The sequence below is a fragment of the Kineosporia rhizophila genome (assembly GCF_021277265.1).
In the GTDB taxonomy this organism is placed as follows: domain Bacteria; phylum Actinomycetota; class Actinomycetes; order Actinomycetales; family Kineosporiaceae; genus Kineosporia; species Kineosporia rhizophila.
Window position 1 is genome coordinate 111,428 of sequence record NZ_JAJSOH010000002.1, and the last position, 57,671, is coordinate 169,098.

The 57,671-nt window shown below is 69.5% G+C and carries 48 protein-coding genes, 2 tRNA genes and 1 pseudogene (1 of these 51 cut by a window edge); 23 read left to right on the top strand and 28 right to left on the bottom strand.

The window, feature by feature from the left end; genetic code table 11:
* On the top strand, positions 1-2,556 hold the 3' portion of the coding sequence (gene cobN, locus LWF15_RS03955) for a cobaltochelatase subunit CobN (protein WP_232808966.1). The gene continues 1,188 nt to the left of window position 1, outside the view; 2,556 of the gene's 3,744 nt are visible here — the last part of the coding sequence; its start codon lies beyond the left edge, outside the window; its stop codon occupies positions 2,554-2,556.
* A gap of 3 nt (positions 2,557-2,559) precedes the next feature.
* Here the strand turns inward: cobN and LWF15_RS03960 are convergent, their stop codons facing one another.
* A complete protein-coding gene (locus LWF15_RS03960; RefSeq protein ID WP_232808967.1) occupies positions 2,560-3,432 on the bottom strand; it encodes a helix-turn-helix domain-containing protein in 873 nt (290 codons plus the stop codon).
* Positions 3,433-3,466: 34 nt separating this feature from the next.
* On the opposite strand from LWF15_RS03960, the gene LWF15_RS03965 reads away from it, so the two are divergent.
* Positions 3,467-4,069, top strand: a complete 603-nt coding sequence (locus tag LWF15_RS03965; RefSeq protein WP_232808968.1) for a TIGR03086 family metal-binding protein — start codon at positions 3,467-3,469, stop codon at positions 4,067-4,069.
* On the opposite strand, the gene LWF15_RS03970 is transcribed toward LWF15_RS03965, so the two are convergent.
* The 12 genes from LWF15_RS03970 to LWF15_RS37275 all read right to left on the bottom strand — a co-directional run bounded on the left by LWF15_RS03970 (position 4,035) and on the right by LWF15_RS37275 (position 21,390).
* Positions 4,035-5,243: an NAD(P)/FAD-dependent oxidoreductase gene (locus LWF15_RS03970; protein ID WP_232808969.1), complete on the bottom strand. Its 1,209-nt coding sequence runs from the start codon at positions 5,241-5,243 to the stop codon at positions 4,035-4,037. The genes LWF15_RS03965 and LWF15_RS03970 overlap by 35 nt on opposite strands.
* 21 nt (positions 5,244-5,264) lie before the next feature.
* On the bottom strand, positions 5,265-6,551 hold the full coding sequence (cobA, locus tag LWF15_RS03975; RefSeq protein ID WP_269809569.1) for a uroporphyrinogen-III C-methyltransferase: 1,287 nt from the start codon (positions 6,549-6,551) through the stop codon (positions 5,265-5,267).
* 4 nt (positions 6,552-6,555) lie between these two features.
* The gene (gene cobT / locus LWF15_RS03980; RefSeq protein ID WP_352396546.1) at positions 6,556-7,668 is read right to left on the bottom strand and encodes a nicotinate-nucleotide--dimethylbenzimidazole phosphoribosyltransferase; all 1,113 of its coding nucleotides are present in this window, start codon (positions 7,666-7,668) and stop codon (positions 6,556-6,558) included.
* Between the two features lie 276 nt (positions 7,669-7,944).
* Positions 7,945-9,573, bottom strand: coding sequence for an Rv2231c family pyridoxal phosphate-dependent protein CobC (gene cobC / locus LWF15_RS03985; protein ID WP_232808972.1), 1,629 nt, complete (start codon positions 9,571-9,573; stop codon positions 7,945-7,947).
* A complete protein-coding gene (locus tag LWF15_RS03990; protein WP_232808973.1) occupies positions 9,573-11,021 on the bottom strand; it encodes a cobyrinate a,c-diamide synthase in 1,449 nt (482 codons plus the stop codon). The genes cobC and LWF15_RS03990 overlap by 1 nt, the downstream gene beginning before the upstream one ends.
* A 76-nt stretch (positions 11,022-11,097) precedes the next feature.
* The gene (gene cobO, locus LWF15_RS03995) at positions 11,098-11,712 is read right to left on the bottom strand and encodes a cob(I)yrinic acid a,c-diamide adenosyltransferase (protein WP_232808974.1); all 615 of its coding nucleotides are present in this window, start codon (positions 11,710-11,712) and stop codon (positions 11,098-11,100) included.
* Complete coding sequence (locus LWF15_RS04000) at positions 11,712-13,841, bottom strand: magnesium chelatase subunit D family protein (RefSeq protein WP_408622700.1); 2,130 nt, start codon at positions 13,839-13,841, stop codon at positions 11,712-11,714. Before LWF15_RS04000 ends, cobO begins: the two co-directional genes overlap by 1 nt.
* Before the next feature lie 262 nt (positions 13,842-14,103).
* The gene (locus LWF15_RS04005; RefSeq protein ID WP_232808976.1) at positions 14,104-15,669 is read right to left on the bottom strand and encodes a cobyric acid synthase; all 1,566 of its coding nucleotides are present in this window, start codon (positions 15,667-15,669) and stop codon (positions 14,104-14,106) included.
* 30 nt (positions 15,670-15,699) lie between these two features.
* Entirely contained in the window at positions 15,700-16,680 is a 981-nt protein-coding gene (locus LWF15_RS04010) for a cobalamin biosynthesis protein (protein ID WP_232808977.1), read from the bottom strand.
* A 94-nt stretch (positions 16,681-16,774) separates the two neighbouring features.
* Positions 16,775-17,365 (bottom strand): single-stranded DNA-binding protein, encoded by a 591-nt coding sequence (locus LWF15_RS04015; protein ID WP_232808978.1) that lies wholly within the window; start codon positions 17,363-17,365, stop codon positions 16,775-16,777.
* Between the two features lie 249 nt (positions 17,366-17,614).
* Positions 17,615-19,474: a GTPase gene (locus LWF15_RS04020; protein ID WP_232808979.1), complete on the bottom strand. Its 1,860-nt coding sequence runs from the start codon at positions 19,472-19,474 to the stop codon at positions 17,615-17,617.
* A 131-nt stretch (positions 19,475-19,605) separates the two neighbouring features.
* The gene (locus tag LWF15_RS37275) at positions 19,606-21,390 is read right to left on the bottom strand and encodes a dynamin family protein (protein WP_232808980.1); all 1,785 of its coding nucleotides are present in this window, start codon (positions 21,388-21,390) and stop codon (positions 19,606-19,608) included.
* Between the two features lie 3,029 nt (positions 21,391-24,419).
* On the opposite strand from LWF15_RS37275, the gene LWF15_RS04030 reads away from it, so the two are divergent.
* A tRNA-Arg gene (locus LWF15_RS04030) sits at positions 24,420-24,495 on the top strand.
* Positions 24,496-24,918: 423 nt separating this feature from the next.
* Positions 24,919-25,980, top strand: coding sequence for a GGDEF domain-containing protein (locus LWF15_RS04035; protein WP_232808981.1), 1,062 nt, complete (start codon positions 24,919-24,921; stop codon positions 25,978-25,980).
* Positions 25,981-25,989: 9 nt separating this feature from the next.
* On the opposite strand, the gene LWF15_RS04040 is transcribed toward LWF15_RS04035, so the two are convergent.
* On the bottom strand, positions 25,990-27,141 hold the full coding sequence (locus tag LWF15_RS04040; protein WP_232808982.1) for an EAL domain-containing protein: 1,152 nt from the start codon (positions 27,139-27,141) through the stop codon (positions 25,990-25,992).
* A gap of 252 nt (positions 27,142-27,393) precedes the next feature.
* Positions 27,394-28,056, bottom strand: coding sequence for a pyridoxamine 5'-phosphate oxidase family protein (locus LWF15_RS04045; RefSeq protein WP_232808983.1), 663 nt, complete (start codon positions 28,054-28,056; stop codon positions 27,394-27,396).
* Between the two features lie 236 nt (positions 28,057-28,292).
* Between LWF15_RS04045 and LWF15_RS04050 the strand changes: the two genes are divergently transcribed.
* The gene (locus LWF15_RS04050; RefSeq protein WP_232808984.1) at positions 28,293-29,396 is read left to right on the top strand and encodes a sigma-70 family RNA polymerase sigma factor; all 1,104 of its coding nucleotides are present in this window, start codon (positions 28,293-28,295) and stop codon (positions 29,394-29,396) included.
* Positions 29,396-30,565: a hypothetical protein gene (locus LWF15_RS04055; protein WP_232808985.1), complete on the top strand. Its 1,170-nt coding sequence runs from the start codon at positions 29,396-29,398 to the stop codon at positions 30,563-30,565. Before LWF15_RS04050 ends, LWF15_RS04055 begins: the two co-directional genes overlap by 1 nt.
* A gap of 350 nt (positions 30,566-30,915) precedes the next feature.
* Here the strand turns inward: LWF15_RS04055 and LWF15_RS04060 are convergent, their stop codons facing one another.
* Complete coding sequence (locus LWF15_RS04060; RefSeq protein WP_232808986.1) at positions 30,916-31,497, bottom strand: TetR/AcrR family transcriptional regulator; 582 nt, start codon at positions 31,495-31,497, stop codon at positions 30,916-30,918.
* Between the two features lie 41 nt (positions 31,498-31,538).
* The gene (locus tag LWF15_RS04065) at positions 31,539-33,386 is read right to left on the bottom strand and encodes a hypothetical protein (protein WP_232808987.1); all 1,848 of its coding nucleotides are present in this window, start codon (positions 33,384-33,386) and stop codon (positions 31,539-31,541) included.
* A gap of 72 nt (positions 33,387-33,458) precedes the next feature.
* On the opposite strand from LWF15_RS04065, the pseudogene LWF15_RS04070 reads away from it, so the two are divergent.
* A pseudogene (locus LWF15_RS04070) lies at positions 33,459-33,641 on the top strand (hypothetical protein); the annotation flags it as partial.
* Here LWF15_RS04070 and LWF15_RS04075 read toward each other — a convergent pair.
* Positions 33,638-34,423, bottom strand: a complete 786-nt coding sequence (locus tag LWF15_RS04075; protein ID WP_232808989.1) for a UbiA family prenyltransferase — start codon at positions 34,421-34,423, stop codon at positions 33,638-33,640. The pseudogene LWF15_RS04070 and the gene LWF15_RS04075 overlap by 4 nt on opposite strands.
* A gap of 70 nt (positions 34,424-34,493) precedes the next feature.
* Positions 34,494-35,258, bottom strand: coding sequence for a TetR/AcrR family transcriptional regulator (locus LWF15_RS04080; protein WP_232808990.1), 765 nt, complete (start codon positions 35,256-35,258; stop codon positions 34,494-34,496).
* Positions 35,259-35,351: 93 nt separating this feature from the next.
* On the opposite strand from LWF15_RS04080, the gene LWF15_RS04085 reads away from it, so the two are divergent.
* Genes LWF15_RS04085 through LWF15_RS04100 form a run of 4 tightly spaced genes read left to right on the top strand, consistent with a single transcriptional unit; the run spans position 35,352 to position 38,560 of the window.
* The gene (locus LWF15_RS04085; protein WP_232808991.1) at positions 35,352-36,341 is read left to right on the top strand and encodes an ATP-binding cassette domain-containing protein; all 990 of its coding nucleotides are present in this window, start codon (positions 35,352-35,354) and stop codon (positions 36,339-36,341) included.
* Positions 36,334-37,113: an ABC transporter permease gene (locus tag LWF15_RS04090; RefSeq protein ID WP_232808992.1), complete on the top strand. Its 780-nt coding sequence runs from the start codon at positions 36,334-36,336 to the stop codon at positions 37,111-37,113. Before LWF15_RS04085 ends, LWF15_RS04090 begins: the two co-directional genes overlap by 8 nt.
* A 60-nt stretch (positions 37,114-37,173) precedes the next feature.
* Positions 37,174-37,698, top strand: a complete 525-nt coding sequence (locus LWF15_RS04095) for a metallophosphoesterase family protein (protein WP_232808993.1) — start codon at positions 37,174-37,176, stop codon at positions 37,696-37,698.
* Positions 37,691-38,560, top strand: coding sequence for a DUF72 domain-containing protein (locus tag LWF15_RS04100; RefSeq protein WP_232808994.1), 870 nt, complete (start codon positions 37,691-37,693; stop codon positions 38,558-38,560). The genes LWF15_RS04095 and LWF15_RS04100 overlap by 8 nt, the downstream gene beginning before the upstream one ends.
* Positions 38,561-38,562: 2 nt before the next feature.
* On the opposite strand, the gene LWF15_RS04105 is transcribed toward LWF15_RS04100, so the two are convergent.
* Positions 38,563-39,624 (bottom strand): DUF4037 domain-containing protein, encoded by a 1,062-nt coding sequence (locus LWF15_RS04105; protein ID WP_408622533.1) that lies wholly within the window; start codon positions 39,622-39,624, stop codon positions 38,563-38,565.
* A 1,222-nt stretch (positions 39,625-40,846) separates the two neighbouring features.
* On the opposite strand from LWF15_RS04105, the gene LWF15_RS38050 reads away from it, so the two are divergent.
* Together LWF15_RS38050 and LWF15_RS04110 are read left to right on the top strand one after the other, a co-directional pair.
* Positions 40,847-41,515 carry an ABC transporter ATP-binding protein gene (locus tag LWF15_RS38050; RefSeq protein ID WP_352396696.1) on the top strand — a complete coding sequence of 223 codons (669 nt, stop codon included), beginning with the start codon at positions 40,847-40,849 and terminating at the stop codon, positions 41,513-41,515.
* The gene (locus LWF15_RS04110) at positions 41,463-43,676 is read left to right on the top strand and encodes an FtsX-like permease family protein (RefSeq protein WP_232808996.1); all 2,214 of its coding nucleotides are present in this window, start codon (positions 41,463-41,465) and stop codon (positions 43,674-43,676) included. Before LWF15_RS38050 ends, LWF15_RS04110 begins: the two co-directional genes overlap by 53 nt.
* 118 nt (positions 43,677-43,794) lie before the next feature.
* On the opposite strand, the gene LWF15_RS04115 is transcribed toward LWF15_RS04110, so the two are convergent.
* The 3 genes from LWF15_RS04115 to LWF15_RS04125 are packed head-to-tail and all read right to left on the bottom strand — an operon-like array spanning position 43,795 to position 46,349.
* Positions 43,795-44,277, bottom strand: a complete 483-nt coding sequence (locus LWF15_RS04115; protein WP_232808997.1) for a gamma-glutamylcyclotransferase family protein — start codon at positions 44,275-44,277, stop codon at positions 43,795-43,797.
* Positions 44,162-45,412, bottom strand: coding sequence for a flavohemoglobin expression-modulating QEGLA motif protein (locus LWF15_RS37280; protein WP_232808998.1), 1,251 nt, complete (start codon positions 45,410-45,412; stop codon positions 44,162-44,164). Before LWF15_RS37280 ends, LWF15_RS04115 begins: the two co-directional genes overlap by 116 nt.
* On the bottom strand, positions 45,405-46,349 hold the full coding sequence (locus tag LWF15_RS04125) for a hypothetical protein (protein ID WP_232808999.1): 945 nt from the start codon (positions 46,347-46,349) through the stop codon (positions 45,405-45,407). The genes LWF15_RS37280 and LWF15_RS04125 overlap by 8 nt, the downstream gene beginning before the upstream one ends.
* 648 nt (positions 46,350-46,997) lie before the next feature.
* Between LWF15_RS04125 and LWF15_RS04130 the strand changes: the two genes are divergently transcribed.
* Complete coding sequence (locus LWF15_RS04130; protein ID WP_232809000.1) at positions 46,998-47,273, top strand: hypothetical protein; 276 nt, start codon at positions 46,998-47,000, stop codon at positions 47,271-47,273.
* On the opposite strand, the gene LWF15_RS04135 is transcribed toward LWF15_RS04130, so the two are convergent.
* Positions 47,256-47,678, bottom strand: a complete 423-nt coding sequence (locus LWF15_RS04135; protein ID WP_232809001.1) for a helix-turn-helix domain-containing protein — start codon at positions 47,676-47,678, stop codon at positions 47,256-47,258. The two genes, LWF15_RS04130 and LWF15_RS04135, sit on opposite strands and share 18 nt — an antisense overlap.
* Positions 47,679-47,965: 287 nt before the next feature.
* On the opposite strand from LWF15_RS04135, the gene LWF15_RS04140 reads away from it, so the two are divergent.
* From LWF15_RS04140 to LWF15_RS04175, 8 genes are all read left to right on the top strand, one after another.
* Positions 47,966-48,352 carry a hypothetical protein gene (locus LWF15_RS04140; protein WP_232809002.1) on the top strand — a complete coding sequence of 129 codons (387 nt, stop codon included), beginning with the start codon at positions 47,966-47,968 and terminating at the stop codon, positions 48,350-48,352.
* A 116-nt stretch (positions 48,353-48,468) separates the two neighbouring features.
* Positions 48,469-48,669, top strand: coding sequence for a hypothetical protein (locus LWF15_RS04145; RefSeq protein WP_232809003.1), 201 nt, complete (start codon positions 48,469-48,471; stop codon positions 48,667-48,669).
* A complete protein-coding gene (locus tag LWF15_RS04150) occupies positions 48,666-48,914 on the top strand; it encodes a hypothetical protein (RefSeq protein ID WP_232809004.1) in 249 nt (82 codons plus the stop codon). Before LWF15_RS04145 ends, LWF15_RS04150 begins: the two co-directional genes overlap by 4 nt.
* Positions 48,914-50,440 carry an FtsK/SpoIIIE domain-containing protein gene (locus LWF15_RS04155; RefSeq protein WP_232809005.1) on the top strand — a complete coding sequence of 509 codons (1,527 nt, stop codon included), beginning with the start codon at positions 48,914-48,916 and terminating at the stop codon, positions 50,438-50,440. Before LWF15_RS04150 ends, LWF15_RS04155 begins: the two co-directional genes overlap by 1 nt.
* The gene (locus LWF15_RS04160) at positions 50,437-50,898 is read left to right on the top strand and encodes a hypothetical protein (RefSeq protein ID WP_232809006.1); all 462 of its coding nucleotides are present in this window, start codon (positions 50,437-50,439) and stop codon (positions 50,896-50,898) included. The genes LWF15_RS04155 and LWF15_RS04160 overlap by 4 nt, the downstream gene beginning before the upstream one ends.
* The gene (locus LWF15_RS04165) at positions 50,895-52,655 is read left to right on the top strand and encodes a helitron helicase-like domain-containing protein (RefSeq protein WP_232809007.1); all 1,761 of its coding nucleotides are present in this window, start codon (positions 50,895-50,897) and stop codon (positions 52,653-52,655) included. Before LWF15_RS04160 ends, LWF15_RS04165 begins: the two co-directional genes overlap by 4 nt.
* Positions 52,652-52,861, top strand: a complete 210-nt coding sequence (locus LWF15_RS04170; RefSeq protein WP_232809008.1) for a helix-turn-helix domain-containing protein — start codon at positions 52,652-52,654, stop codon at positions 52,859-52,861. The genes LWF15_RS04165 and LWF15_RS04170 overlap by 4 nt, the downstream gene beginning before the upstream one ends.
* Positions 52,861-54,021, top strand: a complete 1,161-nt coding sequence (locus LWF15_RS04175; RefSeq protein WP_232809009.1) for a tyrosine-type recombinase/integrase — start codon at positions 52,861-52,863, stop codon at positions 54,019-54,021. The genes LWF15_RS04170 and LWF15_RS04175 overlap by 1 nt, the downstream gene beginning before the upstream one ends.
* Positions 54,022-54,098: 77 nt before the next feature.
* Here the strand turns inward: LWF15_RS04175 and LWF15_RS04180 are convergent, their stop codons facing one another.
* The 3 genes from LWF15_RS04180 to orn all read right to left on the bottom strand — a co-directional run bounded on the left by LWF15_RS04180 (position 54,099) and on the right by orn (position 55,976).
* Complete coding sequence (locus tag LWF15_RS04180) at positions 54,099-54,740, bottom strand: TIGR02391 family protein (protein ID WP_232809010.1); 642 nt, start codon at positions 54,738-54,740, stop codon at positions 54,099-54,101.
* Between the two features lie 404 nt (positions 54,741-55,144).
* A tRNA-Lys gene (locus LWF15_RS04185) sits at positions 55,145-55,217 on the bottom strand.
* Between the two features lie 132 nt (positions 55,218-55,349).
* Positions 55,350-55,976, bottom strand: a complete 627-nt coding sequence (gene orn / locus LWF15_RS04190) for an oligoribonuclease (protein WP_232809011.1) — start codon at positions 55,974-55,976, stop codon at positions 55,350-55,352.
* A 79-nt stretch (positions 55,977-56,055) separates the two neighbouring features.
* Between orn and LWF15_RS04195 the strand changes: the two genes are divergently transcribed.
* The gene (locus tag LWF15_RS04195; RefSeq protein WP_232809012.1) at positions 56,056-57,216 is read left to right on the top strand and encodes a PrsW family intramembrane metalloprotease; all 1,161 of its coding nucleotides are present in this window, start codon (positions 56,056-56,058) and stop codon (positions 57,214-57,216) included.
* Positions 57,217-57,289: 73 nt separating this feature from the next.
* On the opposite strand, the gene LWF15_RS04200 is transcribed toward LWF15_RS04195, so the two are convergent.
* The gene (locus LWF15_RS04200) at positions 57,290-57,523 is read right to left on the bottom strand and encodes a DUF397 domain-containing protein (protein WP_232809013.1); all 234 of its coding nucleotides are present in this window, start codon (positions 57,521-57,523) and stop codon (positions 57,290-57,292) included.
* Between the last annotated feature and the right edge of the window lie 148 nt (positions 57,524-57,671).

A 57,671-nucleotide genomic window follows, 5' to 3' on the forward strand; every position in this document is an offset into this window, starting at 1 on the left:
TCCGAGGCGCTGCCCGGCCTCGAGGCGATGGACGGCGACGCGCTGGTGCACGGGCTGATCGAGGCCGGCGGGCAGGACCTGGACTGGCTGTCGGAAGAGGACCTGGCCCGTAACCCGGTCCGGATCCCGGCCGCGGTGTACCGCCGGTTCTTCCAGACGCTCCCTGCCGATCTGCAGGAGGCCGTGGTCGAGTCGTGGGGTCCGGCGCCGGGTGAGATGTTCGTCGACCCGCCCGGCGGGGCGCTGTCCTCCGGCGACCCGGACGGCGACATCGTGCTGGCGGCCATCGTCTCCGGCAACATCGTGCTGCTGCTGCAGCCGCCGCGGGGCTTCGGCGACAACCCGGTGGCCATCTACCACGACCCGGAACTGCCGCCCTCGCACCACTACCTGGCGGCGTACCACTGGCTGAACCTGGCTGTCTCCGAGGGTGGTTTCGGCGCCGACGCGCTGGTGCACCTGGGCAAGCACGGCACCCTGGAGTGGACGCCCGGCAAGACGCTCGCGCTGTCGGCCTCCTGCTCCCCCGACGCCGCGCTGGGCAACCTGCCGCTGATCTACCCGTTCCTGGTGAACGACCCGGGCGAGGGCACCCAGGCCAAGCGCCGGGCGCACGCCACGCTGGTCGACCACCTGGTGCCGCCGATGGCCCGGGCCGACTCCTACGGCGACATCGCCCGGCTCGAACAGCTTCTGGACGAGTACGCCGCGGTCACCGCGATGGACCCGGCCAAGGCCCCGCAGATCCAGACCCAGATCTGGACGCTGATGCACGCCGCCAAGCTGGACCACGACCTGGGCCTGGCCGAGCGGCCGCACGAGGCCGAGTTCGACGACATGATCCTGCACCTGGACGGCTGGCTCTGCCAGGTCAAGGACGCCCAGATCCGGGACGGGCTGCACGTTCTCGGGCAAGCGCCGACCGGTTCGGTGCGGGTGCACCTGGTCACCTCGATGCTGCGGGCCCGGCAGTTGTGGGCCGGTTCGCAGTCGCTGCCCGGTCTGCGCGAGGCGCTGGGCCTGGACGAGGCCTTGGTCGGTACCGGCGTTGCTGAAGCGGACGGTCTGGAAGAGGTGGACGCCGCGCAACTGACCGCGGTGGCGCTGGTCCAGGGGTTGGACGACGCTTCCTGGGCCGTCGAGTCGGTGCCGTCCGTGATCGAGTCGGTGCTGGCGTCCTCTGATCTGGACGTTTCGAAGGTGGACCGCGAAGGCCTGCGGGCCGTGCTGGAGTTCGCGGCCACCGAGGTGGTTCCGCGACTGGCCGGGACCACGGACGAGCTCACGGCCGTGCTGCACGCGCTGGAAGGCGGTTTCGTCAACCCGGGCCCGAGCGGTTCGCCGCTGCGAGGTCTGGTCAACGTGCTGCCGACCGGGCGCAACTTCTACTCGGTCGACCCGCGCGCGGTGCCCAGCCGACTGGCCTGGGAGACCGGGCGGTCGATGGCCGAGTCGCTGCTCGAGCGGTACAGGGCCGACGAGGGCGACTGGCCGCGTTCGGTGGGGCTGTCGATCTGGGGCACCTCGGCGATGCGGACCTCCGGTGACGACGTGGCGGAGGTGCTGGCTCTGCTGGGGATCCGGCCGGTCTGGGACGACGCCTCCCGGCGGATCACCGGGCTGGAGGCCATCGGGCTGGACGAACTGGGCCACCCGCGGATCGACGTCACGGTGCGGATCTCGGGCTTCTTCCGGGACGCCTTCCCCCACGTGGTCGCGATGATGGACGACGCGGTCCAGCTGGCCGCCTCGCTGGAGGAGTCTCCGGAGGAGAACTTCGTGCGGGCGCACGTGCAGGACGATCTGACCGCGCACGGCGACTCCCGCCGCGCCACGACCCGGATCTTCGGTTCCAAGCCGGGCACCTACGGCGCCGGCGTGCTGCCGTTGATCGACACCCGGACCTGGCGCAACGACGAGGACCTGGCCGAGGTGTACGCGGTCTGGGGCGGTTACGCGTACGGGCGAGGGCTGGACGGCCGGCCCGCGCGCGAGGACATGGAGTCGTCGTACAAGCGGATCGCGGTGGCGGCCAAGAACTACGACAGCGTCGAGCACGACATCGCCGACAGCGACGACTACTTCCAGTACCACGGCGGCATGGTGTCGATGGTCCGCTCGCTGACCGGCACCGCCCCCAAGGCGTACATCGGAGACAGCACCCAGCCCTCCGCCGTCCGCACCCGGACCCTGCACGAGGAGGTCTCCCGGGTGTTCCGCTCCCGGGTGGTCAACCCGCGCTGGGTGGCGGCCATGCAGAGGCACGGCTACAAGGGCGCTTTCGAGATGGCGGCCACGGTCGACTACCTGTTCGGCTACGACGCCACCACCGGTGTGGTCGCGGACTGGATGTACGGCAAGCTGGCCGAGACGTACGTGCTGGACGAGGGCATGCAGAAGTTCATGACCGACTCCAACCCGTGGGCGCTGCACGGCATCACCGAGCGCCTGCTGGAGGCGGCCGAGCGGGGACTGTGGGCGGCGCCGGACGAGGCGATGCTGGACGCGCTGCGCGAGGTGTTTCTGCGTACCGAGGGCGATCTGGAGGGTAAGTAGCTCTCAGAGCGTGGCTTTGGCATAGGCGGCCGGGGTGGACCCGATCGCCGCGCTGAAGTCCCGGACGAGGTGGGCCTGGTCGCTGTAGCCGAGATCGGCGGCGATCCGGGCCCACTTCACGTTCTCCCCCCGGCGGGCGGACTCGGCCGCGTCGAGCAGGCGGTAGCGGCGCAGCACCCAGGTCGGGGAGACCCCCGCGTACTCGGCGAACATCCGTTGCAGGGTGCGCACACTCGTCCCGGCCTCGGTGGCCAGCTGTTCCACTCGGCGCAGGGTGCGGTCGGTCTCGGCCAGCCTGGCCACCGCCGCGACCTCGCGGGCGGGCTCGACACGGTGCTCCTGGACCGCTGCTTCGAGCGCCCGCCGTAACACGGCGACCTTGGCGACTTCGTCGTCGGTCGCCTCGATCTGCGTGACGAGACTCTGGTCATCGGTGCCGATGGCCTGGCCCAGGGGGACGACGCGGTCGTTGTACCGGCCGGCGGGCCCGTCGAGGAAGGCCCCCAGGCCGCCGGGCGTGGTCATTGCGGCGACGCAGATCCCGGTGCCGGCCAGGCGGCGGCTGGAACGTTGCTGCAGAACGCCTTCCAGTTCGGCCTTCGTGACGCCGTTCGGTTCTTCGGGACTGACGTAGAGGTTGGCGCAGGGGTGGGTGAGCAGTTCCTGGGTGTGGACGGTGTTCGCCGGGAGCGACCAGGAGGCCACCCAGAACCAGGCGATCAGACCCTCGAGCGCCGTTCCGGCCGGGTAGCGGTCGAGGCGGGTGTGACGCCGCAGAGCCTCGGGGCCGATGATGCCTCTGCTGTCCTCGGTGACGGGTTTCGGGCCCTCCATGACGGTGACCTTACTGCGGGTGCCGGTGTCGCGGTTCTTCAAGAAACTGTCGTACCTCACCCCTAGTTTGATTGTCATGACGAATTCGTCGCCCGCAGGGCTGCATCTGCCGATCGTCCTGGACCAACTCGCCGACCTGCTCGCCCAGGTGAAACCCGAGCAGTACTCGGCGCCGACACCGTGCCCCGAGTTCGACGTGTCCAAGTTGCGCAGCCACATCCTGGGCTGGGCGCTGTTCTTCGGCGCAGTGTTCGAGCGGCCGCAGGGCACCGACGAGCGGCCTGACGTCGAGGGCTACCAGGCCCCACAGAGCCCGGCCGAGGCGGCCGAGGTGATGCGCGGGGCCCGCCGTCAGATCAGCGCCGGGGTCGACGCCGGGGTGGCCGACGAGCAGGTGGTCATGTTCGGCGGGCCGCTGCCCGGTTCGGCCGGGCTGGGCATGTGCCTGGGCGAGTACCTGGTGCACGGGCACGACCTGGCCCAGGCCACCGGCCTGCCCTGGAACCCGCCGGCCGAGGCGGTGGCGGCCGCCCTGGCGTTCATGCCGAAGATGCTCACCGACGAGTACCGCGGGCCGGACAAGAGCTTCGGCTACCAGGTCGAGGTGCCGGGCACCGCCTCCGACCTGGAGAAGCTGGTGGCATTCACCGGGCGCGACCCGTACTGGCAGGCAGCCTGAGCAGCCGCCCCCGGGCGAAGTGCAGCAGTACCGGCGGCGCCAGGCGGGCCGGGATCACGCCGTCGCCCAGGCCCAGGTCGATCAGGCGGTGCAGGGTCTCCGGCCGGGCCTGGGCTGCGGCGACGGCGGCGTCCACGGCTCCCGGGTGGGCGGAGAGGCGGGCGAGCCAGCTGGTGTGGCGTAGGTGCCGGCCCAGCTCGGCCCGCAGGGCCTCGCGGTAGGCCCGGCCGGGGTTCGCCCTGGTCGGCTCGGTGGTCGCCGTTCGTTCGCGCGCGGCGGCCCGCGCGGCCTCCTGCCCGGCCAGGCGGCCCGAGCGCACGGCGTAGAAGATGCCCTCACCGGTCAGCGGGTTGATCAGCGAGGCCGCGTCACCGGCCAGCAGCACCCGGCCGTCGGGCTGCCGCGGACGCCAGGTGGCCAGCGGCAGGTGGTGGGCCCGCAGCCGTTCGGCGGGCCGGCCGGGGAGCAGCCGCGTCAGCTCCTCCTCGAGCTGGCGACGGGAGCGCAGGGCCGAGCGCAGGCGTCCGTACCCGATGTTCGCCGTCCCGCTGCCGTCGACCAGTGGGAACGACCAGGCGTAGGCCGGCCAGGCGTCGTCCTGCATGACGATGGACTGGGCCGGGTCCAGGTGGTCGGCCGGGTGTTCGGGTGCATAACCCCGGATCGCCACGGCCATGTGCTGGTCGGGGTTGCGCGGGATGTTCAGGGCCCGTCGCAGCGTGGAGTTCGCCCCGTCGGCGATCACCAGAGTCTTTCCGGCGTGCTCGTTGTCGACCCGGACATGGGTGCGGTGCTGCTCCAGCGTCCTGGCCCGGTGTCTGACCAGCGTGACGCCCGCAGCCTGGGCCGCCGCCACCAGCCGCGCGTCGAACACGGCCCGCGGGATCACGTACATCGGCTCCGGCGCCCGGGCCTTCAGCTGCAGGCCGCCGGGTGAGCGCAGGTCGAGCGTGTGGATCGGGCCGTAGCCCTCGGCCAGGCCGGTGACCCCGAGCCGTCGCAGTTCCGCCAGGGCGTGCGGGGCGATGCCGTCACCGCACACCTTGTCGCGGGGGAAGTCGGCCAGATCGAGCAGACGGACGTCTGCGGCCGGGTCGGTCTGCCGGGCCGCCAGGGCGGCGCTGGCCCCTGCGGGACCGGCGCCGACCACCAGAACGTCGGCCACTTCGCTCATCCCTGAGCCTCCCCCGTACGGCTACTGCGGCCTGCGGTTCACCACTTCCCCGATCACGATGATCGCCGGTGGGCGGATGTTCGCCTGCTGAGCCAGCGCACCGATCTCGGCCAGGCTGGAGACGGTGACCTGCTCGGCGGGCATCGAGCCGTCCTGGATCACCGCGACCCCGGTGCTGCCGTCGCGGCCGTGGGCCATCAGCGTCTCGGCGATGGCAGGCAGGTTGGCCACGCCCATCAGCACCACGATCGTGCCGTGCAGGCGGGCCAGGGCCGTCCAGTCGATCAGCGAGTCGGGGTTGTCGGGCGGCAGGTGCCCGGAGACGATCACCGCCTCGTGCGCCACCCCCCGGTGGGTGAGCGGGATCCCGGCCAGGCCGGGCACCGAGATGGCGCTGCTCAGGCCGGGGACCACCTGCACCGGTACGCCGGCCGCCAGGCAGGCCTCGAGCTCCTCGGAACCGCGGCCGAACACGTACGGGTCGCCGCCCTTGAGCCGGACCACGAACTTGCCGGCCAGGGCGTGCTCGACCAGGGCCGCGTTGATCGCCTCCTGCGACATCGACCGCCCGCGGGGCAGCTTGGTCGCGTCGATCAGCTCGACCTCGGGGCTGAGCTCGGGCAGCAGGCTGCGCGGCCCGAGCCGGTCGACCACCACCACGTCGGCCTGGCCGAGCAGCCGGCGCCCGCGCACGGTGATCAGGTCGGGGTCGCCGGGGCCACCGCCGACCAGGGCCACCCCGGGAAGCTTCTGCGGGGCCATGTCGGCCCGGGTCTGCTCGCCGCGCGCCTGCTTGCGCCGGGCCAGCAGCTCGTCGCCCGCGCCGGAACGCAGCCACTCCAGCAGGCCGTCGCGGACCACGGCGGCGCGGATCGGGTCGGCGCCGTGCTCGGAACCGGGGCCGATCGACTCGCTGGCCACCGCCACGCGCAGACCTCGCCACTCACCGCTGGCGGGGGTGGAGGCGGTGCCGGAGGCACCCCGGTCGGCGCGCACGCAGAACACCCGGCGCTGCTCGGCCTCTTCGGCCACCGCCGCGTTGACCTCGGGCTGGTCGGTGAGGGCGAGGACGTACCAGGCGCCCTCGAGGTCGTGCGGCTGGTAGCTGCGCCGGTGCCAGGTGAGCTCACCGGCCTCGGCCATGCCCTCGATGGCGGGGGTGACCTCGGGGGCGACCAGCACGATCTGTGCCCCGACGTCGAGCAGGGGCGGCAACCGGCGCTGGGCGACGGTTCCCCCGCCGACCACGACCACTCGGCGACCGGTCAGATCGAGCCCGGCGATGTACGGCCTGTCCACTTGCGGCATTGTCTCAGGAACTCTTCTCGGTGACGCCGGCTGTGTCGAACGTCGCCATCTCACGCAGCACGGCGACAGCCGATCGGACCAACGGCAGGGCCAGCACCGCTCCGCTGCCCTCGCCCAGGCGCAGTTCGAGGTCCACCAGCGGGGTCAGGCCGAGGTGGCCGAGGGCCACGGCGTGCCCGGGCTCGGCCGAGCGGTGACCGGCCAGGCAGGCGTCCACGGCGGCGGGGGCAAGGGCGACGGCGACCAGGGCGGCGGCGCCGGCGATGACCCCGTCCAGAACGATCGGGACGCGGTGGGCAGCGGCGCCGAGCACGAAGCCGGCGATCTGTGCGTGCTCCAGGCCGCCGACCGAGGCCAGGATGTCGATCGGGTCCTGCGGATGGGTCTCGTTCTCGGCCGTGCGACGGGCCAGGGCGACCCGGACCACGCCGATCTTGTGCCGGTGGGCCTCGTCGTCGATCCCCGTGCCCCGGCCGGTGACGTCGGCCGGGTCGGTGCCGGTGAAGGCGGCGATCAGGGCGGCCGAGGCGGTGGTGTTGGCGATGCCCATGTCCCCGGCCACCAGGCAGCGGTGGCCGGCCTCGGCCAGCTGCCCGGCGATCTCGATACCGCTGGCCAGGCCCTGGACGGCCTGCTCCCGAGTCATCGCCGGGCGCACCGAGATGTCGTCGCTGCCCCGCCGGACCGCACGCTCGAGGAGGCGGGGCTGCTCGGGGGTGAGGTTGCGGGCGTCGGCCACCAGGGCCCCGTCGGGAATGGGCAGCGGGGTGACCACGCCCGCGTCGACCACCACCACCGTGGCGCCGGTCTGCCGGGCGAGCACGTTGACGGCGGCGCCACCGGCCAGGAAGTTGGCCACCATCTGGGCGGTGACCTCCTGCGGCCAGGGGCTGACGCCCTGGGCGTGCACGCCGTGGTCGGCGGCGAACACGGCGACGGCCGCGGGGCTGGGGTCGGGCGGCGGGCAGGTGCCGGCCAGGCCGGACAGGCGGATCGAGACGTCCTCGAGCACGCCGAGGGCGCCGGCGGGCTTGGTCAGGCGGGCCTGCCGGTCCCGGGCCGCCTCCAGGGCCTGCGGATCGGCCGGGGTGATCGCGGCGAGGGTGGCCTCGAGCAGGGCCCGGCCCTGCGCCTGGCCCGGCTCTTGGCCGTGTCCTTGGCCCTGGTCGGCTGTCATGTGGTGCTCCTGGCGGTGTCGGGGCGGAAGGACGGCTGTTCGGCCGCTCCCGCCGGTCGTGCGATGTCCTGACAGCATTCGGCGCCCGGGCAGCGATTCTGCCTGGGCGCCGGTGCGGGCCGCTGCCCCCTCAGGAGTCTGGTCAGCCGCTGTGGATGTCTCTGCCCAGCACGGTCTGGCTCTGCTGAGCCGGACCGTCCTGAGCAGGCGGAGTGGCTACCCGTGCACGGCCCGGTTCAGGGCCACGGCGAACTGCTGCGACGTGGACCGGTCGCGCACGGCCACCCGCATCCAGCCCGAACCCAGGCCGGGGAAGGTGTCGGCCCGGCGCACGGCCCAGCCCGCCTCACGCAGGCGCTGGTGCACGCCCGCCGGGTCCGGGCCGCCCGCACGCAGCAGCACGAAGGGCGCCGAGGCCGGGCCCTGCACCTCCACGTCCGGCACCTGGGCCAGGGCGCGCACCAGGTGCTCACGGTCTTCGGCCTGGTGCGCGGCGAAGGTCTGCGCCTCGGCCAGGGCCTCCGGCGTGGTGACCGCGGTGGCCGCCTCCACCGCCAGCGAGTTCACCGCCCACAGCGACTGCGTCGCCGCGCAGGCCCGCAGCAGCTCGGGAGCGCCCAGCAGGTACCCCACCCGCAGACCGGCCAGGCCCCAGCTCTTGGTGAGGCTGCGCACGACCACCAGGCCGGGCACGTCCGGCGCGGGCCGCTGCGGGCTGCCGGCCAGCGACTGCGACTCCCCCGGGACCGCGTCCATGAAGGCCTCGTCGACCACCAGCACCCGGCCCGGCCGGGACAGCGCGATCAGCGTCTCGGCCGGGTGCAGCACCGACGTGGGGTTGGTCGGGTTGCCCACCATGACCAGGTCGGCGTCATCGGGCACCAGGCCCGGGTCGATCCGGAAGGGCGGGGCGAGCACCACCCGCTGCACCTCGTGCCCGGCGGCCAGCAAAGCGGCCTCCGGCTCGGTGAACTGCGGGTGGATCACCACGGCGCGGTGCGGGGCCAGCGCCCGGGCCAGCAGAACGAAGGCCTCGGCGCCGCCGGAGGTCAGCAGCACCTGGTCGGCCGGACGGCCGTGCCGGGCCGCGATCGCCTCGGTGGCGGCCCGCGGGTCGGGATAGGCGGCCAGGTCGGTGACCGCGTCGCGCAGGCGCTGCTGCAGCCACTCGGGCGCGGAGCCACGCACGTTCACGGCCAGATCGACCAGACCGGGCGCCACTTCGGCGTCTCCGTGGTGCCCCAGGTCCTCGGCGATGTACGCCTCGTCGTAGGTCTGTTCGTAGACCCGGGCCTCGGTGCCCACGCCGTGCGCGCTCTGGGCAGCCCAGCCGTGCTGCTGCGGGGGGACGGCCCTGGTCATCCGGCCGACCGCGACCGTGACCCCGCGGTAGGTGTGCTTGGGGCCGATCAGCTCGGCGTCGGAGGCGAGCACCGCCGCCTCGGCGACCGAGGGAACCCCGGCCAGCCGCTCGGTGGTGGCCGACGGGTTGGGCACGTTCTGCCCGGCCAGGACGTCGGCGGGCAGGAACCGCAGCGGGATGTTGAGCATGTCGGCCAGCTCGAGGAGGGCCTCCTCGCTCTGCTTGGCGTCGACCGTGGCGATCGCGATCACGTCGCGGGCCCGGACCCCGGAGCTGGACAGGGCCTGGCCGATCGCCATCCGCACGTCGCGGATGCCGACCCCCCGGCGTGAGCCGATGCCCACGACGATCTGGTCGCCGGTGCCCTGCAGGCCCAGCTGGAGGGCACCGGTGATCGGCCCGATCTCGTTGTAGCGGTCGCGGATCTCCTCGGGACTGCGCCCGTCGGTCGAGCCGGTGTCGGAGGCTGCGGTGGTCGACATCAGGCTTTGACCTCTCTTCCTCTACCGGTGGCACCGGTCGAGCTGTGGACGACGTCGCCGGTCAGGGCGTTCACGCGGGCTGCCTCGGTCAGGCGCAGCGCGGCGCCCGGCATCGAGGCCCAGTGCAGATGGAGGTAGGAGGCATGGACAGCACCTTGGACGAATCCCTCCCGGTGCCGGCTCCCGTCCGGAGCCGTCCATTCCCAGGCCGGTGTGACACCCGTGCCCGGACGACAGGCCGTCCGGTGGAACTCGTGGCCACGCACCGTTGCGCCGGCGGTGGCGAGGACGGAGTCACTCATCGCAGTCGCCTCTCTGTATCCCAGGGTGAGCCGGCCGGTCATGTTCGCCTCCGTGTCCAGCACACCGCACATCTCCCGATCATCGAGAGAGCGTGCCAGGTAGAGCAAACCCGCGCACTCCGCCACGATGGGCACATTCACCTTTGCCCGTTCGGCCACGGCAATTCTTAACGGACGGTTGGCCGACAGCTCCTCTGCGTAGATCTCGGGGAAGCCTCCGCCGATCACCAGCCCGCTGGTGCCGGCCGGCAGCGTCTCGTCGCTGCGCGGGTCGAACGTGACCACGTCCGCGCCGGCGGCGGTCAGCAGCTCGGCCGTCTCGGCGTAGGAGAAGGTGAACGCGGCACCCCCGGCCATCGCGATGACCGGCCGGAATCCGTCGGTGGGCGCGCTCTCCCGCAGGGCGGCGATCTCGCTGTCGGGGTTCCAGGCCGGGCCGGGCAGCTCCGGCGCGGAGCGGGCGAGGGCCAGCACGGCGTCCAGATCGACCGCGTCGGCAACCACCGCACCCAGCCCGCGGACCACGTCCACGGCCTCCTGCGACCGTTCCGCGGCGGGCACAAGGCCCAAATGCCGAGAGGGCGTCGCGAGTGCATCGTGCCGACGGATCGCGCCGAGCACAGGGATGCCCAGTTCCTCCAGGGCGAGGCGCAGGATCATCTCGTGCCGGTCGGAGCCGACCCGGTTCAGGACCACGCCACCGACCCGGATCCGCGGGTCGAACCCGGCGAAGCCCTTGACCAGGGCGGCGACCGAGCGGCCCATCGCGGTGCTGTCCACGACCAGGAGGACCGGGGCGTCGAGCGTCCGGGCGACGTGGGCGGTCGAGGCGAACTCGCCCCGGCCGGCCGCCCCGTCGTACAGCCCCATCACGCCCTCGATCACGGCCAGGTCGGCCGGGACGGGGGTGGCCACGGCGTGCTTGAACAGGGGGACGAGCCGCTCCTCGCCGGCCAGCCAGGGGTCGAGCGTGCGGCCCGGACGCCCGGCGGCGAGCGCGTGGTAGCCCGGATCGATGTAGTCCGGGCCCACCTTGTGCGGGCTGACGGTGAGCCCCCGGGCGGCGAAGGCCGCGAGCAGACCGGTGGCGACGCTCGTCTTGCCGTGGCCGCTGGCCGGGGCGGCCACCACGATCCGGGCGGTCACCGGGCGTCCCCGGGGCCGGAGCCGGTCGCAGGCACTGCCCTGGTCCGGGACGCGGGCCTACCGGGGCCGGTGGTTGTCACCATTCGATGCCCCGCTGGCCCTTCTGGCCCGCGTCCATCGGGTGCTTGATCTTGGTGGTCTCCATGACCAGGTCGGCCGCGTCGACCAGGTCCGGGTGCGCGTCGCGGCCGGTGATGACCACATGCTGGTGCCCGGGCCGGTCGCGCAGCGTCTCGACCACCTCGGCCACGTCCACCCAGCCCCACTTCATCGGGTAGGTGAACTCGTCGAGCACGTAGAGCCCGTGTTCCTCGGCGGCGAGCCGGCGCTGGATCTCGCGCCAGCCCTCCAGCGCGGCCTCGGCGTGTTCCTCGTCCGAGCCGGGCTTGCGCGACCACGACCAGCCCTCGCCCATCTTGGCCCAGCTGACCGGCCCGCCCTCACCGGTCTGCTCGTGCAGCCGGCCGAGCGCCCGGAACGCGTTCTCCTCGCCGACCTTCCACTTCGCCGACTTCACGAACTGGAACACGCCGATCGACCAGCCCTGGGTCCAGCCCCGCAGCGCCAGACCGAAGGCGGCGGTGGACTTTCCCTTCATCGTGCCGGTGTGCACGATGACCAGCGGACGATTGCGGCGCTGACGGGTGGTCAGACCGTCGGTCGGGACAGCGACCGGTTTTCCCTGAGGCATCAGGCAATCCTCCGTTCCTGGGTCTGGGCGACCTGGTGGCGCACCAGGCCGGCCAGCGACTCGGCGCGCAGATCGTCGAGGGTGATCAGTTCGCCGCCGAGGCCGGCGGCCAGCTTTCCGGCCATACCGAGCCGCACCGGCCCGCGTTCGCAGTCGACCACCACGCTGCGGATGCCCCTTCGGGCAAATTCCGCGGCGATCCGTGTCGGGTCCTCACCCGCGGTGTGCCGGCCGTCGGTGACGATCACCAACAACGGACGTCGGTGGGGGTCTCGGAGGCGCTCGTTACCGATGGCGGTCCAGGACTTGCGCAAACCGGCCGAGAGCGGGGTCCGGCCTCCGGTCGGGAGCCTGTCCAGACGCATACGAGCGGCCTCGACGGCACCGGTGGGCGGAAGGGCAAGCTCGGCGTCCTGGCCCCGGAACGTGACCAGCCCGACCCGGTCACGGCGCTGGTAGGCGTCGAGGAGCAGGGAGAGCACAGCACCCTTGACCGCGGCCATGCGCTGTTTGGCGGCCATCGAGCCGGAGGCGTCCACGCAGAAGAGGATCAGGTTGCCCTCACGGCCTTCTCGCACACCGAGCCGGATGTCGTCCCGGCGCAGCAGCACCGGACCGCCCGGCACCCGGCCGCGAGCATGCTGCTGAGTCGCGGCCGCAGTGAGGGTGGCGGGCAGATGCACCCGGCCACCGGAGTCCCGTTCCGCGGTCAGGGGCAGGGTGGCGATCGTCCGGCCGGAGACCGTCAGAGCCCGGGACCGCCTGCCTGCAGCGCCTTTTCCGAGTCCGGGCACCTTGAACGAGCGCACCTTGAACGGGCTGGTGGCCGCAACCGCGTCCTGCGTGGGAGCCGGGGCACGAGGTGTCTGCTCGTCCGGCTCGTCCTCGTTCTTTCGTGCGGAAGCGTTCCCTCCGGCTGGAGATGGCCCGGCCTGGTCCCGACCAGCCTGATCCGAGACGGACTCGGGCTGCGAACCAGCGGCCTGACGATCGTCCACAGGCTCTTGTTCGCCGGAATCGCCCTGGGGCCCCTGCGGATTCTGCGGGTCCTGCCCACCCGGGCCACCCTGCGGGCCCTCGGGGCCGCCGTCAGGATCGGTCTGCGGCGGTTCCGGGTCTTCGGGCGCGTTGTCGCGCAGCGCCTCGTCGAGCAGGTTCTCGTCCATGCCGGGGGCGTCGAACGGGTCCCGGCGGCGGCGGTGCGGGAGCGCGAACATCGCTGCAACCCGGACGTCTTCGCTGGTCACGCTGCTGCGCCCGGCCCAGGCCGCGTGAGCCCGGGCGGTGCGGGCGACCACCAGGTCGGCCCGCATGCCGTCCACGTCGAAAGCCGCGCACACACCGGCGATCTGGTGTAGCACCCCGTCGGACAGTTCGACGGCGGCAAGACGCTCACGGGCGGAGACGATGCGGGCGGAGAGCTCGCGTTCGGCCTCCTGCCACTCCTTGACGAAAGCTTCCGGGTCCGCGTCGAAGGCCAGACGGCGGCGGACCACCTCGGCCCGCACCTGCGGATCCCGGCTGGCCCGCACCTCGACGGTCAGACCGAACCGGTCGAGCAGCTGCGGGCGCAGCTCCCCCTCTTCGGGGTTCATCGTTCCGACGAGCACGAAACGGGCGGCGTGCGTGATCGAGATGCTTTCCCGCTCGATGTGCACCCGGCCCATCGCGGCCGCGTCGAGCAGCACGTCCACCAGGTGGTCGTGCAGCAGGTTGACCTCGTCGACGTAGAGGATCCCGCGGTGCGCCCCGGCCAGCAGCCCGGGCTCGTAGGCCCGTACGCCGGCGGAGAGCGCGCGGTCCAGGTCGAGGGAGCCGAGCAGACGGTCCTCGGTGGCGCCGACCGGCAGTTCGACCAGCCGGGCCGGTCGGGGGTGGTGCTCGTGGCCGTGCGGCTGGTCGGGGCACTCCGGGTCGGGAGCGTGCGGGTCGCAGCCGAAGCGGCAGCCGGAGATCACGTCGACCGGGGGCAGCAGGTTCGCCAGCGCGCGCACCGCGGTGGACTTGGCTGTGCCCTTCTCACCACGGACCAGGACACCGCCGATGTCGGGGGCCACCGACGAGAGAAGGAGCGACAGGACCAGATCGTCCATGCCGACGACGGCGGTCAACGGATACGGGGGCACCAGTGGTTCCTCCACTCCCGGTGGGTCTCCACGCCCACCGCTAGCGCACACCGCACCCAGGCGGGCACGGGGACCTGATCGGAGTACCTGGCTCCCGGATCGTGTCCGGTCACAGTGGCGGGACCGCCCCGGACTCGGAGGACCACCCGTGACAGGCCGGACCTCCTGCACCGGTGTTCCTCCGCGCGGGTCGCCTCGGATACTGCCACATCCGGATGTCCGGGCAATCCCCCACCGGACGTCACCACCGCTGCCAGCGGCGTGATCATGGCCGGCCGGGCGGCACGAACGGCAGCCCGTCGGGCACACCCCCGTTGATCAGGCGCTCGAGGGCCGCGACGTCGAGGTGGTCGGCCACCATGTCGGCCAGCGAGTCCAGCCGGGCCTCACGCAACGCCGCGAACGAGGTGTCGGGGGCGACCCGGAACCCGTCCCGCCCGGCCAGATCGGCGATCTCGGTCAGGAAGGCCCGGCGGAACGCGTCGTTCTCGAGCGCGCCGTGCCAGGTGGTGCCCCAGACCGGCCCGCTGCGCCAGCCGTCCAGGAAGACCTCGGCCGACCTCCGGAGCCCTTCGGGGGCTTCCGGGTCGAGGGTGACGACGCCGTGGTGGATCTCATAACCCTCCACCGGGTGCCCGAGCGCGGTTCCGTGCGGCCGGGCCAGCACCTTCTCGGCACCGAAATCGGTGCGGGTGGGCAGGAGGCCGAGACCGGGCACGCGGCCCCGCCGGGACTCCACCTCGTCGGTGACCGTGCGGCCGAGCATCTGGTGGCCACCGCAGATGCCCAGCACCGGAAGCCCCGCCCCGGCGTGCGCCACGATCGCGTCGGCCAGGCCGGTGGAGCGCAGCCAGGCCAGGTCGTCGACGGTGGCCCGGGTCCCCGGCAGCACCACCAGATCGGCTCCGGCGATCTCGGCGCCGTGATGCACCAGGCGCACGGCCACACCGGGCTCGGCGGCCAGGGCGTCGATGTCGGTGACGTTGGAGAGGCGGGGCAGGCGCGGCACCGCCACCCGGATCACGTCGCTGCCCAGAGGCGGGCGCATCGGCCCGCGGTCCTTCTCCAGGTCGAGCGAGTCCTCGACGTCGAGCCAGAGCCCGGTCAGGTAGGGCAGGACACCGAGAACCGGCCGCCCGGTGATCTTCCGGATCATGTCGAGCCCGGAGTCCAGCAGCGCGGGATCGCCCCGGAACTTGTTGATCACGAATCCGCTGATGTGCCGCTGGTCGTCCGCGTCCAGCAGCGCCAGGGTGCCGTGCAGGGCGGCGAACACCCCGCCCCGGTCGATGTCCCCCACCACCAGCACCGGGAGGTTCGCCGGACGGGCCAGGCCCAGGTTGGTGATGTCGCGGTGCCGCAGGTTGATCTCGGCCGGGCTGCCGGCCCCCTCACAGATCACCACGTCGAACCGGGACCGCAGATCTTCCAGGGCCTCGAGGACGACCGGCAGCAGCCGGGGGGTCAGGTCGCCGTAGTCCATCGCGCCGGCTTCGGCGAAGGGCCGGCCCATCACCACCACCTGGGACGTGCGGTCGCTGCCGGGCTTGAGCAGGACCGGGTTCATCGCCGCCTCCGGCTCGATCCGGGCCGCCCGGGCCTGCATCGCCTGGGCCCGGCCGATCTCCGCCCCACCCCGGGTGACGAACGAGTTGAGCGACATGTTCTGCGCCTTGAAGGGAGCCACCCGCACGCCCTGCCGGGCCAGCCAGCGGCAGAGCCCGGCCACCAGCACGCTCTTGCCCGCGTCGGAGGTGGTGCCGGCCACCATCAGGCCGCCCCTCAGCGACGACGGGCCACCACTCGTACCGTTCTGCTCAACCGCACTCATCGTCCCGGCTCCCTTCGATCCTTGCGTTCTCTACCGCCATGCCCGGCCCCGAGCAGCCCCCACCACACCCACCACCGCACCGGCCGCCGCCAAGGCCCCCACCCATCGCCCGAGCTTCACGGCCCGACGCACGTCCCCGACGTCCGGTGCACGGTTGCCCTCCCCCATGACGGGCCTCGACTCGACCTGCTCGCCATAGACGTTCGTCCCCCCGAGGCGGACCCCCAGCGCCCCGGCAGCCGAAGCCTCGCACTGGCCCGCATTCGGGCTGGGATGCCGCCCCCGGTCCCGTCGCCAGACAGCCCAGGCCTCACCGGGCGCCCCCTGGACCGAGGACGCCGCTGCGATCGTGATGAGCGCGGTCAGGCGGGACGGCAGCAGGTTGACCACGTCGTCCACCCGCGCCGCCGCCCATCCGAAGTGTTCGTACCGCGGCGATCGGTATCCGACCATCGCGTCCAGCGTGTTCACCGCCCGGTACCCGATCACCCCGGCCGGACCGGCCACGGCTGCCCAGAACAGCGGGGCCACCACAGCGTCCGAGGTGTTCTCGGCCAGCGACTCCACCGTTGCCCGGGCCAGTTCCGGCGGCTCGAGACCGGACGGGTCCCGGGCGCACAGGTGTGTGAGCAGCTCCCGAGCCTGCAGCACGTGCCCCGCCTCGAGCGCCGTAGCCATCCGCGCGCCTTCGCGGGCCAGGCTCGTGCCCCCGAGCGCCGTCCAGGTGGCCAAGGCCGTCAGCCCGGCCCGGGCGGCCGGGTGCTCGCTGCAGAGCCGGTCCGCCACCGCCACCGCGACCACCGGCGTCCCCGCAGCAATCGCGGTGAACACAGCCCCCCGCTGGCGGCTGGGCCGGTAGAGGCGCCGCTCGAGCCACCCGGCCCAAGTGCCGAACAGGGCCACCGGATGGCCCCTGCGGGGGTCACCGAACACCGCGTCGGCAAGCACTCCGGCAGCAATGCCCATGGCCCGTGCCGAGAGGTCTTGGCCGGTCGAATGCCTGGAACTCATGACAGCGCATCCTGCCGCACCTCATGACCCGACCCGGTACACAAGCCCTCCCCGGCACCTGCGGACCTCATGCTCACCCCACGGGCTACGACGCCTACCCCGCCCGCGACGTGGAGAACCGGTCTCCGGCGGCCTCTTCCTCACCCTCGGATCCAGCCGGCTCATCCTCCAGGACCGGGAGACCGGAGACGTCGGTGATACTTGCGTTGATCTCCCGGACAGCGTCGAACACCGCCACTTCCTCCGGCTTACGCCCGTGCAGCTCCGACTCCTGCGCGCTGCGCGGCTCGGCCCCGTCCTCACCCACGTGCCGGTCCCGGCTCGCCCGGACCACCCGGGTGAACGCAGAGATCCCGAACGTGAGGTCGTGACCGACGGTCTCGGCCTCCACCTCGAGCGTGCGGCCGGAGCGGTCCTCCTTGACCCAGGCGCGCTCCCAGAGCCTGCCGGTGACCACCACCGGATGCCCCTTGCGCAGACTCTGCCGGGCGCTGTCGGCCAGCGCGCGGCGGCAGTTCACACTGACGTAGGTCGTGCGCCGGTCGACCCAGGTGTTGCGCTCCCGGTCGAACCACGAGGACGTGGAGGCGAGCCGGAAACTGGTGACGGTGTTGCCGTCGTCGAACTGGACGAACCGCGGGTCGCTGGCGAGATTTCCGCGCAGGACCACCTGGATGTCGTTCATTGCAGACCCCTTTCGCCACCGGCCGGATGAGCCGGGACCGCCGGGCCGGATGCCCGGTCAGGAGTCCAGGTTCGGCTGCCCGAGGGCACGGCTCAAAGCGGGGAAGTTGATCTGTGGATAACTGGCCGGTCGTGTCGGCTGTGGAAAGCAGGAACCCGCATCCATCCACAGAACGGCCGTGCGGATGGCACCGCACGACCGTTCGGGCCGACCATCGGAGGCATGAAGACACATGCCCCGCGTGCTGATTCAGTTGGAGAGGGCCGCGACCGGCTCGCCCCGGGTCTCCAGCGTCGGGGCCTGGCGGTGTCCCACGCCGGGGGCGCCCCCCGGCCCGGGCCCGACCGCGGGGGCCTTCTCGCCGAGCAGTACCTGCCTGGTCTCACGGTGGCGGGCCAGCACCGACCGGATCGGTGCGACCACCCGTTCGGCCGCGACCTCGGCGACGGCCGCGTTCAGCCGGTTCTCGAGTTCGGCCCGTCGGTTACGGGCGCCGGTGACGAGCCACCACCGCGACAGCAGCGCCAGCAGCAGCCCGGCGACCAGGCCGCCCACACCGACCGAGACAGCCGCCGGGAAGGAGCCGAGGGCACCGGGCAGGTTCTGGCCGGCCAGCTGGGGCAGTCCCGCCACCAGCATCCAGAGCAGACCGAACCCGGCCACACCGCAGAAGATCTGCTGCGAAACCTGCACCACGCGCCACCACAGTGGAACGGTGAACCGGAGATCGACAGCGGAGAGACGGGTGTCGAGGACACGGGCCAGACCGTCGGGGTCCGGCTCCCCGCCCGCAGCGGCCCCAGGGGTGATGGTGGGGATGCCGTAGGCCGGCGTGTGCCGTCCCCGCCCGCGCGATCCGGCACCGCGGACCGCGGCCGAACGGGAAGAGTCATCTTCGCCGGCCGGCGGGAGCAGAGCGTCTTCCGGCGCTACGGCCGGGTCGCCCGCCTTGGCCACCAGGGCCCGCATCTCGGTGGCCCAGCGTTCCGGCAGCGGGTCGGCGTTGTCGGCCAGAACGGCCTCCACAGCCAGCCGCACAGCAGGTCGCTGAGCCGGCGAAGCCAGCGCCTTCAGCGATGCGGTCTCGGCCCGCAGCCGCGTCTCGGCGGCCCCGGCGCTGGGCCGGCGCGAAGCGAGGAAGCTGGAGATCCAGCCCGACGGGGCCCAGCCGAGCTTCTCCTTGCCCCGGCGGCGGTACTCGGCCGTGAGCACGTCGAGCAGGGCGGGAACACCGGCCGCAGCAGCCAGGTCGGCGTTCAGCTTCTGCTGCGAGACCGGTTGCCCGGCGCCCGGTTCGGCCGCAGCCAGACCGGCCGCGATCTCCTCGGCCGCGATGTCCAGGTCACTCTCGATCCGCTCGATCACGGCGAACCGGTCCTGGACCACGTCGGCGAGCAGCGTGCGCAGTTCCTCCACCCCGTCGCCCCGGGTGGCCGAGACCGGCACGATGCCGACCCGGCCCAGCCCGTCGCCGTCCAGCAGGCGGCGCAGGTCGGTCACGCAGGTGTCGACCTCCTCGGCGGTGAGCTTGTCAACCTGGTTCAGCACCACCAGCATGACCCCGTCGTGGCTGGTCAGCTTCTGCAGGTACCCCGCGTGCAGGGCGTTGTCCGCGTACTTCTGCGGGTCGACCACCCAGATCATCAGGTCGACCATCCGCACCAGGCGGTCCACCTCGACCCGGTGCACGACCTCGGTCGAGTCGTGGTCGGGCAGGTCCAGCAGGACCAGTCCGTGCAGCGCGGCCTGGTCGTCGGCGTCCAGCACCGACTCGCGGGCCATCCGCCGGTCGGCCGGCACCTTCAGCCAGTCCAGCAGGGTCTGCGAGCCGAACTCGCCCCAGACACAGGCCATCGGCGAGGTGGTCAGCGGACGGCGGGCACCGACCGCCGCGATGTCCATCCGCGCGATCGCGTTGAACAGGCTGGACTTCCCGCTGCCGGTGGCGCCGACCAGCGCCACCACCGTGCGCTCGGTACCCAGGTCGAGCCGGTGGCCGACGTGCTCCATCCGGTCGCGGGTGTTCTGGACCGCCTCCGGGGGCAGCCAGGGAGCGCCGCAGTCCAGTGCTGCGGACAGTGCTGCGACGCGCCCCATCACGTCGCTCACCGGTCGCCGTCCTTGTCCGTCATCGATCCTGCCGATCCTGTCGCTCGCGAAGCTGCGTCGGGTGACCACGCGGCGGCCCGGGCGGGACGGCCCGGGCGCGCGTCAGCACTCATGTGTTTCAAGGGTAGGGCTCATTCGGCGATGTTCACGGCGGATGCTGCGTCGAGCAGCCCTCCGACGCGCAACCCGAGCCCCTCCGGGCTCTCGAGTACCCGTTCCAGCCGCAGGCGTTCGTTCTCCATGACCGAACCGGCCCGCTCCAGCAGGTCCGCCCGGGCCGCATCCACGATCGCCCGCACCGTCTCGGCCCCCAGCAGTTCCTCGACCGCCAAGCGCGCACCCACGGTGGAGCCGGCCGGGACGTCCTCGGGCTCAGCCGCAGGCCCGGTTCCCTCGGTCGAGGGATCGGCCTGCTCACCGACTGCTCCGGTGCCCCCGGCGGGAGACGACACGGAGGTCGCATCGTGATCCGGAGCCACGGTGACGGTGAACATCACGTCCACCACCGTCTGCTCGTCGACCGACACGTCCGGGCGTTCCTGGCGAACCTTGTTCAGCGCCTCCGTCACCTGCTCGGTGACCCCGCGCCGCCACTCGTCGACCGGGCGGCCCAGCAGATTCTCCCGGTCGGTGGGGGTCACCTGATGGCCGCGGGCGGTGAGCAGGCCGACCCCGTAGGGGTGCTTGCGCCAGGTCACCACCACCTGCTCCATCGCCGTGCGCACGCTGTGGTGCACCGAAGCCGAGACGGCCTCACAGATGGTGGCCGCGAGCGACTCCTCGCTCTCCTCCGCCTGGCTGAGCGCGGCTCCGATCCGTTGTGTGCGCGTGGTCGTCACGCCCCCCAGACGGGAGGCCAGGTCGCCGCGGGCGATGAACTCCTGCCAGTGCGAGAGCACCTGCCCGCTCATCAGCGAACCGTCGGTCAGCCCCTCCAGCATGCGCGAGCGGGCGGGGATGAAGACCCCGTCGGTCTCCTCCCACAGCTGCGACCAGCCGTCAGCCTGTGCCGCAGCCGCTTTCGCGAGCAACCGGGCCCGCGGCGGCAGGCTGCGCAGGGCGCCCTTGAGCGTGCGCTCGATCACCACCGACCTCGAGCGCGCATCACCGGCGATCCGGCGCAACCAGTCACGCAACGGCTTGACCGAAGCGGGCGGAAGGAACCCGTTCTCCAGTGGGCTTTCCGGAACGGTGAACAGCGCCGCCCCGCCCAGCCCCTGGTCGCGCAGCTTGGTGGCGAGGTGAATACGCAGTTCCTGCAGCGACTCCGGCGGCACCCGGTCGAGCACCACGGCGATGGCGGCACCCCTCTCAGCCGCCTGGCGCAGCATCTTCCAGGGCGTTGCATCGGCGTAGCGGGCCGCGGTGGTCACGAACACCCACAGGTCCGCGGCCTGGAGCAACTGCACCGCGAGATCACGGTTGGTCTCGACCAGGCTGTCGATGTCAGGCGCGTCGAGCAGGGCCAGCCCAGGGGCCAGGCCGTCGTACGGCACCAGCCGGAGACCGGTGATCCGCGGGGCGTTCGGGTCGATCGGCTGCACCGGCTCCGGCGCCTCGGAGGTCACCCTGGTCAGTCGCGGCAGGATGCGCTGCGACAGGAACGCACCCGAGTCGATCGGGTGGTGCACCAGTACTGGCGAGCGGGTGGTCGGCCGCAGCACGCCGGACCGGGTGACCTCGCGGCCGACGATGGAGTTGGTCAGCGTCGACTTGCCCGCCCCGGTGGAACCACCGATGACGGCGAGCGCCGGAGCGTCCGGGCGTTGGAGCCGCGGCAGGATGTAGTCGTCCAACTGGCTGAGCAGGTCCTCGCGCTCCCGACGGACGTCGGCCACGCCTTCCACGTCCAGAGTCAGGGGCAGGGTCGCCACCTGGGTACGCAGCCGCTCGACGGCAGCCAGTCGCTTCGGCACGGTGGTTCCCCCAGCCGCATCCACGCCTTGACCGGCACCGGCAGGCCCGGTCACCGCTGTGGGTTCAACACCGCGTCCGACCACCGGCGCAGCCGGGGTCTCGGCGGCCGTATCCGTCCGGGGACCAGCAGCGGAAGCCGAACCGGGCGCCCCCTGCTGCACGCTCCCGGCGGCCGAACTGATCGGCGCAGCCAGACCGGCCCCGGCAGCCCGGCCGACACCGCCGGCCTTGCCGCTGACCGGTCCGGCAGCGAAAAGGTTCTGTTCCGAGCCGTCCTCGTCGGCTCCAGGGCTGCCCTCGGGGCGAGCGGGTCCGGTCGCAGTTTCACGGCCCGGTTCCGGGCGGGTGCTTTGGGGAGCGCTGTCGGGGCGCTTCACCCAGGGGCGTCCGACGGGAGCCGCGAAGCCAAGCGTGTCCTCGTCCGCATCCTGCGCCGCATCCGATCCGAGGGCGGCCTTCGCGCTCTTGTCCGAGCGACCACGCTTGGCCGCGGACGCGGCCTCGGTTCCAGTGCCAGAGGTCCCGGCCGCGAGGCCGGGCCCGCTTCCAGCGCCTTGTCCCTGCGCAGCGGAAACATTCGCGCCTGCGGCATCACGGCTGAACCACGGCTGCCCGGAGGCCCCCGCCGGCGCCTGTCCCTGCTGCGCGACCGGGCCGCTCCCAGCGGGCTGCGCCCCCAACGGAGGCAGGAGCTGTGCGCCAGCACCTGCACCGGTCGGGTGCGCCCCGGTCCCACCAGGGCTCCCGCCAGCACCAACCTCTGGCCCAGCTCCGAAGCCCGAACCGGTGGCATTCCCAGCGCGCCCACCGACACCCGAATCAGCTCCGGCAACAGCCGACCCGACCGCAGAGTTGCCACTGAGACCGCCGAAAACCCCACCGCTCAAGGCCGCACCAGCCCCCGGGCCGCCAGCGACACCGGCCCCGACCGGAGCCGTCTGCGATCCATTACCCACGGGACGAGCGCCCGGGCCCACAACACCCGCCGTCCCCATTTCGGGTGGGCGAGCTGGGCCGCCGACAGCCGGGGCCACGGGCCGACGACCGACCGGAAGCGGCCCAGAGGCGGGACCCGAAGCACCGCCCGGCCCGTTGCCGGCCCGGGCGCCACGCGGCACCGGCCCTCCACGCTCCTGCCGCCGCTGGGGCGCCCCAGTCGCGGCCCCGAAGGCAGCTCCAGGACCCGCTTCAGCCTGCGCACCGGCAACCAAACCGGCTCCACCGGGCGAAACCCCGGGCCCCACGGCAGTTCCGGTACCCGGCCCAGCCGTGAAACCGGCACCGGCACCAACGCCGATACCTGCACCTACACCGGGACCAGCGCCACGGCCAGCAACGGACGCGACACCAGGACCGGTCCCCGGCACAGCATCAGCCCCGACACCTTGCCCAGCGCTAGCAAACTCGTTCAGTGGCGGGGCGCCAACACCCTGCCCCGCGCCAGCAGGCCCACCCCGGGGCGCAGTACCCGGCCCGACACCCGGCCCGACACCCGGCGCAGAACCAGGCCGCGCACCAACAGGCCCGTTTCGCGGCACGCCACCACGGCGAACGCCCGCGGCACGACTCACCCGCACCGGTCCCGTACCCGGACCGGCACCCGGCACGACCCCAGGCCCGGCAGCGGGCGCAACAGGGCCAGCAGCAGACGCAGCAGCGCCAGCGCCAGGCACAGCTTGGCCAGGCGCGGCGGGGCCGGGGACAGCGCGAGCGGCGCCGGGCACAGCTCTGCCTACGGCAGGAGCGAATACGCCGTCGGACAAGGACTGGTCGGCATCAGCGTCGGTGTGAGTCTCCGGGACCTCGGCATGTGCTCCGCCTCGGCCGACCGGCCACGCCCGACGCGACGGTGCGGCCTGACCGGCGGATGCGGCGGCCTGAACGGCGGATCCAGCCTGGCCAGCGGATCCAGCCTGGCCAGCGGCTCCAACCTTGCCAGCGGCTCCAACCTGACCCGCAGATGCTGCCTGACCAGCGGATCCGGCCCGGCCCACGGATGCGGCCTGGCCCGAAGAGGCAGCCTGACCCGGGGATCCAGCCTGACCCACGGATCCAGCCCGGCCCACGGATCCAGCCTGACCCGACGAGACAACCTGGCCCGGAGAGACAGCCTGCCCAGCAGATGCAGCCTGACCGGCGGGCACGGCCCCACCCGGCCCACTTTCGACCCCGCCGACAGCCGGCGATGGGGCCTCATGACCAGCCACCGGAACTCCTCCAGCAAAACGAGAAACTTTCGAAGCAGCCGTACCTGCCATACCCGGCGCACCCGCACCCGCGGACGAGGCACCGCCAACGACCGGGGCAGCCGACCGGGCCGACGCGGCCGCCTTCTCGCGCTCCGCCGATTCGATCTCACTCAGATCCACGCGACGGGCAGGAGAGCCGGTCATCCACGAACCGCTCGCCGATTCCGCGGCGACGACCCAGGCAGGAACGGACTCCCCGGAGGCCTCGCCTCCAGCTCTTTCCGGATGACGCTGTTCGCCGTCGAGACCCTCGGCTCCACCAGGATCTTCCGTGCGGCGGCCATCTCGTGCCGGGCTCACAGCGCCGTCCACCTCCCTGTCGTCCGCGACGTCGTCGACCTGACGACCGAATGCAATACGTTCCGTCGAGCAAAGATAACTAATTGTGCATTGGGCGAGGAAGGGCCTCAGTTGACCAGGTTCCGAACCTATGTTTACTGCCTTCCCGCCCGGAACACCGCCCACCCACGCCGAAACCTTCGAATGGGCGTACCGGGAGACCCAGCACACAAGTCTTCCCGGCAAATACGGCGAGAGGAGGGTCAGTTAAACTCTGCGCATTCATTCAAATACTCTTGGTCACTACTTCTTTAATGCGCAGGCCAATCTCCCACAGCCTCACGCCCAGCCAAAAGTACGGTTCGCACCATTTACCCGTTGTTGGCCGACGCGGTCATTCCATATTCCCTTCACCAGAGGCGACGCGCCGGTATCATCGCGGTCGGGGGTCAGCCGGTGAGGCGTCGGCAGTCGCGGCGACTCGCTCAGTGATCCCCCGCGCGCTCGTAGCTCAGCGGATAGAGCAACAGACTTCTAATCTGTCGGTCGCAGGTTCAAATCCTGCCGGGCGCACCAGCACCACCCTTCACACGGGCGCGGTTCCCGCGCTCGCCGATCCGGGGGCCGTCCGCGGCCCCAGGAGCCACCCTGGGGCGCCGTCGAGCGCCTAGGCCCGGTGGCCAGCGTTGCCGCCCCACGTGTCCAACCGGTCGCATCGGCCCCTACCGGCACTCCGGAGGGCCAAAATTCCGCTCCACGATGCCCACAAGTCCCGTCAATCTAGTTACTGACCGAAGACTCAAGGTCATCCTGGCCCGAACGATGACATCATCACCTCCTGTGCCGAACTCGGGCGAACCAGCTCCGACCGACCTCCGACGGGCGACCGTGCGATCACGATCCGACGAAGCAACCGCCAGATCCCACGAGGCGACGGCGAGGATCCAGAGCCTCGCCACGGTCGCGCGCGCCCTCGGGCTGTCCATCCGCCTCGACCAGATGCTGGAACTGGCCAGCGAGTCGGCCCTGACGGCCCTCGGCGCCAGCAGCATCTCGATCAGCCGGCTGCAGCCCGGGACCAGCACCCTGCACACCCTGATCAACGTCGGGGACCTGGCGCCGGACGAGGAACGCTGGCCGGTCAACGAGACCTACCACTTCGACGACTACCCGCAGGCCCGCGAGGTGCTCTCCGACCTCAAGGTCTGGGTCACCGACGTGGACGACCCGCTGAGCGACCCGGTCGAGGTGGAACTGCTGCGCAAGCTGGGCAAGCGCACCGCCCTGGCCGCCCCGCTGATCGTCGACGGCCAGCTCTGGGGCGAGTTCTACGCCACCCGTGACCACGACCTGAATCGCTTCTTCCCGCTCGACCTGGCCTACACCGAGGCGCTGTGCGCGATCCTGGCCGGTGCCCTGTCCCGGGCCATCCACTTCGAGGCCCTCGAACAGCTCGCCTTCCGCGACCCGCTCACCGGCCTGGCCAACCGCCGCGCCCTGGACGACGCCGCCGAGGTGGCCCTTCAGCACCGCCGCGCCTCGCGTCAGGACCTGCCCGGCCACCTGGCCGGGTTCAGCCCCACCGTCGTCGGGCCCGACGACGGTGACGGCTACGACGGCCGGGTCCGTAACCGCACCGGGGCCGAGACCGGCGCCCGCCGGGTGACGGCCGTCGCGGTCGACGTCAACGGCTTGAAACGAGTCAACGACACCACCGGGCACGCGGCCGGCGACCAACTGCTGACTTCCGTGGCCCGCCTGCTCGTGCAGCACTTCTCCCCGCTGATCGGCAGCCTGATCGCCCGGGTCGGCGGCGACGAGTTCGTCGTGCTGGTGCCCAACCACTCCGTCCAGGCCGTGCTGACCTGCGCCAACGCCCTGTGCGCGGCGGCCTCCGGGCTACCGGCGGGGGCCGGCGTGTCGTGCGGGGTGGCCAGCACCACCCGGGCCTGGCCCCATCTCAGCGCGAACGACCTGTTCCGGGCCGCCGACCAGGCTCAGTACGAGGCCAAGCGACGCAGCAGCCGGACGGCCGTTCTCTCGTCCCTGATCGACGACTGAACCCGAAGCTCAGACGGCTGGGAGGTCTGCCGGGCGCCCGACGATGAACCCCTGCCCGAACCCGACCCCGAGCGTCCTCAGGGTCTGCAGTTCGCCGTCGGTCTCGATGCCCTCGGCCACCAGCGCCACCTTGGCCTCGGCCGCGAAGCCGACCAGGCTGCGGGTGAGGGCCAGGCGCATCGGGTCGCGGTCGACGCCCCGGACGATCTCGATGTCGAGCTTGATCACCGAGGGCCTGAGCTTGAGCAGGTGCACGAAGTTGGCGAAACCGGCCCCCGCGTCGTCCACCACGATCTCCACCCCGGCGCGGCGCAGGTGCTCCAGCGGTTCCGAGAGCGACACGTAGTCACGGACCTGGGTGTGCTCGGTGATCTCCACGCTGAGCGGGTACTGCGCATGGTGCAGCAGAACGTCGACCACGCTCGGCGTCATCAGCGCCTCGGCCGACAGGTTGACGTTGAGCCGCCCGCCGGCCGGTACCGCCGGCAGCTGCTCGAGCGCCGAGCGCATGGTCAGCAGCTCCAGCTGCACCCCGACCCCGGCCCGGGCGGCCGCCTCGAAAGCGTGCGCGGGTGTGGGGAAACCCGGGTCGTCGAACCGGGCCAGCGCCTCGTAGCCGACCACGCCGCCGTGGGCCAGATCGACGATCGGCTGGTAGACCATGCGGAACCGGGCCGCGTCCAGGGCCTCGTGGATGCGCCCCGGCTCCCACAGGTGAGCCCGCCGGACCTGCTCCCCCACCACCTCGGCGAGCAGGTTCAGGAACTGCGGGGCCCGCTCGTCCAGACCGGGCGTGCTCGTACCGCTCGCGCAGACCAGCAGGGCCGAGGGGCCGAGGGGCGCCGCCGCGTACGAGCCGACACCGTTGATCCGCGTGGTGGGCAGGTCGCGGGTGCCGGGGTGCCAGTGCGTGTCGGCCAGATGGGTGGGCAGCGTGCCGGCCAGGATGCGCTGGGCGTAGGTGCCCTCGGCCGGCAGCCGACGGTCGAGCAGGAAGTTCAGCGTGGTCTGCCCGCAGTCGACGACCCGCAGGGCCACCTCGTCGCCCAGGACCTCGACGACCGCCGCGAACTCCATGCCCAGGTGCACCCGGGCCAGTCGCAGGAGCCGCCGGATTTCCAGGTCCTCGGCAGAAACACGTGGACGCGGAAAGGACGGCACGGATGCCGTCTCGGTGCTTTCCACAGTTCGGCCCCATCCCGGCACTTCGGCGCGCTGTTCGTCCGACCCAGCTTGATTTTACGGGAGCAAACGTGACCCGCCCGGAGCCGCCTTTTCAGACGCTCAGGGACGAGTCAATTGCGCGCCGGACCCGTGACAGGATTTCCCGTCGAATCCTGCCATAAGGCACCTACCACCCCACCTGTAACAAGTGTGATTTATGCCACTGCCTCGGCAGCGGGCCAACTCACGTTACTCAGGCTTCACCGGGTACAGGCCCGCGTCGTAGTTCTCCGGGCTGTAGTAGGCCTCGACCTCCTGCAGGGTCTGGTCCGACCTCTCCATCTGGTGCGCGATGCGGGCGCGCGTGGGCACGCTCTCCGGACTCCAGGTGCCGGGCGCCCACAGCCCGGAGCGCATGAACGCCTTGGCGCAGTGGAAGAACACCTCTTCGACGGTGACCACCAGGGCCAGCACCGGACGGCTGCCCCTGATCACCATGGAGTCGAAGAAGGGCGCCTCGCTGACGATCCGGGCGTGCCCGTTGATGCGCATCGTGTCGTCCCGTCCGGGGACCAGGAAGAGCACACCGACCTGAGGGTTGCTCAGGACGTTGAGGTAGCCGTCGACCCGCCGATTGCCCGCCCGCTCGGGGATCGCGATGGTGTGGTCGTCCAGCACCTTGACGAACCCCGGCGGGTCGCCCTTGGGCGAGACGTCGCCGCTGCCGTCCGCGGCCGAGGTGCCCAGCACCAGGAACGGCGAGGCGGCCAGCCACTGACGGTGCGGTTCCTCCAGGCGCCGGCGGACCTTCCCCGCCACCCGCGGGATCGGGTGCCCGATGACTTCGCGAAGCGCCGCCTCGCTGGTGACCTCGACGGTCTCGGACCGACGGCTGTCCTGGACGTCCTGCATCGCACACCTCCGCATGAGTCCCCGGACCGGATGCCGGGGAGAGTCGGGCATCCATGCCCCTCCGACCGACCCTTTCGCGCGGAGCGCGGTTCTGGCAATGGGGTTTCGGGTACGGGGGCAGTGCCGGTTTTCTGGGTGGTTACCCCCTACTTGAGGACGCTTGTGGGCACAACCCTTTCGCCGTCACCTCTGCGCGCCGGAAGATTGTCGGTGGTCGCCCCTACGCTTGCGAGCAGATGGACGACGTGGCCGCCGACTCGAAGGGGATCGTCAAGATGAGCGAGGTCAGGACCGCGGAGGGGACCACCCTCGACGTCGGGGAGACCGGCCCGGGGGGCGGGCAGACACATCAGACGCACGAGCTGGAACAGTTCCGCACCGAGCTCACGGCCTACGCCTACCGCATGCTCGGTTCCGCGTTCGAGGCGGAGGACGCCGTCCAGGACGCGATGATCCGGGCCTGGCGCGGCCTCGACCGGTTCGAGGGCCGCTCCGCCCTGCGCTCCTGGATGTACCGCATCACCACCAACGTCTGTCTCGACATGCTCAAGGGCCGCGAACGCCGGGCCCTCCCGATGGATCTGGGTCCGGCCCAGAAGACGGCCGAGGTGGTGCTGGGCGAACCGCTCGGCGAGGCCACCTGGATCCAGCCCATCCCGGACGGACGGGTGCTGGGCGGCACGGCCGATCCGGCCGAGGCCGCCGTCCAGCGCGAGACAGTGCAGCTCGCCTTCGTGGCGCTGCTCCAGAACCTGCCGCCCCGCCAGCGGGTGGTCCTGATCCTGCGCGAGGTGCTGCAGTGGCGGGCCTCCGAGGTGGCCGAACTGCTCGACACCTCGGTGGCCTCGGTGAACAGCGCCCTGCAGCGGGCCCGGGCCACGCTCGCCACCGACGGCACCACGCCCGAGGAGGCGATCGCCAAGGCCACGGCCGGCGCCCGCGCGGGTTCCCAGGCGCAGGACGCGCAGAGCGAGTCGGCCCAGCTCCTGCAGCGCTACCTGGAGGTCTTCGAGAACTACGACATGGAGGGTCTGGTGGCCCTGCTGCACGAGGACGCGACCATGTCGATGCCGCCCCTCGACCTGTGGCTCAGCGGCCCGGAAGAGATCGTCGCCTGGATGCAGGGCCCGGGCCACGAGTGCGCCGGTTCCAAGCTCGTGGCCACCTCGGCGAACGGCATGCCCGCGTTCGGCCAGTACCGGATCGCGCCCGACGGCGGCTACGCCCCGTGGAGCCTCCAGGTGCTTCAGGTGGTGGACGGCCGCATCACCGAGGTGACCACGTTTCTCGACACGCCCACCCTGTTCCCTTACTTCGGCCTTCCGGATCGGCTCGGCTAGTGAGCCCCTCCCTCGAGGAGGCCGCGGCTGAGCTCTACGCGGTCGAACCGGGCCGGTTCACCGCCGAGCGCACCCGCCTCACCAAGGAGGCCCGTCAGGCCAAGGACACCGAGGCCGCCAAGGCCATCGGGGAGCTGCGTCGCCCCACCACCTCGGCCTGGCTGCTCAACCAGCTGGTCCGAGGTGAACAGGGGGCGGGTGAAGAGATCGATCGCCTCGAGCAACTGGGCCACGACCTGCGCGAGGCCCAGGCCGCCCTCGACGCGCAGCTCATGCGTGAGCTCACCAAGGAAAGGCACCAGCTGGTCGCGGCCCTGGTCCAGCGGGCCGAAGAGATCGCCGAGCAGGCAGGGCAGAAGGTCGGTGCGGCCGTGCGCCGGGAGCTGGAAGACACGCTGGGCGCCGCAGTGGCCGACGAGCAGGCGTCGTTGGCGGTGACGTCCGGAAGGCTCACCCGCGCGCTCACCTACGCGGGGTTCGGCGAGGTCGACGTCACCGAGGCCACCGCCACCCCGCTCAGCGCCGTACATCCGTACAAGGCCCGGCGCAGCGACACCTCGGGAAAGCCCCTGCCCGCAAGCGCTTCCAGCAAGGCAGAAACGGCCGGCGGCGAGAGTGGCACGGTAGGCGACGAGAGCGGCACGGCGGGCACAGGCACAGGCACAGCAGGGTCTGGCCCCCAGAACGCCCCCACAATGAAACGCCGAGACTCCAAACTGGCTCCTGCACACCCCAAGTCCTCCCCCGACGACGACACCGACAGCACCGGCACTTCTTCCCGCGCCCACTCACGCCCGGCCGGCAAGCCTGAAAATCCCGAAAAACCCCGGCAATCCCCGCAAGAAGCCAAGGCAGCCAAGCTCGCGGCCCGCCGCGCCGAGGCCGAGGAACTGGTCAGCAGAGCCCGCGCCGACTTCGAAGCAGCCGAACAGTCGCTACGCCAGAGCGAACAGGAACTCGACGCAGCCACCTCCGAACAGGCCGACCTCCAGGCCAGGCTCAACGAACTCCAGGCCGAGATCGTCGTCGTGCGCCGAAAACTCGACGCCGGCGACCGACGGGTCTCGCACGCCGAACGCGACCTGACCCGACAGGAACGCCAGGTCAAAGACACCACCAAGGCCCTCGACCGAGCCGAAGCAGCCCTGGACCGCCTCGACCACGCCTGACCCGCCCCGCCAAGCCCGGCCCGGCCCGCCCCGGCCCGGCCCGCCAACCCAGCAGACCACCTCAGCAGACTGCTGCACGAGCATAAGGACAACGCCAGAGGTGGGTGCGCCGACCCGTCAGGCCGAACCCATAGGCCGAGCCGCCAGGGCCAACCCCGCACGCCGCCCTGCTAGGCCGACCCGCACGCCGACCCGCTAGGCCAAACCCGTAGGCCGACCGGTCAGGCCAAACCCGCGCACCGACCCGTCAGGCCGACTCCGCACGCCGACCCGTCAGGCCGAACCCGCAGGCCCAGCCGTCAAGCCGCACCGTTGGCCGACCCGTCAAGCTGCACCCGCACGCCGACCCGTCAGGCCGAACCCGCACGCCGGGCCGGGAAGTGCGTCATGTTCTGCACGATCTCCCCGGCCCAGGGCTCGTCCACCTCGTCCAGGCCGGCCGTCACGATCAGATGGCACAACTGCCCGTAGGCCAGAAACGCCTGCACTGCCGCAACCCCGGCTCCCGACCGAGACCGCGCGTACTGCCAGATCCGCCGGTTCCCGTCGGCCAGGGCCGCCCGGATCTCCGGCACATCACTGGCACTCTGGGCATGCACCTGCATCATGAGCAACGACCGGTCAGCGATCAGCCCGGCATAGGCATCGCCCATCGCCGTCAGGAGTTCGTCCGGCGAAGCGCCCGGCGCAGCAACTGCGCCGGCCTCCAGCGCTCGCTCGATCTCGTCGAAGGTGTGCTCCAGAGCCGCCAGGAACAACCCCAGCTTGTCCCTGAACAGGCGGAACACGTACGCCTGGGAGATCCCGGCAGCATCGGCCACCGCAGTCACCGGCGTGGCGTGATAGCCGGTCGCCGCGAACACCGGGATCGCCTTGGCCACGACCGTCGCCCGGCGCACCTCAGCGGTCGACCGGCTCCGCTTCTCGTCCATGTGAGTGAGTACATACTCACCACAGCCGGGCGTCAAACCCCTCAGGGCTCGTAGTCGTCGTGCAGAACCACGCGGGAGAACTCGATCTCCTCGGACATCCGCCAGAAGTGCAGCCGCCGAGCCTGGGGCGCGTTCCGTTGCAGCGCAACGCGGTAGCAGGTGGCGCCGTCCTCCCGCCGCACGGCCTGCTCATTGGGCCCCTGCCCAGTACGCAGCACATGCATCTGCCGGCCCGCCGAGGTGTCCGCCAGACCGGTCAGCACCTCCACCACCACATCAACGACCTTCGCCCGGTCGACCCCCGGGGTCTCCTCCAGCGAACTCACGAAACGCGGGCCGAGCCGGTACGGCCCCAGCGGGCGCTCGGCCTTCTCCCCGGCCGGGATCTTGCGGGCCCAGCACACCGTGACGTCGAAGCGGAAACGGTCGTCCGGGTCGGCAAAAAGGTCGTTCGAAGAGAGCGTCTCCCGATGATCGCGCTGGGCGCCCTTACGATTGCGGCGCCGCAGACGTTCCAGCTCCTTCTCCCGCGTGGCCAGTTGCCCGTGCTTGCGCGAGAGCTCGGCCTCCAGATGCTGAAGTTCCAAGGTCGACGACCGCAGTTCCTGCTCCAGCCGGGCCTTCTCGAGCAACGTGGCCCGAACGGTGGCCCGCGACTCCTCCAGAGCCCTCTGCGTGCTCTGCAGCGCCTCCTTGCGCACCGGCCGTTCCAGCACCTGCACCGCCCGGGCGGCGAGCATCGTCGGTGAAGGCCGCGGAAGCATCCGCACCGGCGACCCGTTACGCAGCAACGCAACATCGTCGGCAACCTGAACGTCCGGCTTCTCGAGATAACTGGGGACGCCGATGCGCACGTTCGCGGTCAACCGCGGCCGGGTGGGTACGGGGTTGGGCGTCTCCTGCTCGGGCACAACCTTTTCCAGCAGCGGTGGCTCGGGCGCAGGTACCGCCGGATCCGGAAGTACCAGCCAGCCCGGTCCTCCCGGCAGCACCGCCAGCGAGCGCACCGGGGCGTCCTCGTCGACGTCCACGATGCTCAGCGAGGAACCTCCGGACCCGACCCGGACCGGCACCACCTCCCCCACCGACAGCAGGTCACGCAGGTCTTCGGTCGAGTCGTCGGTGACCCGGGCCCGCGGGACCGAGGCCGAGATCCCCGGCAGCAGGGCAACCTGGCACGAGGCCGAACCCACCGACTGCACGCAGGCCAGAAGTACCTCCCCGTCCGCCACCTCGGCCAGCCGTTCGCCGGGCGAGGCGAGCATGCCGGACACATCCAGCCTGCGGGAGCTCTCGTCGAACACTCCCCGAACCTGCATACCCCGCTCGAAAAGACGTTCCGAAGGCACACCCGGGCACAGCAGCCCGACCTGGATCGTTGCATAGCGCCCGTCGGTCAGACTGACCATCGCCTGCGACGGATTCGGGCAACCACTCACCACGCCGGAGACCTCCGGCAGGACCGCCCGGCTCGAGGAGCCCATCGGCAGGGCCAGCAGCCCGGCCGAGGCCGCGGCCTTCAGTCCGTCCTCGAGCAGTCGCTCGGTGGTCGTGATCCCCTCGGCCGCCGAATAGGCGAACCGCAGCCGCGATCGGCGCAGGTCGTGCACCCACTCCAGGCCGGTCGGATAGACCCGCCCAGCGCCGCCGTACACCTGCGTGAGCTCCGGCATCCCCCGCGAGAAGGCCCAGGAAGCAGCCGCGTCCGAGATCAGGTAGACGTCGGCCAGCCCGCTCAGCTCGGTGGCCAGCCGGTCCGCGTCTATGTACGGCCGGGTGGCTCCGCGCGCCATCGTCACCACGACCGTCGGCCGGGTGCGCCCGGGCCGATTCAGTTCCTCGGCAAGTTCCTCGGCCCGCCTGGGACCAGTGATCGTCTGAGCCGCCACAACCGTCCCCCTCGATTGCTCCCCCTGGCGATCATCGGCGGCCACCGGGGCAACCTGAAGATGCGACCAGGCCTGATCGCCGACGTGGTGAACGGCAAGCTGGTTGCCGTACCCCGCGGGGTGATGGCGGCCGGAGCCATCCTCCAGGGCGGGCGCGGCGGGGTGGACCTGCCGGAGAAGGACGTCGACCGGGTGAAGAGCCACCTCGCCAAGTACTACGCCAAGATGGACGACACGGCCCCCTGGGACCGCTAGGCGGTGACCAGGAATCCGGTCACCAGCAAGGCGACCGAGACCAGAGTCAGCCGGAACGCGGCATACCCACCGCGCACTCCGACCTGCCGCGACGCGCCGGCCAGCGCAAGAACGACTCCGGCGAGCAGCAGCACGATCCCGGCAACACGACGTACCGTTCCGATTCCTTCGGCCCCCAGTACGCCGAACAGCAGGCAGCCCGCCGCCGCAGCGATCAGCACCGCCATCACGGTCAGAGACGCTGCAGGCCCGATTCTTTGGGGTAGGCCGCGCACTCCGGTGAGGGCATCCGCCTCGGTGTCGCCGACCGTGTTCGCGAAATGCGCCCCCGCACCCAGCAGGGCAGCCGCAACAATGGTGGACGTCGGTGGCGGCTGCCCGAGAACGGCCAGTGAGGCGATCACGGGTAACAGACCGAACGAGAGGACGTATGGAAGCGGGCTTACGGGGGTACTTTTCAGGCCTGCGTTGTAGCCGACGGCACTGAGCACCGCGATCAGGTGATACAGACCGGCGTCGTGCGCCAGCTGAGCGGAGACCAGCACGGCGGCGGCGGCCGCCAGGCAGGCCGCCGCCTGGACCACGGCCGCGCTGATCAGGCCGGCGCTGATCGGCTTGTCGTGGCGCTGCGCGGCCTGGTCGCGCTCCGCGTCGAAGCCGTCGTTCGACCAGCCCACACACAGCTGACCAGCCAGGATGGCCGCCCCGACGAGCAGGGCACTGCGCACCCCGGCGGCCGAGAGACCATCCTGGACCGCGAGGGCGTAAGCCGTCGCGAACACTGTGACAGCCGCGCTCGGAAGTGGATGACAGGCGTCCACCATTGCCCGAAAAGAACGCCCCATCAGCGCGTCAGGCCCGTTCGATCATCGCGCTGATGCCGTCCAGCACCCGGTCCAGGCCGAACTGCATCTCCGACCAGATCAGGTCTGCCTCCGGCGGCGGCTCCCCCGGCCCGGGCACGTCGGCCTCCAGCGCCCCACTGGTCAGGGTCTGAGCCAGGGCGGGGAACCGCTCGTCGTCGAGAACCCGCCGGGCCACCGCGGCGAAGGTGGCCGCCGCAGGCACGGCGCCCGCCCCGATCTCGGCCGCCAGCAGCCCGTATCCCCGCATCAGGTTGCTCAGCAGCAGGATCGAGGCCAGCTTCTCGCCCTCGGAGAGCCCGGTGCCGCGCAGGCAACGCAACCCGTTCTCCATCCAGAGCATCTGATTGGGCAGCGGCGGCAAGGTGGTGATCGGGATCCGCATCACCCAGGGACGTCTGCGGTAGGTCGCGAGCACTTCGGTGGCCCAGTTCTGGAGACCCTCACGCCAGTCCTGCCCCTCGGGCGGCATCTCGGCCGGAGGGCCCACCCCGGCGTCGAGCATCAGGACCAGCAACTCGTCCTTGTTGCCGATGTGCCGGTAGAGCGCCATGGCGGTGACGCCTACCTCGGCCGCCACCTTGCTCATCGACACCGCCGCCAGCCCGTCGGTGTCGGCGATGCGTACCGCCGCATCCACGATCTCGGTCACCCCGACCGTAGGCCGCGGGCCCTTGACCGGGCGTTCCCGCATGCCCCAGACGGCCGCGATTCCTGCGGACACCGGAAGCTCCGCCTGGTCGTCATCCGCCATGACCCCACCATCTCACCAAGTCTTCTGTGTACACCCTAGACAGTTAGGTATACGCTTTACACAGTTTAGGTCATACACAGAACAGGGGCTGATGTGAACCGAACCGCTCAAGACCACCGATCTCCGAACGCGATCTCCACCCGCGGCCTGACCAAGCGCTACGGCGGCCACACCGTCCTGCGCGACCTGGATCTCGAGGTCGCCGCGGGCTCGATCTTCGCCCTGCTCGGGCCGAACGGCGCCGGTAAGACGACCGCCGTACGCATCCTCGCCACCCTCACCCCGCCCGACGCGGGAACCGCCACCGTGAACGGCCTGGACGTGGTGAGCCGGCGGCGGGAGCTGCGCCGGACGATCAGCCTGACCGGGCAGTACGCCGCTCTGGACGAACTGCAGACCGGGCGGGAGAACCTGCGCATGCTCGGCGCCCTGGCCGGGCTGGCCCGCGACCGGGCCCGGTCGCGGGCCGGTGAACTGCTCGACCAGCTCGACCTCGCCGAGGCGGCCGACCGGCAGGTCGTCACATACTCCGGAGGTATGCGCCGCCGGCTCGACCTGGCCGCCGGCCTGCTGCGCCGGCCCGCGGTGATGTTCCTCGACGAGCCCACGACCGGTCTGGACCCGCGCAGCCGGGAACAGCTCTGGCAGGTGATCACCGAGGTCGCCGAGGGCGGGACCACGGTGTTCCTGACCACCCAGTACCTCGAGGAGGCCGATCGGCTGGCCGACCGCGTGGCGATCGTGGACCAGGGGCGCAAAGTCGTCGAGGGCACCCCCGGTGAGCTGAAGCGGCAGGTCGGAGGGGAACTGCTGCGCATCTCACCGACCGATGCCCAAGCCCTCGACATCCTGACTTCCCGAGCCGGGACCGAGGCGAGCACCGACGTCCTCAATCTGGTTCTCACCATCCCGATCACCGACGACGCGGCCGGGATCCGCGGGCGGCTGGACCTTCTCGACCCCGACCGCACGCTGATCCGGCACTTCTCACTGCACCGCCCGGACCTGGACGACGTGTTCTTCGCCTTCACCGGGCACCCCACCAGCGCACCGATCCGCGACGAGGAGCCCAGCCATGTCTGACCTGACCCTCACCACCGGTCCCGGGACCGCAGCCACCGCGCTCAGCCTGACCGGCCGTACTCTGCGGCTCTCCCGGCGCAACACCGAGGCGCTGGTGATGTCGCTGGTCCTGCCGCTCATGCTGATGCTGGTCTTCGTCTACCTCTTCGGCGGCGCGGTGCAGACCGGCACCGAGTACGTGACCTACGTGGTGCCCGGCGTGCTGCTGCTGTGCGCCTCCTTCGGCGCCTCGCTCACCGCGGGTGCGGTGAGCCACGACATGAGCAGCGGCATCATCGACCGGTTCAGATCGATGGACGTCGGTGGCGGCTGGTTCCTGTGCAGTCACGTGGTTGCCAGCCTGGTTCGCAACCTGGTCTCCACCACCGTCGTCCTCGGGGTCGCCGTCGCCATCGGTTTCCGCCCGCACACCACCCCGCTGCGCGCCCTGGCCGCCGCCGGCGTCCTGTTCGCCTTCGTCCTGGCCCTCTCCTGGCTCTCTGCCGTGGCCGGGCTGATCGCCAGGACCCCGGAGGCGGCCAGCGGTTTCACCTTCGTCCCGATGTTCCTGCCCTACGCCAGCAGCGCCTTCGTACCGATCGACACGATGCCCAGCTGGCTCCGCGCGTTCGCCGAGAACCAGCCGGTGACGCCGGTGGTGGAGAGCGTGCGCGGGTTCCTGCTCGGCACCGAGGTCGGCTCCGCCCCGGGCCTGGCCCTGGCCTGGAGCGGTGGCCTGCTGCTGATCGGCGTGGCCCTGTCCGGGGTGCTCTTCCGACGCCGCACCGCCTGAGCCGAGCGGTCCGGACCCGCCCAGGAAATCCGGTTCGTATGCGTGTCGTACCGTCGGGTCGTGTCTCAGAAGCTGCTGATCATCTCCGATACCCATCTGCCCAAACGCGGCCACGACCTGCCGGCCGAGGTGTGGACGGCGGTGGCGGAGGCCGACGTGGTGTTCCACGCGGGCGACTGGGTGCTGGAATCGCTGCTCGACCGGCTGGAGGGACGGGCCCGCAAGGTGGTCGGGGTGTGGGGCAACAACGACGGGCCCGGCCTGCGCCGACGCCTGCCCGAGGTGGCCCGCGTGGAGGTGGAGGGCGTGCGCATCGCCATGACCCACGAGACCGGCTCCAAGGACGGCCGCGAGAAGCGTTGCGACAAGGCCTACCCCGACACCGACGTCCTCCTCTTCGGCCACAGCCACATTCCCTGGGACACCACCACCCCCAACGGCCTGCGACTGCTCAACCCCGGCTCCCCCACCGACCGCCGCAAGGAACCCGACCACACCTACCTGACCGCGGTGGCCCAGGACGGGGAACTGCGGGACGTCGTCCTGCACCGGATGCCACCCGGCCCTAGCCTGAGGCATGGCTGACGTCCGGATCGGCATCTCGGGGTGGCGCTACCCGCCCTGGCGAGGCACGTTCTACCCGAAGGGCCTCACCCAGGCCCGCGAACTGGAATACGCCGCCCAGCGCCTGAACTCGATCGAGATCAACGGGTCGTTCTACTCGCTCCAGCGCCCGTCCAGCTACCGCCAGTGGGCCGCCCAGACCCCCGACGACTTCGTCTTCACGCTCAAGGGCAGCCGTTTCATCACCCACATGAAACGGCTGAAGGACATCGACACCCCGCTGGCCACCTTCCTGGCCAGCGGGGTCCTCGCTCTCGGGCCGAAACTCGGCCCGATGCTCTGGCAGTTGCCGCCCACGATGCCCTACGAGCGCGACGTCCTCGGCCCCTTCCTGGACAAGCTGCCCACCAGCACCACCCAGGCCGCCCGGCTCGCCCGAGGGCACGACGGCAAACTGAAGGAGGACCGGGTACTCCTGGAACCCGACGCCGACCGCCCGATCCGCCACGCCCTCGAGGTGCGCCACCCCAGCTTCGCCGACGCCGACCTCGTGCAGCTGCTACGAGACCACAACGTCGCTCTGGTGATAGCCGACTCAGCCGGCAAGTTCCCCGTCCTCGAAGACGTCACCGCCGACTTCGTCTACGTGCGCCTGCACGGCGAAGAGGAGCTCTACGTCAGCGGTTACGACACCGCAAGCCTGGACCGCTGGGCAGACCGCGTGCGGCAGTGGCATTCCGGCCGCATCCGCCGCACCCCCAACACCATCACGACCCTGCCGCCCAGCCGCGCCGCCCGGGACGTGTTCGTCTACTTCGACAACGACGCCAAGGTGCACGCCCCGTACGACGCGATGTCGCTCGCCGAGCGCCTGGTGGTCTAGGTTCACCCGATCGGCTGGGCCCTGGCCATCAGGTACGAGCGGGCGGTCTGAACGCGATGGTCCGCGTTCATGAGCACGCGGACGTTGTCCACCCACTGCTCGACCGAGCCCACACCCGGCGGCAGGGCTCGCACGAGCGGGTCTGTGACTGCTTGCAGGAGCAGGTCCGGCACGGGTGCGCGGATGCCGAGTACCGGTCGGTCGACCAACAGCTCGGTGGGGATGCCCTCGCTGGTGGCCAGACCAGCGCCGCGTTGCGCCCGGTGCAGGACGGCCAGCGCCTGGGCCACCGCCTCCTGGCGTTCTGACCAGCGCTGCGCCGTGAGCGCTGCCGTCAGCACCGGCACGAGATCGCCGGCCATGGGGAGTTGGGTCGACATCGTTCCGAGCCACTTCGGATACGGCGGCCAGCGCCGGGAGAGCAGGAAGGCCAGGTGCATCGCCGTATTGACGATACGGGCGCAGATGACGCGGCTGCCGAGGTCGTCACCTCGATGACCAGTACGTCCGAGCACCGGCAGGTCTACCCCTAGACGGATCCAGTCCGCCGCGACGACGTAGCACCACACGTCGTCCGGGTACCAGGCCAGCTTCCGGCGCAGGCCGGTGAGGACGCCGAGGTTGTCGGTGAACACCTGTCCGGCGGTGACTTCCAGCAGCGACTGGCCGGTCAGGCAGAGCCAGTCCAGGCTGGTCATCGTGCCGGAGGCATCCAGACCGAGGCGCGAGGCGACGAAGGCCTCGGCGGTGGCGACCTCGGCCCGCTGCCGGACTGCCGGGTCCCAGCTGGTGGCGAAGCGCGTGGGCAGGCCCCGGTACGTGTCCGGAAGCCGTTCCTCGAGGTAGTCGGTGACAGCCCGAACCTGGTCACCTTCGACGAGGAGCGTCAGCCGCAGGCCCCAGTCGTGGTCACGGGAGGTCTCATCGTCCAGCCCCAGCACGTCAGAGCCGCTGCCCAGGCGGGCGCCCGCATGAGGCAGCCCGGGCCAACGATCGCGCAGCAGCGGCGCCACCACGTCCTGGTAGTAACTGCGGGCCAATGTGATGCCGTCGGTCACGCCCATCATCGTGTCGGATACACGTCTCGACCCGAAAGCGAGATTATCCGGCCCGGCCCTCGGAGGGTCCGGCCTGAGCGCGAGGCCCGGATCTGCACCGGGCTGCCTCGCACAGGCCGTCTCGACGGCAAACGCAGAACTGGCCAGGACCTGTTGGTCCTGGCCAGTTCTCGAGGTGGGCCATCAGGGACTTGAACCCCGAACCCGCTGACTCTGCGACGATCGCGCCGGACCTTTGCGGTTACTGCCTCTGAGCTGGGGTTTTGCTACAACGGCCCTACCGTCAGTTGGCGTCATCTGGAGCTGCCTCGGGTTGTTTATCCACCGTAAATCCACCCTGTCGGCGCATCCGCTGCTCGCGCCCGATCAGGCTACGCCAGGTCCAGTTCGAGCTGGATCAACACCGGCACAGCTGGCCGGCCAACCCGTGGCCGACATCGCTCAGGTGGCCAGCGGCTGGCGCAGCCGGGCGGACCTTCCCAAGGCATCGCGCAGCAAAAGGGACCAAAGACCATGCCCGCCTGCATGCCATAGCACCGACCTCCGTGGTGGCGTCGCGGTGGGTACAGGCCGGTCTTGCCGGTGGCGCTGTGGGCATGGGAGACCCGCACCAGAGGCTCGCAATCAGCCCCGCCCCGCCAACGGAAGCCACCCACCTGCACGGAGTGCAGACGCGGCCCGTGCTGAGAAGTGCGAGGTGAATTGGGGGCAAAAGAGGTGATCCACGCCACGTGGTTGCCAACACCCTGAGCGTGATCTACTTCTGAGCGTTGGGAGCCCGTGACATTAAGTAATGTCAGGCTAATCCTCGAGCTAAGGACATCCATGTCTCGCGTCAAGGCCGCAACCAAATCTCGCGCGTCTAAGGTCCTCGGAGTCACGCTTCTGTGCTTGACCGTGTCAGGTGGCATCGCTCAGGCCGCTAGTGTCAGCACCACTGGTTCTAAGGCTTGGAACTCAGGAACGTACGGCAGGACTCTTAACGTAGAGGACACTCAGTCAGAAGGCGACGCCGCGTACGCCAACTGGAACAGCAGCGGAAACAACCGCATTCAGACTGCCAGTGGCAAGGGCAACACGGCTTCGATAAAGGTCAACCCGCTTAACAACTTCCGGGCGTGCCGCGATCAAGGCTCCTTGAACCCGGACAACTGCTCCAGCTGGGTCACGCCCTGATCCGGTAGTCTCGCTTCGTAGCTACACGCCATTCGTATGGAGGTTTGCGGACGTGGATCCGTTGGTCACAGCAGCTGGGCTCACGTTCGCGTACCCCAACGGAAAGGTTCTGTTCGAGGATGTTTCCATTGTCGCATATGCAGGCACACTAACTTGTGTGGTTGGGCGCTCGGGCATCGGAAAATCGACTTTGCTATACTGCCTGGCTGGGGTTCTTCGGTCGGCGGGTGAGATTAAACTTGCTGGCCAGGCACTTTCAACATCAGCTTCTCAGAGGGCGTCCTTACGGCTCAAAAATTGCGGGTTCATTTTTCAGCGCGGTGAGCTTCTGCCCGAGCTGACGATATTGGAGAATGTAGCGCTTCCGTTTCAGCTAACTGGAAATTCCAGAAAGTCAGCTCATGAAGCGGCAGCAAAGTCACTGGACGAGTTGTCTATTTATGATTGCCGCGACAGGAAACCAAATGAGATTTCAGGCGGCCAGGCTCAAAGAGCCTCAGTTGCGCGAGCACTAATACACCAGCCTCCAGTGATTCTGGCAGATGAGCCAACAGCATCATTGGATCCAGTAAGTCGGGACAGAGTACTGGTTGCTCTACGTGCCGCACTCGAAAAAGGGGCGGCTGTCATCTGCGCGACCCACGATCCTGCCCTCGTAGATATCGCCGATGCCTGCCTTGATCTGGGAGACACCTCTCGTGCAGTTCGCAGTACTAGGTAACGCCAGCACGCTAGGTGCCCTCTTCTTCCGTAGGGGACGGTTCGTTACACGTCTATTGACCTTCACCGTAGGCGCAACCATAGCTATCTCTCTGTCCGGTGTCTTTGGGCTGGCTAGCTTCCTGACGAGCGTGGGCGAACGAGGTCAGAGCCGCGAAATAGGTGCCTACCAGAAAACCGGCTGCATCCAGGGAAGTTACCGTTATGACCCCGTTGGACTAGATCAGTACACCAACACGCTCCTGTCAGCAACCTGCGAAACGCCGCAGGTGCCTCCAGGATTGCCGCGATTTCCCCAGCCGGGCGAGGTTTTCCTGTCGCCCGCTTTGAGTGAATTGCGCGACAGCAACATGGCAATCGCGACGAGGTTCCCCAACGTCTCCGGACTAATTTCCCGGGCAGGCCTTACGAGTAGCGATGAGCTGCGATCTGTTGTTGGTGTCTTGCCCCGCAAATCGAGCACTGCTGGCATAACGACGTTCGAAACTTTCGGATCTGACCCACAAATCGACTATCTGAGCAGCTACCTCCGCTTTGACAGAGTGACCTTTTTAGTTATCGCACTCTTCTTTACCCTGCTTCCGTCAGGGTTCTTAATTGCGGCCTGCACCAAGATCAACGCCCGCGTCCGAGAGCGGCAGCTCGGCCTACTTTCAGTCATAGGGGTGCCAAGCCGGACCCTCCGACAGGCCTTCATGTTTGAGTCAGCCATGGGCGTAGGGATAGGCGCTTTACTCGGACTACTGCTTGCGCGCCCCATATTTGCAAATATCACCCCCCAGTTCGTTGCCTGGACCCCCTTCCCCGGAGACCTCCTAATCTCCTGGCATGCCGCGCCACTCATATTCGCGCTGATCGTGTGCACTGCTATCGGCGCGTCTTGGTGGGGTGCCAAGTCGGTTATGCAACATAGCATCCGATCAGGTATGGGAACTTCGCCGGGGCACGTACCTTGGCGTTGGGCAATTCTTGTCGCTGGACTAGCGGCCGGCGCTGTCTCAACTTGGTGGCACAGCGACTCCGCATGGCCATTAATCCTGGCTGGACGCATTGCAACGTTCGTGGGGCTGTTATTGGTTACCGCCCCTCTTTGCATCAGTGTGGGCAGGAAGATTAGTCAACTGGATGACGCGGTCGCGTCACTTGTAGGGAGCAGGCTCAGGCGCCCGTCTGGTGCCCTCACGCGTGCTTTAGGTGCGCTCATTTCGGGTCTTTTTGTTCTGTCCGCAGGAGCAACAACTATTGACGCTCTGGGTGATGATCCTGCGGCAATCGAACGAGCATATACAGCCGACGGCTACAATGTTGTCGAAGTACGACGGCCGTCTGAAGAGGTTCGTTCCATCCTCCGCAGGTATGACGTCGTCAGCGGAGCGCCATCTAACGACTCTGAAATTATGGGTACGTTGTCGGGCCGCTGTGAAACGATTGGCCGAGTAACGGGTGACCAGATCGAATGCACGAAACGCACACTCTTTGGGGTGACTTATGAAGGTCAGTCAGCCCCTACCAAGTACAAGGCAACCCCCGTTAGCCTGATGGGGCCGCGGGCGGAAACGCTGTCGGGTTTCGTTGTGCATGTAACTACCCAAGCAAGCCTTCGCGAAACGGATCAGACGGTTCTGATCCCCCTTCCCGTCGATCAGGCATATCGCCTGTACGACCAACTGGTAGGGGCTGACGCTGTAACAAACGTGCGAATGGGTGGAACCGCAACAGTGAGCGGTGCCAGCGAACTTTCCGCAATCTTAGATGTTTTCAGATGGGGCGCCGCGTTCGCGGTTATTATGTCTATGGTAGCTACGCTTGTCTCACTGGTATCCCTTTCGTATGATCGACAACCAGCCAATAATTACCTTCAAATAATCGGAGTAACGCCGCGAAAGGCAGCGGCCGCCGTGGTTCTGGAGATTATGTCCGCGGCGGGAGCGAGCCTCGCCCTAGGTGTCTTCTCGTCTTGGTTGTGGGCCATCGCAATTCAGAGTCCGGAACGACCGATGAGTCTTGTTCCCGTGATTCTTCCATTCATCGTATGTTTTTTTGCCTTGACGGCCGCTTCGGCAGCGCTCGTTACCGGTGTTTTTCGAAGTGGGAGTGCAAACATCGTGCCCGATCGGGACAACTTGGCGGCTGCCCACGACACGTTTGTAACGAGTGCTTGATCCAGAAGAGAGTAATTCGGCAGTGCACGAGGGTTGCTGATGCCGAGCTGCCGGGTGCCCCGTCGGGTCGGTGCCGCAGGTGCCGCATGCCCGGCGGGGCATCCCGGCCTGATGGGGTCTACTGCTGCGCTTCGTAGCGTTGCCGCCATGCTCTGCATCGGTCGAGGTAGTTCGGCAATTGTTCTGAGCCGAAGGCTTCGACGTCCCACTCACCTGGGGTGAGGGCATGATTGGCCGGGCTGGCATAGACGTAGGCCGGGCCAGCGCTGGTCTCCACGCGGGTGAGGGCGTAGGTGGGGGCCTCGAAGGCGTCGAGGGTTTGCCATTCGGCAACGGTGAGGTCGGTAAAGAGCTGCCCGGTGGCTGTGGCGCCATCGGCCGTGATGATCGTGGGGTACGGCTGGTCGGGTAGGGCGATGACCTGCCATCCGTCGAGGGTGGCCGGCGTCCTGGTGGCGTCGCGGTCTATGAGGACCTGGACGACGTCAGGGAAGAGAAGGCTTCCGTAGACGAACAGGGGCGCCGGGTCCGCCGATACTTGGGCCGTGCGGCCAGAGGCCGGCGAGGTGGGACGGCGTGAGGGGTCGCTGGTAGGCGGCACGAAGGGTCTGCTTCCGTGTCTCTGGGTCGGCGTTGTCGGCGAGGTTGACCCACCAGTCGATCCCCGCCGGGTAGGCCCAGAGGTAGGAGCGCAACAGCGGGTTTGAGCCTCGGCCGGTGAGCATGTCACCAATGCCTGCACTGGTCCAGAACGGGACTCGGGATCGAGCGTGGTCGGCGCATTCGGCAATGGAAACGCCCTGGTTGATGGCCTGGTGCAGCTCGGCCCGGACCAGCTGTAGGTAGTGAGTCAGCCGGACACGAGCGATCACCTGGCGGTCGTCAGGCGCGAGGAACAGGGGCATGGCCTGGGCGAGACCTTCGAACGTCACCTGGTACGGCGCGTTGACCGACAGGAGCCGGACCCAGGGCACGTTGGTCGTGGTGCAGACCTGCGCGTAAGAGGCGAACTGCACCGCGTGGCCCAGGAGCTCGTGCATCGCGAACTGGCGGACCTGGACCTGGGTGAAGGTGGCGTTGCGGCGGTTGAATCGCAGCCGCACGTTCGGGCCGGCGCCGTCGAGCCAGTAGGCCCAGTAGTCGTCGACGTCTGTGACCTCGACGGTGACGTCATAGGGCGCGGTGGTCTCGACCAGCTCGCGTAGGGCAGGGTCCAGGCTGCGGGCGAAGGCAGGGATCTGTTCGGCAGCTTCGTCACTGGTGACTGGCTGCTCAAGCTCGTTGAGCTGCTTGTTCAGGTCCGCTCCCCAAGGGATGCCCAGGTCACCGATGGCCTTGACGGCCTGGTCGCGGACGTCGTCAAGGTAATCCTCGGTCCATCCGCCGGCACTACAGCCCTGGGTCTCGTAGACGTACTGGTCGAGGGGGGTGCTGTGCCCGAGCACTGCGGCGAGGTAAGCGTGGTGGGCTCGGATGACGTCGCTGACGTCGGCGGCCTGGTCCCCGAGTCCGGCGGCTCGGTGGCTGAGCTGGGTGAATTGATCGTAGACGTCGAGTCGTCCTGCTGCCGGGGTGGCGGGCTGGTCGGTGGGGGCGCAGTCGTAGTCGATGACGGCCTCACCGCCTCGGCCGGCCTCGTGTGCGTGCCATGCCCGGATGACCTGCTCAACCTCGTCGCGGAGTTCGGCAACTTCGGCCGTGGCTTCGCCGGCGGGCAGGTTGGCGGGGTTAGTCACGCGGGGTGTCCCATCGCAGGGTGACGGACTGGTTCGGCCTCAGGTTGGTGCGGACGAGTTCGACGTTGATGCCGTCCTCGTCGCGACGCCAGGTCAGGCTCTCGGTGGCGCTGACCTCGGACCCGTCCGGGCGCTCCTCGATTGCAGAGCACTTCGACAGGGACTTGATGCCCGCGTGCCGCAGCCTGATCGTGAACAGGTCGGTGGCGCGGGGGACGCCCTGACGCCAGTAGTGGTCATAGACGAACCGGCCGCCTGTGGCCTGGAAGCTGATAACCGTGGACTCGCCGGCCGGAAGGGCAGGGAACAGACGGCAGGCAAACCGGATCGTGGTCGCGGTCTCGTGCTTGCGCTCGATGATGACGTTGCGCGAGTCGTCGCCCGTGGGAAGGGCTTCGAGCTTGAGCGGTGTCTCCATGTGCTCGAACCACAGTTCCCGGCTGAGGCTGGTGAACGGTGTGTCTGTGCCGTTGTGCAGCTCGTACCGGTAGGTGAGTGTGGACCAGCCGTCCTTATCGATGTCGATGTCGAGCGTCATGGACCGGTCGCGCAGCTCCCCCGGCAGCGAACGCAGAGCAGCCGCGCCATGGGAGGTGGCTGGGACAGCTGCCGTGGGGGTGGGCGCTGTCACGGCGTCTGGGCTGTCTACTTCCCAAGCTCTGGGGGCGAACCCCAGATAGCGGCCGGGGATGTGCAGGCCGTCGCTGATGCGTTCCATCAGCCCGACCGTGGTCACACGCTCGTGCCCGCGCATGATGCGGCTGACCCGCGACTGGGTAAGTCCTTCGACCGGAGCGGCAAGCCGGTCCTGGCTGACGATGTCCCACTGCTTCATCAGCTCGAACATGCGCTTAAAGTCCCGCGCGCGGCATGCCTGCTGGAAGTCCTCCCGCGCAAGAAGGCGCTCCGAGACCACGTAATCCGGTTCGACGGACATACTCACCCTCCCACCTGAGGCGACCTGCTGCGTTGCGACCGGTAGACGGAAGGTTATCGCGCCCAAGTCAACCCTGTATGGCCCGGTTGCCGGTTTCCAAGCGCTCGGGCGCTCCGGAAGCGATCGGCAACCGCTACAGCATGCCCCGCTCGCCTCGGATCATGCCGGGTCGGCATAGTCAGCGCTCACGTTTCCGCAGGTAAGCGCCACGAATCAGGCTTATGTCACCGGCCTTTCCCGGGTCGACGATCGGGGGTCCCCGGGAGAGGCCGGCCTCAAGCGATGTGATGAGAGGGAAGCTGTGAATATCGACGATGTGCCGCGACCCCGTGCGCCAGGTCACGAACCGCGTGAGGAGCGGGCAGGTGGCCCCTCGGAGGGGTGCCAGGAAGGGGCGCCAGCTGGGCGACGTATGAGGAAAGTTGTCCTGCGGGTGATGATTCCCCGACAGAAAACTCCCGGCCGCTGAGCGGTCCGGGGGCGGCGCTCGTCCTGCTCTGGTCATTCCCTCCGCCGGGCCGGACGTTGAGCGCCGGGGTGCGTGCCGGTCGATCCGGACGCGACTGCCGGCACGCACCCATTCATGGCTGCCCGCGCGTGCTCCTGACGGGGAGAGCACGCGCGGGCTCCGTTGTTTTGGCTGGCTTCTTGGGGAGACTACTTGTTGACGTCGATCAGCTCGTAAACCTGCTGCGCGACAATGGAATCGTCGTGCGCCACACGTCGCCTCTGCCGCGCGCGGCGGCCGGTGGTCCGGTCGCGGTGTCAGTGTTCCTCGACCCCACCAGGAACCAACGGGAGGCCGCCCGCGCGTGCTTGCTGGCCGAGCCGGCGGTGGCATCGGTCCGGGTTTCTGGCTTCACGCCGTGGGTCATGTTCGTGACGTTCGCGCCGGTTGGCCTCAGCTCAAGCGCGTGGCGCTGATCCCGGCTCCTCAGCCTGGATGCGCTGCTCGACGCGCGCCAACCGGTCGCCGAGCTGCTGCAACTGCTGCTCGATGCGGTTCAGCACCGTGACCACCTGGTCCTCGACCTGCCCCTGGGCCGGCCTCGCCTGACCTGCCGAAACGAGGATGCCAATCAGGTGATCCTCGGGCCAGTCCAGTGCCCGCGCGATGGCCTCAAGCGTCTTGTTCTGCACCCGGCGACTCGCGCCATGCTGAACCATCCGCAGCGTCGACACCGAAATCCCCGACAGCCGAGCAAGTTCCTGCTGCCCGACCCTGCGTGCCGCCATCCGCTCGTTCAGCGCGGCAGCAACCGCCGGCCAGTCCTCGCCGTCCACCTGTCCACGCGCCGTGTAGACCGCTGACGTTCCCCGCTCAGCCATGCAAGAAATGGTAACGGCGATTCCACCCCCTTTCCGCACCTCCCGCACCCCTATCTCATGCACCATTCGACCACCACATACTCGGCTCTCAATTTCATGCTGACCTCACATAAAGAATGTGAAGTCGATATTGCAGCGCCTACATAAGCGTTGATTCGCGCTTGTCGAGCGGTTCACGATGTTCTCGCAGCTCAGACCGGGCTGACACCGCAGGGAAAGCACTTCGCACCGCTTGATTGAGGCGGTGGGGTGTGGGCGGTTGAATGGCGAGAGTGGGAGCCGAAGAAATGGCTGTTGAGGGCCGTATCAATGTCCGTCACGAGGACGTGTTCACCCAGCCCATCATGGTTCTTTCGGTAGATGCCGTGGAGGACTTCGACAAGCGCAAGGCGGGAAATGTCGACCCGCAGGAACTGGACAAGCAGACCGGCCAGCGCCTGTGGGCGGTCAGCATCCTGGACCCGACCGCGCAGCAGGGACGCCGCGAGATCAAGGTCAAGATCCCGGCCGATCACCAGCCGGTACCGCCGGCCGGTCTGATGGCTCCGGCGGAGTTCGACGGGCTGCAGGTGATCCCCTACCTGGACTCCAACCGCGCCAAGCCACGGGTCGCTATCGCCTACCGGGCAACGGGTTTCCGCGCCCCGGCTCGGGCGCAGCGTCAGGCGTCGTAGTCCAAGTGCTCGCGCTCGGGTGATGTGGCGCCCCGTCCCCCTCGCCGGGTTCGGGGCGCCCCTTCCGGGCATCGCCCGTCGTCATCAGCACACGTTCCCCAGGATTGAGGTTTGAAATGCGTTCCAGCACTGGCAGTAAGCGTCGTGGGCCGTTGGCCAAGCCGTGCCGTACCTGCGCCGAGGTTCACCCGGTGGGGCGGCTGCACTTCGGGCAGTGCCCCGACTGCGCGCACCTGGTCGCGTTGCCGCTGCGGGGTGAGGGTGGCCGGTTCATCTCCTTCACCAACAGCGACCACACCAACGGCGGTGGCCTGTGAGCGGCAACGACTGCGGCGCCCACCAGGCACACCTACGGCACCTGGACGACCTGTTCGCCACCTGCCACGCCATCGGCCGGGCCTCGGTCCTACTGGACGCCGATCGGAACATCCCCGACAGCGACCGCCTCGTCCTGCTGCGCGAGGTCGTGGCCGACCTGCGCCGAGACCTGAACCTGCCTGACACCACCGACACGGCCACCTCGACCACCGCGACTGAGTCCACGGATGGGAGCAACCTCTGATGCTGGTCAACGGCACCCGGGTGGAAGACCTGGCCGGAACCGGCCTCACCACCCGGCAGCGCTACGTCGTCCCGCTGTGGGTCACCGTCCCGCTGTTCCTGGGGAAGCACCTGGCCCGGGCCTCGCGGTGGCTGCTACGGCAGGCGTTCACGTACTGGGGCCTGTCCCTGCCCGCGTTCGTGCTGCTGGTCATCTGGTCCCGCCTGGGCGGGTTGTGGGCGCTGACGGCCCTGACCTGGTGGCTCGCGCTGGGCCTGATCTGGGCCTACCGATGGCCGACCTCCTTCGACGTCGCCGTCTCCCAGCCGACGCGGGGTGTGTGGCGGTGGTGGACGAAGTACAAGCGGCGCTGGCACCCGGCGATGGACGGAACCGGCCTGACCCGCGTCACCCCGGACCGTGAGGTCTACGTCCCGGCCGTCACGAGGGTTCGGTCCACGGCGGTGGTCGACACGCTGCACCTGCGCCTGCTGCACGGCCAGACACCCGCCGATGTGGCGGCTCGGGCTGAGGGCCTGCGGCATGTGTACGCAGCTCACCGGTGCAGTGTGATTGAGGACGCTCCGGGTCGGGTGCGGGTGCTGTTCTACGCCAAGGACCCGTTGCGCCACTTGGTCGCACCGCTGGAACCTGCGCCGGTCCCGGTGCTGGATGCCCTGCCTGTGGCTCTGGGTGAGGACGGTGAGGTGTTCTGTCTGTGGCTGAACGGCCGGCACGTCCTGCTGGCCGGCGCATCCGGGTCTGGGAAGGGCTCGGCGTTGTGGTCGACGGTGCGGGCGCTGGCTCCGGCCGTTGCTGATGGCACGGTCCGCCTTCGCGGGGTGGATCCGAAGGGTGGGATGGAGCTGTTCCCCGGCCGGGCGCTGTTCGCCGAGTACGCCGATGAAGACCTCGACGCCATGCTTGCCCTGCTGGAGCGGGCGGTGGCGGACATGAACGACCGCAAGCGCCGTCTGAAAGACGCTGGGGTACGGGTCTTCACTCCGTCCAAGGCTGATCCGCTGGAAGTGATCGTGATCGATGAGCTGGCGTTCCTGACCGCCTACGCCCCCAAGGACGTCAAGGCGAAAGTCGCTGGCGCGATGCAGGTTCTGCTGTCTCAGGGACGGGCCGTCGGTTACAGCGTTCTGGCGGCGTTGCAGGATCCGCGTAAGGAGGTGCTGCCGTTCCGGGACCTGTTCACCTACCGCATCGCGTTGCGGCTGGCTGAGGACGCACACGTCGACATGGTCCTCGGTGAAGGAGCGCTGGAACGCGGGGCGGCGTGTCATGTGATCCCGGCCAGCTTGCCCGGCATCGCCTACGTCCGCGTCGAAGGAGCCCTGGAACCGGTCCGGGTCCGCTTCTCCTACCTGTCCGACACCGACATCGTCGACATGGCCTCACAGTGGCCAGCACCCGAGAACAGCGACTGGACGCCGCTACCCGACACACCGACCACCGACCCGACCGCCGGCCGGGAGACCGGCCCGGATGAGTCCTACCCCTTCCGCTTCTGGACCACCGGGGAAGGTGACGACGCGTGAGCGAGAACCCGGCCACCCCTGGAACGGCCATGCCAGAACCCAGCCACGACCAGAACCCGACCGGGCAGACCAGCCCGGCGCCCGCCTGGTGGTCCCGCTTCCACAGCCCTACGAACCCCGACCACAACGAGTCCGCCACCGACGAGACCGACCCGGCCGATGACCTCCTCCTGCCTGAATCACCTACCCCGGCGGTGTGGCCGGAAGGCTGGGCCGTCGTCCCTCCGGTTGGCTCGATCGTCACGGATGTCGGCGTCACGTTCTCCCTGGCCCCCATCTCGCTAACAGATCGGCCAGTGAGAGTGCAGTGCACCTCCTGCGACTGGGACGACACCGCACCCCAGCCGCAGGCCGTCGACGCCATCCGGGTCCACGCCCTGCGCCACATCGCCGACCCGCGCCCCCGCATCGCTCACCCACCGGGCTGGCTCCACCCTCGACTGAAGGGACGCCGATGACCACCACCCCCGTTCCCACAGCCTCGGCCAACCTGGGCAACCCCATGCAGCCGGCCGCAGCCTCGATCTCGAACCTGACCCGCAACAGCCGCGCCGAACGCGCCCGCATGCCCGTCGCCCTCCACGTCGCCGAAGACGTCGCCATCGCCAACGGCGTCTGCGTCCGACCGATCACCCAGCGGGTCACCGACACCCTCACCGGCGAAGTCACCCTGGTCGACGTCCCCTGCGGGGCAACCCTTGAATCCAAGTGCCCGACCTGCGCCCAACGCGCCCGCCGACTACGCATGCACCAATGCCGAGCCGGCTGGCACGCCGAATCCGACCCCATCCCCGAAGAAGACCTCTCCACCTCCGCCCAGCAAGACCTGGTCGCAGCCCGCGCCGACGTCACCGCCGTCCGGGACGACTTCCTCGCCCGCGGCGACCTCGGCGTAGCTGAGGCCGCGTCAGAGACGCTAGAAGTCATTGACGCCGAGTTGGCCGAGCTGGGCGTGCGCGGACCACTCGAACGCGAACCCTCCGAGACCACCCGCCGGAAGCGCTCAACTCGCCGCCGCCAGGACGCGCCCGATCTGCCCAAGCGCACGATGGCGAAAACCACGGTGGGACAGACGTTCCCTGGCAACGATGGGAAGGTCTACCGGCCGTCCATGTTCGTCACGGTCACCCTGCCGGGCTATGGGCGCGTCGACGGCAACGGGGTGCCTCTCGATCCGGCCAGGTATGACTACCGCCGGGCCGCTCGGGATGCGATCCACTTCCCCAAGCTGCTCGATCGGCTGGTGCAGAACCTGCGACGCGTGGCCGGGTATGACGTGCAGTACTTCGCCACCGTCGAACCCCAGAAGCGCTTGGCCCCGCACGCGCATATCGCGATCCGGGGCACCATTCCGCGTAAGATGGTCCGCCAGGTCATCGCCGCCACCTACCACCAGGTCTGGTGGCCACAGGCGAACACGCCGGTCTACGTCCGCGAAGACGAACTGCCCGTCTGGGACGAAGACGCGGACGCACCTGACCTGGCCGGCAACCCTGCCAGCGAGTCAGTCGGCTACCTCGACCCCACCACAGCAGCCGTCCTGCCCACCTGGGACGAAGCCCTCGACGACCTCGACGCCGATGACGACCTCGAACCCCAGCACGTGGTCCGCTTCGGTATCCAGGCAGACATCCAGGGCCTGCTGGCCGGCTCCCCGGACGCCGACCGGCGCGTGGGCTACCTGGCCAAGTACCTGACCAAATCCATGGGTACGGCACACGGCGAGAACGAGAACCCGGCCGTCAAGGCGCACATCGACCGCCTCGTCCACGCCCTGCGCTACGAACCCTGCTCCCCACACTGCGCGAACTGGCTGCGCTACGGCATCCAACCCAAAGACGCCCGCCCCGGCCTCATCCCCGGCTCCTGCAAGGCCAAAGCCCACCGCCGCGAACACCTCGGCTACGGAGGCCGGCGCGTCCTGGTCTCCCGCAAGTGGTCGGGCAAGACCCTCACCGACCACCGCCACGAACGACGGGCCTTCGTCCTGGCCCTGCTCGGCGTCGACCCCGACAGCGCCGACGCCACCCGCGGCGACAAGACCGCCGACCGGTATGTGTGGGAGCCGGTCAACCCGAACGAACTGCCGCCGCTCTCAACGCGACTGCTGCACGCGATCAGCCAACGCCAAACCTGGCGCTCTGCCTATGAGGCGGCCAAAGACGGACGACCACCAAAACCCCTACAGCACAACACCATGGAAGGTGCGGCATGAACGCCACCAATAGTCAGCCTCGTCGGATCGCACCTCTGTGGAGCGTTGCGGACGTCTCCGAGTACCTCCAGGTCCCAGTGCAGACGCTCTACTCCTGGCGGTCGCAGGGCGGTGGACCTCCGGCCCGGAAAGTGGGCAAGTACCTGCGTTACGTGCCTGAGGACGTCGTGGCGTGGGTCAACGGCATAGGGACGGAGGTGGCCTGATGGCGCGTCCCTCGTTGCCCCTGGGCACCTACGGGAAAATTTCGACCCGCAAGGTGGGCCCGAGTTTCGTTGCCAGCACCTACTTCCGCGACCTCGACGGCGTGCGTAGGCCGGTGAGCCGAGCGGGCAAGAGCCGGACCGCAGCCGAACGTGCGCTCAAGGAAGCGTTGGCGGAGCGGCAGACGCCGATCAGTGCTGGTCAGCTCGGGCCGGCCTCGCCGTTCAGCAAAGCGGCCGAACTCTGGTTCGTCGAGCTGGAACGGCTCGTGGATGCGGGTGAGCGTAGTCCCGGAACGCTCGACACCTACCGATACATCTACGGCACACACGTCGAACCGGCTTTGGGCTCACTCCGGCTTCAGGAGGTAACTACCCCGGTCGTCGACCGCGCCCTGGTCACCATCCGGAAGAAATCTGCAAGCCGCGCTCGTTCGTCCAAGATCGTGATTTCGGGGATCATGCGCCACGCTGCCCGCAATGGCGCTGTGACGTCGAATCCGGTGCGAGAGGTCGGTCGGATCGAAAGCAAGCCGAAGCGCCGACCCAAGGCGCTCACCGCCTCCGAACGGCGGATCTGGTTGAAGGCAGTCCGGGAGAACGAGATCGCCAGCCGCTGGGACCTTCCGGACCTCACGCTGATGATGCTGGCCACCGGGTGCCGGATCGGCGAAACGCTGGCTATTGGCTGGACCGAGGTGGACCTTGAGGCCGGCACCGTCGATGTGGCCTGGCGCCTGATCCGCCGTCGCGGTCACGGCCTTCTGCGGCTGCCCTCGACCAAGAGCGGCGAGAAGGGCGAACGAACCATCCCGCTGCCCGACTGGGCCGTGGTCATGCTCAAGGACCGGCGAGAGCGGATCAGGGACGACGTCGAGCCGGTCTTTCCCGACAGCCTGGGTGCGTGGCGTGATCCGACGAACGTGCGCCGGGTTTGGCGCCAGGTCCGGGACAAGCTAGAGATGGAGGGCATGGTCAGCCACACCCTGAGGAAGACCGTGGCGAGCTTCCTGGATGACGCCAACGTCTCGACCCGGAAGATCAGCGATCAGCTCGGGCACGCCAAGGTGAGCATGACCCAAGACCGCTACCTGGGCCGGCGACTGACCGACCGCCAGACGGCAGAAGTGCTTGAAGAGATGTTCCCCGAACTGGAGCCGTAGTCCAGACCCACGCAGTGCAGAACGCCCCGGCCACCTAACTTTGGCTTGGGCGTTCTGCCTTTGTGGTGACGCTCGACCTACCTGTAGTCCACCACGCATTCGTCAAGCCACGTGGCGAAGAGGGACAGCGCGCACAGCAGGTGGAAGCAGTAAGCGCGGTCCCAATTCAGCTGGGCCTCGTGAGCGCTTGGATTGCGAATGCCAGCGAAGCATGCGACTCCGAGAGATCGCATCCCCTCCAGGCGATTGTTGTAGGTGTTCAGGCCGCGGTTACCCGGCGGGCGCAGGCGCGGCTGGGACGGTTCGGGATCCTTCTTGCTGAAAGCCATCTCTACAAGAGCACGTTCACTCTCCCACGCGATGCCCATACGTTGCTGCAAGTGATGATTGACGTTGCGGGCCGCCTCGTCGACAGCAGCACGCCAGTGACCCTGTGCCCACAATCTCTCCCCTGAGACCTTGATCAGGGGGTGTAGCTCTGTGACCGAAAAAGCTGTCGTGCTTGCCACATTCTCGTTACCCACGTAGACACCAATGGCCCTCGTCAAGAAGTGCCCAACTCGCCCCACGCCGTAGCAGAAGGCACCAAAGAGGGCACCACTTCCGATGCCGGTCACCCAACGATTGTCGGTGCCTTCTACGGGGTCGACGATCATCAGCACACCGAAGCTAACCCCCAGGCCTATGGCCCACCAAAACGATTTCGACCGCTTGGGCACAGCGTCTCCTCTCCCGTGTTATCCGAGGGAACCTAACCCATGAGATTGGGCCAGATGGGTGAAACCGGATGACGGTTGAGAATCAAGAGTTGCTCGGCCGGGCTGAGGTGGCGCGCCCTCTAGTCCCGCGCCGTCCGTCCCCCGACACCCACGCGACCAACGCTCAGTTCCTCTAAGGGGAGAGTCAGTCAGGCCGGCAGGGCGACCGGACTTTCCGTCCGGTACCGATGTCGTACATGGACGTCCCGGGAGTCGGGCCACTCCATGATCAAGTGACACCCTTCGGCGCAGGAGCCGACACAAGCTCGTGACGGGCAAGGACACCCATCACGAGTAAGTGCTGAGTAAGTGCCGAGAGACGCAGAACAGGCCAGGACCGATGTGGTCCTGGCCTGCGCCGGAGGTGGGCCATCAGGGACTTGAACCCCGAACCCGCTGATTAAGAGTCAGCTGCTCTGCCAATTGAGCTAATGACCCTCGGCTGCTCGGTGCCTTGCGGCCCCTTGCTGCGTTGAAAACATTAGCAGCCACCGGGCCGAAGCACGAAATCGGTTCCCGGCTCCCCCGCGTGACGGCCGGCACAGCCGGCACGCAGGGGAGCCCAGCAGGTCAGGAGGGGGGCAGGACGTACTTCTTGGCGGCCGCGCGGGCGGTCTCGCTGTCCGGGCCGGGCTGGGGCACGAAGAGGACCTCGCGGTAGTACTTCAGCTCTTCGATGCTCTCGCGGATGTCGGCCAGAGCTCGGTGACCGCCGTTCTTGGCCGGGGACGCGAAGTACACCCGGGGGTACCAACGGCGGGCGAGCTCCTTGATCGAGGAGACGTCCACGATCCGGTAGTGCAGGTGCTGCTCCAGCTCCGGCATGTCCCGCACCAGGAAGGCGCGGTCGGTGCCGACCGAGTTCCCGGCCAGCGGGGCCTTGCGGGCGTCGGGCACCCACTTCTTCACGTACTCCAGCACCATCGCCTGGGCTTCCTGCATGGTCACGCCGTTGTCCAGCTCCGCGAGCAGGCCCGAGCTGGTGTGCATGGTGCGCACCACCTCCACCATCGTGTCGACCACGCCCTCGGGCGGGCGGATCACCACGTCCACCCCCTCACCGAGGATGTTCAGCTGGGAATCGGTGACCAGCGCCGCGACCTCGATGAGGGCGTCCTTCCCCAGGTCGAGGCCGGTCATCTCGCAGTCGATCCAGACGATGCGGTCCTGCGAACGTTCGCTGTTCTCCGATGTCACGGCCGGTACTCTACGCTTCGAGGCGTTCGTCGGCTCTGGATGAACCGCCGGGTACCGGGCGCCACTAAAGTCTGGTGCCGTGAGCTCGCCGTCCCCGTACCAGCCCGCCCGGCCCGCCGGCGTCCCCGCCGACACGCCGATGGTGGCCCCGCGGCGCCCACGCTTCCGCACCACCATCCTGTGGGTGGTGCTGGTCGGCTCGGCCCTGCTCAGCCTCACCGCGATCACCCGGGAGACCGGCCTGCCCGGCCTGATCACCGGTTCGGTGCTGGCCGCGGTGCCGGTGTTCCCGGTGGTCGCGGCCTTCCTCTGGCTGGACCGCTACGAGGCGGAGCCGCCGCCCCTGCTGGCCCTGGCCTTCGCCTGGGGGGCGGGCGTGTCCACGTTCGGCGCCCTGGTGATCAACACGGCCTCGCTGATCGCGATCAACAACGCGGGCGGGGACCTCACCCATGCGGCGGTGTTCGTGGCGCCGGTGGTGGAGGAGGCCCTCAAGGGCGCGGCCGTGCTGTTGATCCTCCTCATGCGCCGGCGCGAGTTCGACGGGGTGGTCGACGGCATCGTCTACGCCGGGATGGCGGGCATCGGCTTCGCCTACGTGGAGAACGTGCTCTACCTGGGCCGAACCCTGGCCGACACCGGCAGCGGCGGCACGGTGTTCGTCTTCCTGCTGCGCTGCGTGGTCTCCCCGTTCGCGCACCCACTGTTCACGGCGGCGATCGGGGTGGGCATCGGGGTGGCGGTGCGCAGCCGGTCGCCGTTGCTGCGGCTGCTCGCCCCGGTGGCCGGCTATCTGGTGGCCGTGCTGCTGCACGGCGCCTGGAACTGGTCGGCCTCTTCGGGGCTGGCCGGCTTCGCCTCGGCCTACGTGGTGCTGCAGATGCCTGTCTTCCTGGCCTTCATCGCCCTGGCCCTGATGGCCCGCCGGCGCGAGGGCAAGCTGGTGGCCCAGCACCTGGACATCTACGGGCGCACCGGCTGGCTCACCCAGGCCGAGGTGGCGATGCTGGCGTCGCTGCCCGCCCGCCGAGAGGCGCGGGGCTGGGCGATGCGCACCGGCGGCACCGAGTCCCGCCGGGCGATGCGTGACTTCCAGGAGCTCGGGAGCGAGCTCGCCTTCCTGCGTGAGCGGATGGCCCGAGGCACCGCCTCGCCGGACGCCGCGAGCACGGAGTACGCAATGCTTGCCACGCTCTCCACCCTGCGCTCACGGTTCCTGCCGAGACCGGCTCATCCCTGAACCCGGTCGTGCCCGAGGCCACCCGCCAGAACTTCACCTGCGCTCACCTGAGGGGACGGGGCCGCCCCGAGGTTCAGCCCAGGAGATGGTCGAAGTCGCCGTCCTTGGCGCCCAGGATCATCGCCTCGATCTCACCGCGCGTGTAGATCAGGGCCGGCCCGGTGGGGAAGCGCGAGTTGCGCATGGCCACCTGACCGTCCGCCAGCGCCGCCATCTCGACGCACTGCCCCTGCGAGTTGCTACGGGCGGACTTCTTCCACTCCGCCTCGATCAGATCGGCCCGCATCCCGTTGTGAAAGTGCGACATCTCGACCTCCAGGTCCTGGCAGACGACGTGCCGCCGTCGATGCAGACGTCGGCACGTTCTCCTGCACGTTCTCCTGCGCGTGCATCTGCGCGCACAGGCGGGCAGTTCAGGACTATACGGGCAGGGTGAACCGCCTGACCAGTACGTT

What these genes read in the sequence shown, in the direction of transcription:
- LWF15_RS03965 (WP_232808968.1), top strand. Translation starts at nt 3,467, where the DNA reads ATGACGAATTCGTCGCCCGCAGGGCTGCATCTGCCGATCGTCCTGGAC.
- LWF15_RS03970 (WP_232808969.1), bottom strand. Translation starts at nt 5,243, where the DNA reads ATGAGCGAAGTGGCCGACGTTCTGGTGGTCGGCGCCGGTCCCGCAGGG.
- cobA (WP_269809569.1), bottom strand. Translation starts at nt 6,551, where the DNA reads ATGCCGCAAGTGGACAGGCCGTACATCGCCGGGCTCGATCTGACCGGT.
- cobC (WP_232808972.1), bottom strand. Translation starts at nt 9,573, where the DNA reads ATGTCGACCACCGCAGCCTCCGACACCGGCTCGACCGACGGGCGCAGT.
- cobO (WP_232808974.1), bottom strand. Translation starts at nt 11,712, where the DNA reads ATGCCTCAGGGAAAACCGGTCGCTGTCCCGACCGACGGTCTGACCACC.
- LWF15_RS04005 (WP_232808976.1), bottom strand. Translation starts at nt 15,669, where the DNA reads ATGAGTGCGGTTGAGCAGAACGGTACGAGTGGTGGCCCGTCGTCGCTG.
- LWF15_RS04010 (WP_232808977.1), bottom strand. Translation starts at nt 16,680, where the DNA reads ATGAGTTCCAGGCATTCGACCGGCCAAGACCTCTCGGCACGGGCCATG.
- LWF15_RS04015 (WP_232808978.1), bottom strand. Translation starts at nt 17,365, where the DNA reads ATGAACGACATCCAGGTGGTCCTGCGCGGAAATCTCGCCAGCGACCCG.
- LWF15_RS04035 (WP_232808981.1), top strand. Translation starts at nt 24,919, where the DNA reads ATGCTGGAACTGGCCAGCGAGTCGGCCCTGACGGCCCTCGGCGCCAGC.
- LWF15_RS04045 (WP_232808983.1), bottom strand. Translation starts at nt 28,056, where the DNA reads ATGCAGGACGTCCAGGACAGCCGTCGGTCCGAGACCGTCGAGGTCACC.
- LWF15_RS04050 (WP_232808984.1), top strand. Translation starts at nt 28,293, where the DNA reads ATGGACGACGTGGCCGCCGACTCGAAGGGGATCGTCAAGATGAGCGAG.
- LWF15_RS04060 (WP_232808986.1), bottom strand. Translation starts at nt 31,497, where the DNA reads ATGGACGAGAAGCGGAGCCGGTCGACCGCTGAGGTGCGCCGGGCGACG.
- LWF15_RS04080 (WP_232808990.1), bottom strand. Translation starts at nt 35,258, where the DNA reads ATGGCGGATGACGACCAGGCGGAGCTTCCGGTGTCCGCAGGAATCGCG.
- LWF15_RS04090 (WP_232808992.1), top strand. Translation starts at nt 36,334, where the DNA reads ATGTCTGACCTGACCCTCACCACCGGTCCCGGGACCGCAGCCACCGCG.
- LWF15_RS04100 (WP_232808994.1), top strand. Translation starts at nt 37,691, where the DNA reads ATGGCTGACGTCCGGATCGGCATCTCGGGGTGGCGCTACCCGCCCTGG.
- LWF15_RS04105 (WP_408622533.1), bottom strand. Translation starts at nt 39,624, where the DNA reads ATGGGCGTGACCGACGGCATCACATTGGCCCGCAGTTACTACCAGGAC.
- LWF15_RS04110 (WP_232808996.1), top strand. Translation starts at nt 41,463, where the DNA reads ATGCCTGCCTTGATCTGGGAGACACCTCTCGTGCAGTTCGCAGTACTA.
- LWF15_RS04125 (WP_232808999.1), bottom strand. Translation starts at nt 46,349, where the DNA reads ATGTCCGTCGAACCGGATTACGTGGTCTCGGAGCGCCTTCTTGCGCGG.
- LWF15_RS04135 (WP_232809001.1), bottom strand. Translation starts at nt 47,678, where the DNA reads ATGGCTGAGCGGGGAACGTCAGCGGTCTACACGGCGCGTGGACAGGTG.
- LWF15_RS04140 (WP_232809002.1), top strand. Translation starts at nt 47,966, where the DNA reads ATGGCTGTTGAGGGCCGTATCAATGTCCGTCACGAGGACGTGTTCACC.
- LWF15_RS04145 (WP_232809003.1), top strand. Translation starts at nt 48,469, where the DNA reads ATGCGTTCCAGCACTGGCAGTAAGCGTCGTGGGCCGTTGGCCAAGCCG.
- LWF15_RS04155 (WP_232809005.1), top strand. Translation starts at nt 48,914, where the DNA reads ATGCTGGTCAACGGCACCCGGGTGGAAGACCTGGCCGGAACCGGCCTC.
- LWF15_RS04165 (WP_232809007.1), top strand. Translation starts at nt 50,895, where the DNA reads ATGACCACCACCCCCGTTCCCACAGCCTCGGCCAACCTGGGCAACCCC.
- LWF15_RS04170 (WP_232809008.1), top strand. Translation starts at nt 52,652, where the DNA reads ATGAACGCCACCAATAGTCAGCCTCGTCGGATCGCACCTCTGTGGAGC.
- LWF15_RS04175 (WP_232809009.1), top strand. Translation starts at nt 52,861, where the DNA reads ATGGCGCGTCCCTCGTTGCCCCTGGGCACCTACGGGAAAATTTCGACC.
- LWF15_RS04200 (WP_232809013.1), bottom strand. Translation starts at nt 57,523, where the DNA reads ATGTCGCACTTTCACAACGGGATGCGGGCCGATCTGATCGAGGCGGAG.